Here is a 55,347-nt window from a genome sequence, read left to right as displayed (position 1 = left end):
ATAATGGTATCGTAACGGACAGGAGGGGAGAAATTTTTCTCCCCGAAAGTTCCTTACGAATACATTATAGATAAGTGATGGTTTTTTTTATGAATTACGAAGAAGCAGTTGCGTATATTGAAGACATACCAAGATTTACAACCAAGAACAGTCTGGACCATACCAGAGAATGTTTAAGAAGACTTGGAGATCCACAGAAGAAATTCCGTGTGATCCATGTAGCAGGAACAAACGGAAAGGGAAGTACCTGTGCGTTTATCACATCGGTCCTTCGGGAAGCAGGATATTCCTGTGGACTTTTTACATCTCCCCATCTGGTGGAGATCAATGAGCGATTTCAGATCAATGAGGAAGTGATTGATGACGATACCTTCCTTCGTGCCTTTGAGAAAGTAAAGACACTTTCCGATGAGCTGGTTGCGGAAGGAAGTTATCATCCGACCTATTTTGAGACACTTCTTCTGATGGGAATGGTGATCTTTGCAGAAGCCGGTGTAGATTATGTAACACTGGAGACAGGACTTGGCGGACGTCTGGATGCTACCACAGCAGTGGAGAATCCGGCGGCCTGTGTGATCACTTCCATAAGCCTCGACCATATGCAGTACCTTGGAAATACCGTTTCCGAGATCGCGGGAGAGAAGGCGGGGATCATGGTGCCGGGCGTTCCGGTGATCTACGATGGAAATGATCCGGATGCGGCGCGCGTGATGCGTGAGCATGCAGAAACCTTAGGATGTCCTTATTATGAGCTGAAGCGGGAAGATACCAGGATCCATGAAATTACAAAAGATGGAATTAAGTTTTCTCTGAAAGATGAGGCTTATGGAGATACCGTATTTGATATTCCTTTTATCGCACGTTATCAGGTTATGAATGCGGCCCTTGCGGTAAAAACCATTCAGGTTCTGGAAAATCAGATTCCGGTATCACTGGAAGCTCTGAAAGCCGGTATGGCCAAGACACGTTGGCAGGGCAGAATGGAGACCGTTCTCCCAGGTGTGATCGTGGATGGTGCACATAATGAAGACGGCGTGGAGAAGTTTGTGGAGACTGCGGAACATTTCCAGAAGGAATTTCCGCTGACCCTGCTGTTTTCCGCAGTGGACGACAAAGATTATACAGATATGATCCGTACGATCTGTACACGTATCCGTTTCCGCCATGTGATTGTCACACAGGTAGGAGGATACCGTAAAGTTCCGGTGGAAGAGCTTGCAGAAATCTTCCGTAAAGACGGAGTACCGGAAGTAGAAGCAGTGGAGGATGTTCCGACAGCGTTTGAACAGGCAGTTAAGGAAAAAGGCGAAGATGGCATGCTGTTCTGTGTGGGCTCCCTTTATCTGGTCGGGGAAATCAAGGCTGTGATCAGGAGGAAAAAATTATGATCGATTATGAAGAGGAACTGAAGAAATTTGAACCATGTCTGGATGTGGCAGATGTAGAAGGTGCAATCTATGACCGTGAGATCACAGATATCATGGATGTGCTTCAGGAGATGCTGCGGGAGGTCAAGAGCAACAGACGTGTAAGATAAGGAGACATGAATGAACTGCATAAACTGTGGAGCGTTCCTGACAGATACAGACCTGGATTACTGTCCGCACTGCGGAGCCAATGTGTTGATCCAGAAGAAAGTGGATTACCTTTCCAAGCTTTATTATAATCAGGGCCTGGAAAAAGCAAGTATCCGAGATCTGTCCGGGGCGATCAGCTGTCTGAAGCAGAGCCTTGCCTATGATAAACGAAATATCCGTGCGAGAAACCTTCTTGGCCTGGTGTATTTTGAGACCGGTGAGGTGGTTGCGGCACTGAGTGAATGGGTTATCAGCAAGAATATTCAGAAGAACCGAAATCTGGCTTCAGAATATATTGCCAAGCTTCAGGCAAATCAGAATAAACTGGATACAATCAATGAGAGCATAAAAAAATACAACAACGCGCTTGCCATGTGCAGAGAAGGGCATGAGGATATGGCGGCTATCCGCCTGAAAAAGATTCTTTCCCAGAATCCTAAGCTGATTAAGGGCTATCATCTTCTCGCATTGATTCAGATGAAGAATCAGGAGTGGAACAAGGCGAGAAGAACGCTGAAAAAAGCGGCCAGAATTGATAAAACCAATACAACTACCTTACGTTTCCTGCGGGAGGTAGATGAGCAGACCGGTGTTACCACAAAAATAGAAAAAAAACGGAAAGGTCTTTTCGGCAATGAGAAAGCAGAGAATGATAACATTTCCGGTGAGATTGTTGTAAGGCCGTCTTCTTATAAAGAACGGTCCAGAGTATCGCTGTTTTTTACCATGGTTCTGGGATTTGCGGCAGGTGCGGCGGCATTCTGGCTTCTGGTACTGCCAGCTGTGAAGCAGGATATTTACCGTGAGGCAAACCAGCAGATCATCCAGTACAGCGATTCCCTTTCCAGCCAGAGTGTAGAGCTTACCAAGGCGCAGGGGGAAGCTGCCGAGTCTAATGATACGGCCGATGCGGTTTCCAAGCAGGTGGAAGAAGAGAAGAAGAGAAGTCAGAGTTATGAGGCACTGTTTTCCGCTTATACAGCTATGCAGCAGGAAGACCTGGATACAGCAGCGCTTCAGATTCAGAATGTGTATGTGGATACGCTGTCTGATTCAGCAAAGGGTGTTTACAACACCATATGCGAGAGAACCGGAGTGAGCGGAATTTCGTCTTCTGACAGTACGGACAGTACCGGTGACAGTTCTACAGACAGCACCGGAAGTACAGATAACGCAGAGGGTGCGGATTCCACACAGAGTGCACAGGGGGATTCCGGAAATTATGATGATTCCGGAGATTACAGTGATGAGTACAGCAGTTACGATGAAAGCGGATACGATGACTCATCCTACAATGATGGATATACAGAATAAAACATACAGGGAAAAACCTCGGAGAAGGGGAATGTGCTTCGGTACATTCCCCTTTTTGTGTTTGCAAGAAAAGGTATAAAAATCGAAAAAAGGGGGAAGAATAAAATGGCAGCAGGGTTTGAAAGGTCGGGGACAGTTCTCACGGTACATCTTCCGACAGAACTGGATCATCCGGTTTCCGATGAGATTCGAAGAGAATCAGACCGTATTATTGGACATGAATATATAAAAAATATGATTTTTGACTTCTCAGAGACTGTTTTTATGGACAGTTCCGGCATTGGCCTTCTTATGGGACGGTACCGGGCATTGGGAATGAGAGGGAAATGTGTGCAGGTAATGAATGTAAACAGTCATATTGCAAAGCTTTTGCGTCTTTCCGGAGTCGGCAGATATATTGATATCTGCAAAACACAGGAAGCAGCAGAAGAACAGGAGGGTGTATATCATGGAAAACACAAATGAAATGACAATCATCTTTGACAGCAGGCCGACAAATGAAGCACTGGCCAGAGTGGCAGTGGCTTCATTCTGTACGCAGCTGAATCCTACGCTGGAGGAAGTTTCGGATCTGAAGACTGCAGTATCGGAAGCTGTGACAAACTGCATCATCCACGGGTATGAAGGAGAGGTACATAAGATTCAGGTAGATTGCCGGCTGAGCGGGCAGGAGCTTACTGTGGATGTGATTGATCATGGAGTGGGAATTGCGGATATCCAAAAAGCCATGGAACCCATGTTTACCACAAAACCGGACAAGGACCGTTCCGGTATGGGATTTACCTTCATGGAGGCATTTATGGATGAAGTTCTGGTGGAATCAGAAGTGGGACGTGGAACAACTGTGCACATGAAAAAGATCATCAGGAGGTAACTATGGATCGTACTCTTGCCCTCATCGGGCGTGCACACCAGGGGGATAAAGCGGCAAGAGATCTTTTGTTTGAGGAAAATACAGGGCTGATATACAGTGTGGCAAAGCGTTTTTTGGGACGTGGGGTGGAGATGGAGGATCTATTCCAGATCGGCAGCATCGGACTTCTGAAAGCTGTGGATAAGTTTGACATGTCCTATGATGTGAAATTTTCCACCTATGCAGTTCCCATGATCATCGGAGAGATCAAACGTTATCTCAGGGACGACGGGATACTGAAGGTAAGCCGTTCTCTGAAGGAAAATCACTACCGGATCTATCAGGTGAGAGAAGCACTGACGCGCCGGCTGGAGCGGGAACCTACGACGGGGGAAATGGCAGCGGAAATGGGAATTTCCATAGAAGAACTGGTAATGACTATGGAATCCGGTGCAGAGGTGGAATCTCTTCACAAAACGATCTATCAGGGTGAGGGAACGGAGATTTCTCTGATGGACAAGCTCCCGGAAAAAGAAAACCTGCAGGAAAAAGCGTTGAACCGGATTTTTCTGGAAGAAATGCTGGGGTCACTGGAAGCAAAGGAACGGAAACTCATTTATATGCGATATTTTCAGGATATGACCCAGACGGAGATCGCCCATGAGCTTGGCGTATCCCAGGTACAGGTATCCAGAATGGAAAAGAGGATCCTGCGCAGTCTGCAGGAATCCGTAGAGAAAAAATAAAAGGGAGCCATGAGAAATGCTGCTGTTTTCTCATGGCTCCCTTTTGTGGGCAGCAGGTTCGATCAGACTGCTGCTTTTTTATGAAAAAGTACATTTTTGTATTTGGAAAGTGCTCCAAGAAGGATCATACCGATCACACCGGCTGAGATAAATTCGCCGGCTCCTACTGTGAGCATCATAAACGGGATAGGAAGATTGATGCCGTATCCGTAACGAAGCACAAGAGGAACGATCACAATGTTGGAAACGATCGGCGGGATCGGGGCTGTCCATCTGCCTGTATTGCGAAGCTTGTAGGTAAAGAATGCACCGATGAGTGTGGCAATGCTTCCGAAAATGATATCAACCGGAATCGCACCGCCAAGAAGATTGGCGATGATACATCCCACGAATAGTCCCGGGATGGCAGCCGGTGTGAAGAACGGAAGCACAGTCAGCGCCTCGGAAAACCGGATCTGAACTTCACCGAAGCTAAGTGGTGCGAATACCAGTGTCAGGACAACATATACAGCTGCAATGGCAGCTCCCTGTACCAGAAAATGAGTACCTTTGTTTTTCATATTTTTTATTCTCCTTTAGTTTTGTTTTACGAGTGGAAGGTCACGAACACTCGGCACATTTATAGGCGGTGACCGCCTTGTAAGCCCTGTACGACCTTGGTTTTTTCGGGCTTTTGCAGCGAAACTGAGTATAGCATACGAGGCGTGGAAATGCAAGGTACGATCCTGACTATTTGATGACTCTGGCCTGTGTGGACAGCCCCTGGCTCTGAAGCAGGACCAGACAGAAGCAAAGGAAACAGGAACCTTATGGAAACAGGGGCTTTTTTCTTGACAGCTTTTTGTGATATTGATAAAATATATTTCAGTATATAGGTTAAAGGGGCATTGGTTTTGATCTAAATCAATGTCTCTTTATTTATGTATCACACACATTATACCAGGGAGGTAGAAAGATGTTAAAAGTATGGATCGTAGGTGCCAACGGACAGATCGGACGGGCACTGAATGATGTTCTGGATCCAATGCAGATCGAGACTCTGAACACAGACCTTGATGAGCTGGATATCACAGACACAGATGAAGTGATCAACTTCGGTTCCATTAACCGTCCGGATGTGATCATCAACTGCACCGGTATCACAGATACCGATGAGTGTGAGAAGAATCCGGAACATGCATACCGTGTCAATGCACTGGGAGCAAGGAACTTAAGTATCGTGGCAAGAAAATGCGGCGCAAAGATCGTACAGCTTTCCACAGATGATGTTTTCGACGGAAAGAGCAAAAAACCGTATACAGAGTTTGACGATACCAATCCGCTGACTGTTTACGGCCGTTCCAAGAGAGCAGGGGAGAACTATGTAAAAGAGTTCACACACAAACATTTCATTATCCGAAGTAACTGGGTATATGGAAAAGGCGGAAACAATTTTGTAAACCGTGTGCTGGAGACAGCGGAAAAAGGCCAGGCGCTTTCTGTTGCTTCTGACCAGTTCGGATCACCGACCAGTGCCAAAGATCTGGCAAGAATGATCCTGTATCTTATCGATACCAACGAATATGGAACTTATCACGTAACCTGCAGCGGTGTATGCAACCGTTATGAGTTTGCAACAGAGATCCTTCGCCTTGCAGGAAAGGAGATCGAACTGAGATCCGTGCCGACAGAGCAGTCAGATCTTTCTTCTGTCAGACCGCCTTATGCAGTCCTTGATAATTTTATCCTCCGTATCATTGAAGTGTATGACATGCCGGACTGGAAAGCATCACTGAAAGAATATATGGATGAAAGAACGGAGGACTAGGATGAAAGAGAAAAATATAAAAGAGAAAACACAGCAGAAAAAGAAAATGGGTCTTACCACGAAGATCTTTGTGGCGCTGATCGCAGGTGCGATACTGGGAATCATTCTCTGTTACCTGGTTCCGGACAGCAGCTTCAAGAAAGATGTGATCGTGGAAGGAATCCTTTATGTAATCGGACAGGGATTTATCCGTCTGATGAAAATGCTGGTTGTACCGCTGGTATTCTGTTCCCTTGTCTGCGGAAGTATGTCCATCGGTGATACCAAGAAGCTTGGAACCGTAGGTGTGAGAACACTGGTATTTTATCTGGCGACTACAGCTCTGGCTGTTTCTGTTGCCCTGACTGTAGGTAATCTGATCAATCCGGGTGTGGGACTGGATATGAGCTCTATTCAGTCCTCCGCTTCCTCTTTGGAGACTATGGAGGCTACATCTCTTACAGATACTATCCTGAACATCATCCCGGACAATCCCATCAATTCTCTGGCAAGCGGAACCATGCTTCAGGTTATCGTATTTGCCCTGATCGTGGGTGTGATCCTTGCGAAAATGGGAGAGCGCGCAGAGACAGTAGCGAACTTTTTCAGCCAGTTCAATGATATCATGATGGAGATGACCATGATGATCATGGCACTTGCACCGATCGGTGTATTCTGCCTTATCAGCAGAACCTTTGCAAACATCGGTTTCAGTGCATTTATCCCGCTGGCAAAATATATGATCGGTGTTCTCCTTGCACTGGCGATCCAGTGCTTCGGCGTATACCAGATTCTGCTGAAGGTCTTCACAGGACTGAATCCGATAAAATTCATCAAGAAATTTTTCCCGGTTATGGCATTTGCGTTCTCAACAGCTACATCCAATGCCACGATCCCGATGTCCATTGATACCCTGTCCAAGAAAGTAGGTGTTTCCAAGAAGATTTCTTCATTCACCATTCCTCTTGGAGCTACCATCAACATGGACGGTACCTCTATCATGCAGGGTGTTGCCGTAGTATTTGCGGCACAGGCTTTTGGTATCCACTTAAGTCCGATGGATTATGTGACAGTTATCGGAACTGCAACCCTTGCTTCCGTAGGAACTGCCGGTGTACCAAGTGTTGGTCTTGTTACCCTGACTATGGTATTTAACTCTGTAGGTCTTCCGGTTGAGGCCATTGGTCTGATCATGGGTATTGACCGTATCCTGGATATGACCAGAACAGCGGTTAACATTACCGGTGATGCAGTCTGCACAACCATCGTTGCACATCAGAACGGTGCGCTGGATAAAAAAGTATTTAACGAATCCAATTAGCATCCGGTTCAGGAAGAGATCCGCTCCTGTCGCGGATAATATAAAAATGAAAAACGGCTGTACATATCACATTAGAGCGGTATGTACGGCCGTTTTTTCATCGAAATTAAATATAGAGTAGGCATCCTGCGGGATGCCTATTCCTGTTCCAGAACCCCCATAACCGACGGCAGTTCCAGATGCTGGTAGGTATGGAGAATCTTTTCCAACTCAAAAATGGCAGAGGTGAGAAATTTGTTCTTGTGATAGACCAGTTTGAATTTTCGGTTCCATTCCCCGGCTTCGTTGTAGAAGACCCGGACTGAACGGTGGCGGATCTCCTGATGCATCAGGCGGATGGACATGACGGAGAGCATCTGGTTATACAGCACTGCGTTCATCAGAGCCTGGGGACTGTTGGCTTCCCAGGCAGTCCGGATCTTAAGGCCATGGCGAAGGGTATAATCCTCAAAAAGCTGCCTGGTACCGCTGCCATATTCACGGACCGCAAATTTCTGGTCATTCAGTTCCTGGACATGGATGCGGCCTCTGCGGTAAAAGGGATGTTTTTTTCCGGCGGCAAGGACCAGGCAGTCGTCGATGATGGGAAGAACGATAAGATCCGGAGAGTGGATCTCACCTTCTACCACAGCAGCGTCCAGTTCTGAGCGGAGAAGTTTCTGCTCGATGTTCTTGGTGTTGGTGACAAAAGAGTAAACATCCAGATCCGGAAATTTTTTCTGCAGATCCAGGATAATGGACGGTGTCAGGCAGGTTCCAACCGTGAGGGTGGAACCAAGCTTCAGGGTGGAAGACTGCCCCTGATTCTGCATCAGTTCCTCCAGCTGCTGAAACTGCCGGATCATTTCCCGGGCATGTGGAAGAAGCAGTTTTCCACGGTCTGTGAGATAAAGTTTTTTTCCGAGGCGTTCAAAGAGAAGACCATTGTAATGGTTTTCCAGTTCCCGGATGGCCTGGCTGACCGTTGGCTGGGAAATATAAAGATGTTTGGCAGCGGCACTCATGGAGCCCTGTTCTGCAACGGCGACAAAAACAGTGAGATGGCGGATAGTCATGTGGGATTCTCCTTTTACTTACGATTCGATATATATAGGAAAAACCTATCGTTTTCATAAAATAATATCATTTTTCAAATATATCTTCAAGTGGTATAGTAGGAAGTGCGTGAAAACGATTTCAGAATGTTGCCGGTCACGGAGTGAACAGTAATTTCAGAATCACAATCACAGGATACATGGCATAGGTACCGGGGGAAGAGTAACGAAATGCCAGCAGGATCAGGAGGAGGAAATATGTCAGCATTAACGGTAAGCAAAGACGAAGAAAAAAGACTGAAAGGTCAGGGATTTTTAAATAACAGGGGGACGGATGAATTTTCTGCACGGGTGATCACTGTAAACGGAAAGGTGACAGCGGCACAGCACAGATGTATGGCGGAAGCAGCAGAGAAATTCGGCAACGGAAATCTTACCTACACGACCAGGCTTTCCGTGGAGATCCAGGGAATCCCCTACGAAAAGATCGAAGAGTTTCAGGAATTTATTGCGAAGGAAGGTCTGGAGACAGGAGGAACAGGAGCAAAGGTCCGACCGGTAGTATCCTGCAAGGGAACCACCTGTCAGTATGGACTTCTGGATTCCTATGGGATCTCCGAGAAGATTTTTGAGAGATTCTATAAGGGTTATCGCCAGGTTGCACTGCCTCATAAATTTAAGATCGCAGTAGGCGGCTGCCCAAACAACTGTGTGAAGCCAAATCTGAACGATGTGGGAATCATCGGACAGAGAATTCCACACTTTGACAGCGAGGCCTGCAAGGGCTGCAAAAAATGTGCCATCGAAGCTGCATGTCCGAATAAAGTTGCGAAGGTCGTTGACGGGAAGCTGCACATCGATGAGGAGCTTTGCAGACACTGCGGAAGATGTGTGGGAAAATGCCCGTTCCACTCCATTCCGGACGGTACCTACGGATTCAAGATCTATATCGGTGGACGCTGGGGAAAGAAAATTTCTCATGGAAAGGCCCTGAACCGGATCTTTACGTCAGAGGAAGAGGCGCTTGATGTTATTGAGAAGGCAATCCTGCTTTTTAAGGACCGGGGATTAAAGGGAGAACGTTTTGCCGAGACTATAGAACGAATTGGATTCGAAAATGCAGAAAAACAATTATTGGAAAAAAATCTTCTGGAAAGAAAAATGGAAATTTTGTCCAAATAGAGATATAAAAAACTTCCTATTATATAAGCTGTCTGAAACTGAAAAAATGCGAGCAATAATATAAAAAAATTTTATTTCATTTATATAAATTTTTATTATATCACAATATTAACAAAAAACTAAGTGAAAATTCTATTTGAAATATGCAAAATAATGTGATAAAGTATTAACAATACATGAACGGAGGTAAAAAGAGTGGAAAACTACATGTATTTGGTGCCGGTGGCAGCAGTACTGGCACTTCTGTTCGCAGCATACCTTGCAGCGAAGGTCAGCAAGCAGGATGCAGGAACAGACAGAATGAAGGAGATCGCAGGTGCGATCGCAGAAGGTGCCCGCGCCTTCTTAACAGCAGAGTACAAGATCCTGGTTATTTTTGTAGCCGTACTTTTTGTACTGATCGGAATCGGAGTTGGAAGCTGGGTAACAGCAATCTGCTTCGTAGTAGGTGCTCTGTTTTCAACAATCGCAGGATACTGCGGTATGACCGTTGCAACAAAGGCTAATGTAAGAACAGCAAATGCAGCAAAAGAGGGAGGAATGAACAAGGCTCTTTCCATTGCATTCTCCGGCGGTGCTGTTATGGGTATGTGTGTTGCAGGTCTTGGTGCACTTGGTGTCAGCGTTGTGTATATCATCACAAAGAACGTTGACGTACTTTCTGGATTCAGCCTTGGTGCTTCTTCCATCGCACTGTTTGCACGTGTTGGTGGTGGAATCTATACAAAGGCAGCTGACGTAGGAGCTGACCTTGTAGGTAAGGTTGAGGCTGGAATCCCGGAGGATGACCCTCGTAACCCGGCTGTTATCGCGGATAACGTAGGTGATAACGTAGGTGATGTTGCCGGTATGGGTGCAGACCTTTTTGAGTCCTATGTAGGATCTCTGGTATCTGCCCTTACACTTGGTGCGGTAGCCGGAGCAGTTTCCGGTGTTCTCTATCCGCTGGCTATTGCAGGCTGTGGACTGATCGCATCCATCATTGCAACATTCTTTGTAAAAGGTGATGATAATTCCAATCCGCAGAAAGCCCTCACAAGAGGAAGCTATGTATCTGCAGCACTTGTTATCATCGTGTCCTTGATCCTCAGCAAGATTCTCTTCGGAGACATGAAGGCAGCCATTGCTGTGATCGCAGGTCTTGTTGTCGGTGTCATCATCGGAAACATTACAGAGTATTACACATCTGCAGATTATAAACCGGTTCAGGGAATCGGCGAGCAGTCTGAGACAGGTGCAGCTACAACTATCATCAGTGGTATCGCAGTAGGTATGAAATCTACAGCATTCCCGATCCTGCTGATCTGTGTTGGTATTTTTGTAGCATACGGTGTGGATGGATTATACGGAATCGCTCTTGCAGCAGTTGGTATGCTTTCCACAACAGGAATCACAGTTGCCGTTGACGCGTATGGACCCATCGCTGACAATGCCGGTGGTATTGCAGAAATGTCAGGTCTGGATGAGTCAGTTCGTGAGATCACAGATAAGCTTGATTCTGTAGGTAACACAACAGCAGCTATGGGTAAAGGCTTCGCGATCGGTTCCGCAGCTCTTACAGCACTTGCACTGTTCGTATCTTACGCAAATGCAGTAGGCATGGATGCAATCAATATCCTTGCTCCTCGTGTTACAATCGGTATCTTTATCGGTGGTATGCTTACATTCCTCTTCTCAGCCTTCACAATGGAATCCGTTTCCAAGGCTGCTTACAAGATGATCGAGGAAGTAAGACGCCAGTTCCGTGAGAAACCAGGTATCATGAAAGGTACCGAGAAACCGGATTACAAATCATGCGTTGCAATCTCCACAACAGCAGCTCTTCACGAGATGATGCTTCCTGGAATCATGGCAGTCGTTGTTCCGGTTATCGTAGGTGTTGTTCTTGGTGTTGAGGCTCTTGGTGGACTTCTTTCCGGTGCTCTTGTAACAGGTGTACTGATGGCAATCTTCATGTCCAACGCAGGTGGTGCATGGGATAATGCTAAGAAATACATCGAGACAGGACATCATGGCGGAAAAGGCAGCGAGGCGCACAAAGCAGCCGTTGTCGGCGATACAGTCGGCGACCCGTTCAAAGATACATCAGGTCCGTCCATCAACATCCTGATCAAACTTATGACCATCGTGTCACTGGTATTTGCTCCTCTGTTCTTATCCATCGGAGGACTTCTGTAATCATTATTTCAGAAAAACAGTAAACCCATATTATATAAAAAAGCTCTTTGCAGAGAAATCTGTAAGGAGCTTTTTTGTGCGACAAGCGGCTGATCTGTACGGATAGGTCGTTGAATCCTGGATTAAGGCTCATGCTTCTTTTTCCGGATTTTCGGTCCGTTCTGCCTGTTCGATCAGTGTCTGGTTTACATCATCTTCATAGGTACGCATCTGTACCTGCATGGGTGTGGGATCATCGCTCAGTTTCAGATGTCCGAAATGATTAAAAAAGAGCAGTACACCAAGGCCGATCCCGACAGAGTAGGATAGCTCCAGAATGGTAAAACCGTCGGAGCTTTTTCCCATGACAAGGGTGTAAAACTGGTCAAAAAGGCTCCCAAGATCCACGTCATTGTTAAAAGTCATAATAGAAAAAGCGGCGCCGAAAAAGGAAACCAGGCATACAAAGAAGATTTTTACATACCGGAGAAGCTTTCCGGTGGCGGAACTGATGCGGTAGGTGATGATGAAATCCGTTTCTCCGATGGGAGAAATATCAACAGAGGGTTCCAGCTTCTGGATCTTTTTCAGAAGATCTGACACGGACATGACATAGCGTCCGGGCTTTGTTCCGTCCAGAACTATTACCGGCATGACCCGGAGCCGGTTGAGGATTTTGGGATTGCTCATGGAAAGGGCGGCAATGTCCTGAAGGTATACATGGGGATTTGTGACTTCGATGTTCTGGTCCAGCTGAAGATAAAGAGTATCACTCATGAGAAAAACTCCTTTCCTGAAACCTTATTTTTTCATCTTCGGACGGAAGAAGAAACTGGCCAGATAGGAGAAGATCAAAGCAGAGGAAACTCCGGCGGCACAGGCAGTAAAGCCACCTGTAAAAAGTCCCAGGATACCGTCTTCTTCAATGGCTTTTTTCATTCCTTCCCACAACACATGGCCGAAACCGATCAGGGGAACGGAAGCTCCGGCACCTGCAAAATCCACCAGCGGCTTGTAGATACCAACGGCACTTAATACGGCACCGCTGCACACCAGAAGTACCATCACGCGGCCAGGCATCAGCTTTGTTTTGTCCAGAAGGATCTGGATCAGGGCGCAGATGAGACCACCGAACCAGAATGCGTTGAAATAATCCATACTTACACCTCCATATGCTCAATGACAACTCCGTGGGCGATACCTGGAATACTGTCACCTTCGTTGAAACTTACCTTGGAAAGAAGGGCGCCTGTGGGCACAAAAAGAATCCGCTTCCATTCCCCGGATACAACTTTTGGAAGGATATAGGAGGCAAGGACTACGGCAGAACAGCCACAGCCGCTTCCTCCTGCGTGAGTATCCTGAGATGGATTGTCATAGATCAGGATTCCGCAGTCTTTATGAATGGGTGAGAGCTGGATGTTCTGTTCGGACAGAAGATCCAGGAGAATTTTTTGCCCGATGCTCCCCAGATCCCCGGTAAAGACGGCATCGTAATCCGAAGGCTTCCGCCCGAAATCTGAAAAGTTCCGGGCAATGGTGTCGCAGGCAGCAGGAGCCATGCAGCCGCCCATGTTCATGGAATCTTTGAGTCCGTAATCCATGACCCGGCCGGCCGTAAGTCCAGTGATGGCAGCGCAGCCGTTGCCGGAGCGCAGAGGAGATTTTTCCCCGGGAGGGGCTGTGTTCAGAATACAGGCGCCGCTTCCTGTTACAGTCCAGGTGGCAGAAAAGGGCCGCTGATTACCGTATCCCAGAGGAAAACGAAATTCTTTTTCCGCACTTGCAAAATGGCTGGAGGTGGCACATAAGACCCGGGTGCCGAAACCGGCGGTGAGAGCAAGGCAGCCGAGAGACAAGGATTCCCCCATGGTGGAGCAGGCGCCGTAAAGTCCGTAGAAAGGAATTCCAAGCCCGGCGGAACCAAAGCAGGTAGCTGCAGTCTGGGCAAGAAGATCTCCGGCAAACATCAGATGGATATCTTCGGAGTTTAATCCGGCTTTATTCATGGCAAGTGTGGCAGTTTCTTTCTGCAACGTACTTTCCGCGGATTCCCAGGTGTCACAGCCAAACATGGGATCTTCGCAGACCAGGTCAAAAAAATCTCCAAGAGGTCCATCGGCCTCTTTCTGGCTGACGATGGATGCGGCGCTTTCGATATAAAGGGGCTTTGAAAAGGCAATGCTGGATGCACCCAGACGAAGATTTCTGCTCATGATATCACCTCCAGGATTTTTAAGATATAATAGATCACACCTAAGGCCCAGGCGCTTAAGATACCGTAGAGGATTACAGGTCCTGCAATGGTAAAAATCTTGCATCCAATGCCGAAGACCTGTCCTTCTGCCCGGAACTCAATGGCAGATGCAGCCACGGAGTTAGCAAAACCGGTAATGGGAACAAGGCTTCCGGCACCGCCGAATTTTCCGATCTTCGGGTAGATCCCCAATCCTGTGAGAATAACACTTAAGAGGATGAGAAGTACAGAACACCAGGTTCTGGCATCGGAAGTGTCTGCACCGAGAGACTGTGAGATGTTGATAATGACCTGGCCAAGAAGGCAGATCAGTCCGCCCGTGAGAAACGCTTTTGCCATATTCAGGGGCAGACTGTGGGTGGGGGTAAGCTGTTTGACATATTGTTCGTATTTTTTTTCATCAATATTACGCATATGAAAGATCCTTTCGTAAGATGATAGAGAGGCGGTAAGGGTCACATCCAGCCTTTGGCGTAATAAAACAGGGAGCCAAGAGTTTTTCCGGCAGCAATGGAAACGATCACAAGGGAAAGTCCCTGGGTGAATTTCAGCCGCCTGGCAAAGACGGGAAAGACTTTTGCGATTTCCGCCAGTGCCAGAATCCAGCCGCCCAGAAAGATTCCGAAAAAGACTCCACAGACAGCCAGGAAAAAAGGCCCCAGCGGGATCCTGACCGGAAAGAGGGTGACGATAGTTCCGGCAACGGTTCCCAGAAGTGAACTGTCTTCATATAAAAAAATGCAATCAGCGGTGTGAGTGATGCCTGCATAGCGGGGAACAATGGAAAGGCCGATCAGAAGCCCGGAAACCCCTCCTGCCACGATGATACCGGCGCAGAAACCAGTGAAGCATAAAAATGCCTGTTGGAACATGGACGGAACCTCCTTTGTGGATTTCTATGGAAGTAGTATGAGTGAATATAAAATTTTTATGCGGAAATCTTAAAAAACAAGAATATCTGTACATTTTCTGACTTAGATAGTATAATAAAAAAGGCTATAGACAGCGGCGTACAGACGCTGTCTTTCTTAACCAGAAGAAAAAACAGTGTCAGGAGGACGGATATGCAGGATGCTTTTTCACGAATGGAAATGCTCGTTGGAAATACAGGTGTAAAAAAACTCAGCAGGGCGAAGATTGCAGTATTCGGTCTTGGCGGAGCCGGAGCTCAGGCAGCAGAGGCACTTGCACGCTGCGGTGTGGGAAGTCTGACACTGATTGACCATGAAAAAATTTCACTGACCAGTATCAGCAGCCAGATTCTTGCACTTCATTCTACAATTGGTATGAGCAAGGTGGAAGCGGCGAAGAAAAGAATCCGTGATATTGATGAGAATATTCTGGTGCATACCTACGAAACCTTTTATAATGAGGAGACGGCAGGAATGTTTGAGCTGCGCTCCTTTGACTATATTGTGGATGCGCTGGGGATTTTGTCCTCCAAACTGCTTCTGATCAGCAGGGCAGCAGAGGCGCGTGTACCGGTTATTTCCTGTATGGATATGGGAAATAAACTGGATCCGTCCAGACTTGAAATTGCGGATATCAGCAGAACGACGGTATGCCCGGTAGCTAAAGTGATGAAAATGGAATTGCGTAAACGTGGAATCAGGAAACTGAAGGTGCTGTATTCCAGAGAAAGGCCTACAAAGGAGAAGCTGTTCAGACGGAACAGAACGGCCGTGAAGCAGCCGATGGAAGGAAATATTTCGTTTGTCCTGGGAACGGCAGGAAATCTTCTTGCCGGGGAAGTGGCACGGGACATTCTGGCAGCGGGAACGACTTTACGCAGCTGAAAGAGAATATAGATGATACAGGAAATAAAACAGAAAGACTGAGGAACAGAAAAAGTGAATCAAGAAATCAGAAAAATGTTCTGCGATCTTCTTGGAGAAGACCGTGTTTTTACAGAAGAACTTATGAGCCAGCATACTACTTTTAAGATTGGAGGACCAGCCGATTATTTTCTGGTTCCTGAGAAAAGTGAGGATGTAGGAGCAATCGTCAGACTCTGCAAAAAAGAAGGAATTCCATATTTTATTCTTGGAAACGGAAGCAATCTTCTTGTTGGAGACGGCGGTTATCGTGGAGTAGTGATTCAGATCTACAAAAACATGTCTGCCGTAAAGACTGAGGGCACGACAATTACCGCACAGGCAGGGGCATTGCTTTCTGCAGTGGCAGCAGCTGCGAAGAATGCATCTCTTACAGGCTTTGAGTTTGCAGGAGGGATCCCGGGAACGATCGGCGGTGCGGCAGTGATGAATGCAGGTGCATATGGCGGGGAGATGAAAGATGTTCTCTGTGAGGTAACTGTGATGGACAAAGAGGGAGAGATTTTTTCCCTCCCTGCAGAAAAACTGGAACTGGGATACCGTACCAGCGTCATAAAAAAAGCAGGTTATATAGTTCTGGAAGCAAAGATTCAGCTGAAAGAAGGAGACCAGGAAGCCATCCGTGAAACCATGAAGGATCTGACTATCAGGCGTACAACCAAGCAGCCTCTGGAGTATCCAAGTGCGGGAAGTACATTTAAGAGACCGGAAGGTTATTTTGCGGGGAAATTGATTATGGACAGCGGGCTTGCCGGTTATCAGGTGGGCGGTGCCCAGGTTTCCGAAAAACACTGCGGATTCGTGATTAATGCAGGGGGCGCAACTGCAAAGGATGTCCGCACACTGATGGATAATGTAAGGGATATTGTATATAAGAAATACGGAGTTACTCTGGAACCGGAAGTGAAATTCCTGGGTGATTTCGAATAGGAATACAGGAAGAGAAAAGTGGGAAAGGAAGAGAGACTATGCGTTTTGTAATTGTTACAGGAGTTTCAGGAGCAGGAAAAACCGCAGCACTTAAAATGCTGGAGGATATGGGATATTTTTGTGTGGATAATCTTCCGATTCAGCTTCTGGAAAAATTTGCCTCCCTTCTTCCGGAAATGCAGAGTGAGAATGTAAGAAATGTGGCACTGGGAATTGATGCCAGGAGTGGAAGTGCCCTTGATGAGCTGGAAGTGGTTCTTGACCGTATGAAACAGACAGGATATGATTATGAAATTCTTTTTATGGATGCAGAAGATTCTGTCCTTGTGAAGCGTTATAAAGAATCGAGAAGAAGCCATCCGCTGGCAAGAACAGGAAGGGTGGATGAGGGAATCCGTCTGGAAAGGGAGATAACCGGATTCCTCCGCAAGCGGGCGGATTATATCATTGATACCAGCCACCTTCTTACAAGGGAACTCCGTCAGGAAATTGAGAAAATTTTTGTGGATGACAGAGAATTCAGCAACATTATGATCTCGGTTCTTTCCTTTGGCTTTAAGTATGGAATCCCGGCAGACGCGGATCTTGTTTTTGATGTGCGCTTTCTGCCTAATCCTTATTATGTGGATGAACTGCGGCCTCTTACAGGTCTGGATGATGCGGTATTTAATTATGTGATGGACAGCGATGTTGCGAGGGCGTTTGCGGATAAACTGGAAGATATGATTCGTTTTCTGATTCCCAATTATATAAAAGAGGGGAAAACAAGCCTTGTAATCGGCATCGGATGCACAGGCGGCAAACACCGCTCGGTTACCATTGCCAGAGAACTGTATTCCAGGTTGTCAAAAGCGGAGGATTATGGAATTCGTCTGGAACACAGAGATGCGGAGAAGGACAGACTTCTGAAAAAATAATGCAGGAAAAGCACTGCAGTGAAGATATAAAAGAGGGTTCGGGATGTCATTTTCAGGAAAAGTTAAAGAAGAGCTTGCAGGGCAGTTCAGTCCGGCGAGACACTGTCAGGTGGCAGAAATGGCGGCGTTACTCTGTGGCTGCGGTCATGTGGAAAATCTGCCGGACGGAAACAGAAAGCTGTGGATTCAGACAGAAAATGAAGCAGTTGCAAGAAAAAGCTTTACATTATTAAGAAAAACATTTAATATAGAGACAGCGATTGTTATCAGGGAGGGGTCCCATCTGAAACGGGGCAGGGTATATCTTGTAGAAGTTACAGATCCGGCCAGGGCAGAGGAAGTTCTGCAGGGAACGAAACTTTCCGTGGATAACAAAACCGGGTTACTTGAAATGGATAATTCGCTTGTAGTTCAGATGAGTTGCTGCAAGCGTGCGTTTATTCGCGGTACTTTTCTGTCGTCTGGTTCAATCAGCGATCCTGAGAAAGGATATCATTTTGAGATTGTATGTCCGGACAAGAGAAAAGCAGAACAATTACAGGGGATTATCCGCAGTTTTCACGTAGAAGCTAAAATTGTAGTGCGCAAGAAATCATATGTGGTCTATGTGAAAGAAGGCGCACAGATCGTTGACATGCTGGCAGTCATGGAAGCGAACGTAGCACTTATGAATCTGGAGAATATCCGGATTCTTAAGGAAATGCGTAATACAGTGAACCGGAAGGTAAACTGTGAGGCTGCGAATATCAATAAAACGGTAAATGCGGCAGTGAGACAGGTGGAAGACATACAGCTGATCAGCAGAACGGTCGGCTTTGAAAGTTTGAGCGATGCACTGGCTCAGGTGGCCAGGCTGAGGCTTAAGTATCCAGATGCCACACTGAAAGAATTAGGTATGATGTTGAATCCGCAGGTGGGCAAATCAGGTGTGAATCACCGGCTTCGTAAGCTGAGTGAGATCGCAGATGAGCTGCGGGAGAACAAGGAGGAGCTATTATGATTAAAAAACCAATCACTATCAACTTATCCACTGGACTGGAGGCAAGACCAGTAGCACAGCTTGTTCAGGTGGCAAGCCAGTTTAACAGTGAAATTTATGTTGAGATTGGCAAAAAAAGAGTCAATGCAAAAAGTATCATGGGGATGATGACGCTGGGACTTGACGCAGGTGAAGAGATCACACTGTCTGCCAACGGTGATGATGAGAATGCGGCAATGGAGAGCATTGAACAGTATTTAAGCAACCAGTAATCAATTTGGACAGAGCAGTTCACAGAACGGGAGATTCTGTGAATGAGGAATATAAAGGGATACAGACGGAAAGGAAGACCGATTCCCGCTGTATCCCTTTCCGCTTCAAGGCGCTTATTAATATGAAAGAGGAAGATTACCTATGTCAAAAGTATTGAAATTTATTGTACATCTTGTTGTGATATGTACTCTGATCTGTGTGCTGGGGCTTGTTCTTCCACCGTTTTTCGGAGTGAGAACTGTGATCGTGGATAAGTCCGACAGTGCGACGAACCTTCCGGTAGGTTCCGTTACATATGCAATTCCGGAGAAAAGCTCTGAAATCACAGTAGGTACACCGATTCTTGTTGAGAAAGATTCCAAGACATATAAATATACCATCACGAATATTGATGCATCCAAAGGAACAGGAACGGTTACAGATCAGTCTGTTTCTGGAGACAAGACACTTACAATCAAGGTTGGAGATTATGTTCCGAAGGTTGTCATTACCATTGGATATGTGGGATATCTGCTGGTTGCTACAGAAAGCATTGAAGGACTGATTATTCTCGGTCTGGTTGTTCTGTTTTTGATTATTCTTTATGTGATTGCGGAACTCTGGAAAAAAGAGCCGGAGGATGTGCAGGATGACATGGATGATCCGGAACCCGGATATGTAAAATCAAAAAAAGAACTGAAACGGGAAGAAAAAGAACGTGCCAGAAGAATGAAGGAAGAAGAAAAAGAAATCCTTCAGGAAGAGAAAGCGCGTAAACGTAAAAGCAAAAAAGCGGAGAAACGAAAAGTACGTACCGGTGGCTTTGTAGATGAGATTGATGAGGAGGATGTTACGGAACGTCCTGCTGGAAGAAAAGCTTCCGCAATGGCGCGTACAGCACAGACAGCAGCCAGTGAAGCACATGAGGAACTGAAGAAAGAGATTGCGGCAGCTACCTCAGAAGACCTGGAGGAAGCTCCGGCAGCAGAAAGAATACAGAGAAGGCAGCCGGAACCGAAAGCAGCCCGTCCGCAGCCAAGAAGAGCTGTAGAAGCAGGGGAGGAGGAAGAGGAACCGGTTACAATCGGAAGTCTTGCAATGCCGTCTCTTTCCGCAGCACAGCTGGCAAACCGTGTGAAGAAGGCCGGTGATGCACCGGATATCGTAAAAGATGATATCACAAACGTGACATTGTTCGATTACTCAGATATCATCAGCGGTGAAGCAGACGACATGGAAGAATAAATAACTACCTATTATATAAGAAAGAAACGGTTCAGAAATGAGCCGTTTTTTTCTTTTTTAAAAAAATTTAAAAAAATTAAAAAAAACACTTGCATTCTTAAAGATCATCGTATATACTAATCCTTGCTGTGACATTGATAGCTATGAAGCGCGAGGTTGCTACCACATTGGTAGGTTTTCCGTGGAGCGAATGTCAAGTTAGGAAACTGACGACAAGTCACTGTACAAAGTTCAATAACCATCTTGGGATGGGCGTGTGTGCAAATATACCATGACACACACGGAGATGTGTACAGTCGCCGCTTGTCGTACTGCTATATAAGTACGAATAGGAGGAGACTTTTTTTATGGCAAATCAGGTAATGAGAATCACATTAAAGGCATATGATCATCAGCTCGTTGATGCATCTGCAGCAAAGATCATCGAGACAGTAAAGAAGAACGGAGCAATGGTAAGTGGACCGGTTCCGCTTCCTACTAAGAAAGAGGTTGTTACAATCTTAAGAGCTGTTCATAAATACAAAGATTCCAGAGAGCAGTTTGAGCAGAGAACTCATAAGAGACTTATCGATATCCTGACACCAACTCAGAAAACAGTAGATGCACTTTCCAGACTGGAAATGCCGGCTGGTGTTCACATCGATATCAAGATGAAAAACCGCTAATAATGTCATTTGACATTAACTATATGATTACCGAATGGTAATCCGCTATAAGGAGGAAGAAAGAAATGAAGAAAGCTATTTTAGCTACTAAAGTCGGAATGACTCAGATCTTCAATGAAGATGGAATGTTAATTCCGGTAACTGTTTTACAGGCAGGTCCTTGCGTTGTAACTCAGGTTAAAACTGAGGAGAACGATGGATACACATCAGTTCAGGTTGGCTTCGGCGAGATCAGAGAGAAACTGGTCAACAAACCGGAGAAAGGCCACTTTGATAAAGCTGGTGTAGCTGTAAAAAGATTTGTAAAAGAGTTCAGATTTGACAATGCCGGCGAGTATGAGGTTGGACAGGAAATCAAGGCTGACATCTTTGCAGCAGGAGATCACATCGATGCTACTGCAATCTCCAAAGGTAAAGGTTTCCAGGGCGCCATCAAGAGACATGGCCAGTCCAGAGGACCTATGGCTCACGGTTCTAAATATCATCGTCATGCAGGTTCCAACGGCGCTTGCTCCGATCCGAGCAAGGTTTTCAAAGGAAAACATATGCCAGGTCACATGGGACATGTTCAGGTAACTGTTCAGAATCTTGAGATCGTACGTGTAGATACAGAGAATAACTTACTGTTAGTTAAAGGTGCTGTTCCAGGACCTAAGAAATCTTTGGTTACAATCAAAGAGACAGTAAAGTCCTTATAATAGGAAAGGAGGAGCATCAGAATGGCTAATGTAACTGTTTATAATATGGAAGGCAATGAAGTTGGCACAATGGAGCTGAATGACGCAGTATTCGGCGTTGAGATCAACGAGCATCTCGTTCATCTTGCAGTTGTTCGTCAGCTTGCAAATAACCGTCAGGGAACTCAGAAAGCGAAAACTCGTTCTGAGGTAAGAGGCGGCGGAAGAAAACCGTGGAGACAGAAAGGAACAGGTCATGCAAGACAGGGTTCCATCCGTGCACCACAGTGGACAGGCGGCGGTGTTGTATTCGCTCCGGTTCCGAGAGACTATGAAGTAAAAATGAACAAAAAGGAAAGAAGAGCAGCTCTTAAATCCGCTCTGACATCCAAGGTTCAGGATAATAAACTTGTTGTTGTTGACAGCCTTGCACTTGCTGAGGTTAAGACAAAAGAGATGCAGAAGGTTCTTACAAACCTGAAAGCAGAGAAAGCTCTTGTAATCACAGCTGATAACGATCAGAACGTAATTCTTTCTGCAAGAAACATCGCTGACGTGGAAACTGCAACACCGGCTACAATCAACACATACGATGTTATGAAACACAACACCGTAGTTGTTACAAAGGATGCCGTTGCATCTATCGAGGAGGTATACGCATAATGGCAAGTATTCAGTACTATGACGTAATCATCCGTCCGGTTATCACAGAGAAATCCATGAACGCCATGGGTGAGAAAAAATATACATTCCTTGTACATCCAGAAGCAAACAAGACTCAGATCAAAGAGGCTGTTGAGAAGATGTTCGAGGGAACAAAAGTTAAAAGCGTAAACACCATCAACAACGATGGAAAGAAAAAACGCCGTGGAATGGTAGTTGGAAAAACTGCTAAGACCAAAAAAGCTATCGTAGCTCTTACAGAAGAGAGCAAAGATATCGAGATCTTCGAAGGACTTTAATTAACAGTTAAGTCCGAATATACGCAGTCAAAAGCGTGATGATAAAGATTGAAAGGAGAAACATCATGGGAATCAAAAGCTATAACCCATATACACCGTCAAGAAGACATATGACTGGTTCCGACTTCTCTGAGATTACAGCTGCAAAACCAGAGAAATCCCTCGTTACTTCCCTTAAGAAGAACGCCGGACGTAACAATCAGGGTAAAATCACTGTAAGACATCAGGGTGGCGGAAGCAGAAGAAAATACAGAATCATCGACTTCAAGAGAAGAAAAGATGGAATCCCTGCAACAGTTAAAACAATCGAGTACGATCCGAACAGAACAGCTAATATCGCTCTTATCTGCTACGCAGATGGCGAGAAAGCTTACATCCTCGCTCCAGAGGGACTTAAAGTAGGCCAGAAGGTTTACAATGGTCCGGAAGCTGAGGTTCGTGTTGGAAACTGCCTCCCGCTGGAGCTTATCCCGGTTGGTACTATGGTTCACAACATTGAGCTTCATCCTGGAAAAGGCGGACAGATGGTTCGTTCTGCAGGAAACGGCGCACAGCTCATGGCTAAAGAAGGAAAGTATGCAACACTTCGTCTTCCTTCCGGTGAGATGAGAATGGTTCCGATCGTATGCCGCGCAACTGTTGGTGTAATCGGAAACGGAGATCACAACCTTATTAACATCGGTAAAGCCGGACGTAAACGTAACATGGGTATCAGACCTACAGTTCGTGGTTCCGTAATGAACCCGAATGACCATCCACATGGTGGTGGTGAAGGTAAGACCGGTATCGGACGCCCAGGTCCTTGCACACCGTGGGGCAAACCTGCTCTCGGCCTGAAGACCAGAAAGAAAAACAAACAGTCCAACAAGTACATCGTAAGAAGACGCGATGGAAAAGCATTATCGAAATAATAAGGAGGAGAAAGCATGTCTCGTTCACTGAAAAAAGGACCTTTTGCAGACCAGAGCTTACTTAAAAAAGTAGACGCTCTTAACGCTGCAAATGATAAATCCGTAATCAAAACTTGGTCTCGCCGTTCCACAATCTTCCCGTCTTTCGTAGGACACACAATCGCTGTTCATGACGGAAGAAAACATGTGCCGGTATATATCACAGAGGATATGGTAGGACACAAACTTGGTGAGTTCGTTGCAACAAGAACTTACAGAGGACACGGAAAAGACGAGAAGAAGTCCGGAGTACGCTAGTCATCAGATTTATAACTGCCCGCTGTCAGATTAAGACAGCTGGCAGATAACTCAGATATCGAATTTAGGAAAGGAGGCACTTTAAGATGGCAAAAGGACATAGAAGCCAGATAAAGAGAGCCAGAAATGAGAATAATAGAGAGACAAGGCCGTCTGCAAAGTTATCTTATGCAAGAATTTCTGTTCAGAAAGCCTGCTACGTATTAGATGCAATCCGTGGCAAAGATGTACAGACAGCACTTGGTATCCTGACATACAATCCGAGATACGCTTCCAGCGTGATCAAAAAACTGCTTGAGTCAGCAGTAGCAAACGCTGAGAACAACAACGGAATGAACGCAGACAACCTTTATGTTGCAGCATGCTATGCAGATAAGGGACCTACAATGAAGAGAATTCAGCCGAGAGCACAGGGTAGAGCTTACAGAATCGAGAAGAGAACAAGCCATATCACTGTTGTGCTTGATGAAAGGTAAGGAGGAAAAGCATGGGACAGAAAGTTAATCCGCATGGCCTTAGAGTCGGAGTTATCAAGGATTGGGATTCCAGATGGTATGCAGAAGACAAATTTGCTGACTACCTGGTAGAAGACTACAACATCAGAACATTCCTTAAAAAGAAATTATACAGCGCAGGTGTTTCCAAGATCGAGATCGAGAGAGCATCTGACAGAGTTAAGATCATCATCTACACAGCAAAACCTGGTATCGTAATCGGTAAGGGCGGCGCAGAGATCGAGAAAGTTAAAGCTGAGCTTCAGAAATACACAGACAAGAAGCTTATCGTTGACATCAAAGAAGTAAAGAGACCGGACAAAGATGCACAGCTGGTTGCTGAGAACATTGCTCTTCAGCTTGAGAACCGTATTTCTTTCAGACGTGCTATGAAGTCCACAATGCAGAGAACAATGAAGGCTGGCGCTAAGGGAATCAAGACTTCCGTATCCGGACGTCTCGGCGGAGCTGATATGGCTCGTACAGAGTTCTACAGCGAGGGAACAATCCCGCTTCAGACACTTCGTGCAGATATCGATTATGGCTTTGCGGAAGCAGACACCACATACGGTAAAGTTGGTGTTAAGGCATGGATCTACAATGGTGAGATTCTTCCGACAAAAGGAACTAAGGAAGGGAGCGATAAATAATGTTAATGCCAAAAAGAGTAAAACGTCGTAAACAATTCCGTGGCTCCATGAGAGGAAAAGCCCTTAGAGGCAATGCTATCAACTATGGTGATTTCGGTCTTGTTGCTACTGAGCCGTGCTGGATCAGATCTAATCAGATCGAGGCAGCCCGTGTTGCTATGACCCGTTACATCAAACGTGGCGGTAAAGTTTGGATTAAGATTTTCCCGGATAAACCGGTAACAGCTAAACCAGCTGAGACTCGAATGGGTTCCGGAAAAGGCGCTCTGGAGTACTGGGTAGCAGTAGTAAAACCAGGTCGTGTTATGTTTGAGATTGCAGGCGTGTCCGAAGAGGTTGCCCGTGAAGCATTACGTCTTGCAATGCACAAGTTACCATGTAAATGTAAAATCGTTTCTCGTGCAGACTTAGAAGGCGGTGATAACAGTGAAAATTAATAAGTTCGTGGAAGATTTAAAAGCAAAGTCAGTTGCAGAACTGAATGAAGAATTAGTAGCTGCTAAAAAAGAGCTTTTCAATCTGAGATTTCAGAATGCAACAAACCAGTTAGACAATACAGGACGAATCAAAGAGGTTCGCAAAAATATTGCCAGAATCCAGACAGTAATCACTGAGCAGGCAAACGCTTCCAAATAGGACAGGAGGACATAAATCGTGGAAAGAAATCTGAGAAAAACCCGCGTGGGTAAGGTTGTCAGCGACAAAATGGATAAGACCATCGTAGTTGCAATTGAAGACCATGTAAAACATCCTCTTTACAAGAAAATCGTGAAGAGAACATATAAATTAAAAGCTCATGATGAGAACAATGAGTGCAACATCGGAGATACCGTTAAGGTAATGGAGACCAGACCGCTGTCCAAAGACAAGAGATGGAGACTGGTTGAGATCGTAGAGAAAGCTAAATAAGGAGGAAACCAGTATGATTCAGCAGGAAACTAGACTGAAAGTTGCCGACAACACTGGTGCAAAAGAAATCCTTTGTATTCGTGTTATGGGCGGCTCTACAAGAAGATATGCAAACATCGGTGACACAATCGTTGCTACGGTTAAAGATGCAACACCAGGCGGCGTTGTTAAAAAAGGTGACGTTGTTAAAGCTGTAGTTGTTAGAACTAAAAAAGGCGCTCGTCGTAAAGACGGATCCTACATCCGTTTCGATGAAAATGCTGCCGTAATTATCAAGGATGACTTAACTCCGAGAGGAACTCGTATCTTTGGACCAGTTGCCAGAGAGCTTCGTGAGAAGAAATTCATGAAGATCGTTTCCTTAGCTCCGGAAGTATTATAGGAGGGTGCCGAATGTCAGCTATGAAAATTAAAAAAGGTGATACTGTAAAAGTTATCGCTGGAAAAGATAAAGGTAAGGACGGAAAAGTTCTTGCAGTTAACGTAAAAGACAACACAGTAGTTGTTGAGAACGTAAACATGGTTACAAAGCACGCTAAACCGTCCGCAGCTAATCAGAACGGTGGAATCGTGACAAAAGAAGCTCCGCTTCACATCTCCAACGTAATGCTCGTTGTAGACGGAAAAGCTACAAGAGTTGGATTCAAGATGGATGGAGACAAAAAAGTTCGTGTTGCCAAAGCAACAGGAAAGACAATCGATTAATTAAGAGAGGAGGCATATAAAGGTGAGTAGATTAAAAGATCTTTACAAGAACGAGATCATGGATGCCATGACCAAGAAATTCGGATACAAAAACGTAATGGAAGTGCCAAAACTCGAGAAAATCGTTGTTAACATGGGTGTTGGCGAGGCAAAAGAGAACGCTAAACTTCTTGACGCTGCAATCGCAGATATGGAACTTGTTACAGGACAGAAAGCAATCGCTACAAAAGCGAAAAAATCTGTCGCTAACTTCAAAATCAGAGAGGGTATGCCGATCGGATGTAAAGTTACCTTAAGAGGCGAGAAGATGTATGAGTTCGCTGATCGTCTTATCAACCTTGCTCTTCCACGTGTACGTGACTTCCGTGGTGTTAACCCGAACGCATTCGACGGCAGAGGAAACTACGCTCTTGGTATCAAAGAGCAGCTGATCTTCCCAGAGGTTGAGTACGATAAGGTTGATAAAGTAAGAGGAATGGACGTTATCTTCGTTACAACTGCTAAAACAGATGAAGAGGCACGCGAATTACTGACATTATTCAACATGCCATTTGCTAAATAGGAGGAAAAGATTCATGGCTAAGACAGCAATGAAAATTAAACAGCAGCGTAAAGCTAAATTCTCCACAAGAGAGTATACTCGCTGCAGAATCTGTGGCCGTCCACATGCATACCTGAGAAAATACGGAATTTGCAGAATCTGCTTCCGTGAGCTGGCATACAAAGGTCAGATCCCGGGTGTTAAGAAAGCTTCCTGGTAGGCCGAGGTGAAAGCAACTTTTTAATCATTTAAATAATATTCACACGACATGTAAAGTCTGAAGAAAGAGGAGGAAACTTACATGACAATGAGCGATCCGATCGCAGATATGCTTACAAGAATCCGTAACGCAAACACTGCAAAACATGACACTGTAGACGTACCGGCATCCAAGATGAAAATTGCTATCGCAAACATCCTTGTAGATGAGGGATACATCGCAAAATATGATCTGGTTGAGGATGGAGTTGTTAAAACTCTTCACATCACACTGAAATACGGTGAGGATAAAAACCAGAAGATCATCACAGGACTTAAGAGAATCTCCAAACCAGGTCTTCGTGTATACGCAGGCAAGGATGAGCTTCCGAAGGTTCTTGGCGGACTTGGTATCGCAATCCTTTCCACAAACAAAGGCGTTATCACTGACAAAGAGGCTCGTAAGCTTCAGGTTGGTGGCGAGGTACTTGCATTTGTATGGTAGTCCATACAGGGCAGTCATATAGCTTTTAAACTGAAAACAGAGAGGGCATGGGCCCTCTCCGACAATCTAAGTAAGGAGGACAAATTTATGTCACGAATCGGAAGACTTCCGGTTGCAATTCCAGCTGGCGTTGAGGTTACAGTCGCAGATGGAAACGTTGTAACAGTAAAAGGACCTAAGGGAACACTTGAGAGAGCACTCCCGACAGAGTTAGAGATCAAAGTTGAAGACGGTCATGTAGTTGTAACAAGACCGAACGACTTAAAGAGAATCAAAGCCCTTCACGGCTTAACAAGAAGCCTTATCCACAACATGGTTGTTGGTGTAAGCGAAGGATACAAAAAAGAGCTTGAGGTTAACGGTGTTGGTTACAGAGCTGCTAAGCAGGGCAAGAAACTTGTACTTAACCTCGGATATTCTCACCCGGTAGAGATGGAAGATCCAGAAGGTCTTGAGTCCACAGTTGATGGAAACAAGATCATCGTATCTGGTATCAGCAAAGAAAAAGTTGGCCAGTACGCAGCTGAGATCAGAGACAAGAGAAGACCTGAGCCATACAAGGGCAAGGGAATCAAGTACGTTGACGAAGTTATCAGACGTAAAGTCGGTAAGACCGGTAAGAAATAATTAAGGAGAGTGAGAATATGATTAACAAAGCATCCAGAAGCGAAATTCGCGAAAAGAAGCATAGAAGATTACGTCATCATTTAAACGGAACTGCAACTACTCCTCGTCTGGCAGTATTTCGTTCCAACAAGCACATCTATGCACAGATTATTGATGACACAGTTGGTAAAACTTTAGTATCCGCTTCTACTCTCCAGAAGGACGTAAAAGCAGAGCTTGAGAACACTGACGATGTACAGGCTGCAGCAAAAGTCGGAACAGTAATCGGTAAAAAAGCTGTTGAGGCTGGTATCGAGAGCGTTGTTTTCGACAGAGGTGGATATATCTACCACGGAAAAGTTAAAGCACTGGCAGATGCAGCAAGAGAAGCTGGACTGAAATTCTAAGAGGAGGAAAAGAACACATGAAACGTAATCTTATTGATGCTAGTCAGTTAGAGTTAGAAGATAAAGTAGTATCAATCAAGCGTGTTACCAAGGTTGTTAAAGGTGGTCGTAACTTCCGTTTCACAGCTTTAGTTGTTGTAGGTGACGGCAATGGACACGTTGGTGCAGGTTTAGGAAAAGCAGCAGAAATTCCGGAGGCGATCCGCAAAGGTAAAGAGGACGCTATGAAGAAACTTGTTACTGTTGCAAGAGACGAGAACAATTCCATTACACATGACTTCATCGGAAAATTCGGAAGCGCTGAGATGCTTCTGAAGAGAGCTCCGGAAGGTACTGGAGTTATCGCCGGTGGCCCGGCACGTGCCGTAATCGAGCTTGCTGGTATCAAAAACATCCGTACAAAATGTATGGGTTCCAGAAATAAACAGAACGTAGTTCTGGCAACAATCGCAGGCCTGAGCCAGTTAAAGACTCCGGAAGAGGTTGCAAAGCTCCGCGGAAAATCTGTAGATGAGATTCTGGGTTAAGGAGGAAATGGAAATGGCAGATACAATCAAGGTTACACTGGTAAAATCTCCAATCGGTGCAGTACCGAAGCACAAAAAGACTGTAAAAGCTATGGGTCTTACAAAGATGCATAAAACAGTTGAGATGCCAGACAACGCTGCAACTAGAGGAATGATTCAGCAGGTGCAGCACCTGGTAAAAGTAGAAGATTAAGGAGGTGCCAGAATGGAATTATCAAACTTAAGACCCGCAGAGGGTTCCAAGCATAGCGATAACTTCAGAAGAGGCCGTGGACATGGTTCAGGAAACGGCAAAACTGCTGGTAAAGGACATAAAGGACAGCTTGCTCGTTCCGGACACAAGAAACCGGGATTCGAGGGAGGTCAGATGCCTTTATACAGACGTCTTCCTAAGAGAGGTTTCACTAACAGAAACTCTAAAGAAATTATCGCAATCAATGTAGACGTTCTCAATCGTTTTGAGGATGGCGCAGAGGTTACAGTTGACAGCTTACTTGCAAGCGGTGCAATCTCCAAGGCTGGTGATGGTGTTAAGATCCTTGGAAACGGCGAACTTACAAAAAAACTCAATGTTAAAGTAAACGCTGTCAGCGAGACTGCAAAAACAAAAATTGAAGCTGCTGGTGGTACAGTAGAGGTGATCTAATGTTTGAGACTCTTAAGAGTGTTTTCAAAGTAAAGGAAATGAGAAGGAAACTTCTCTATCTGATCTGGATGATATTCGTGATCAGAATTGGATCCCAGCTTCCTGTACCGGGGGTCGACAGTGACTTCTTTAAGCAGTGGTTTGAATCTAATACCGGTGACGCATTCAATTTCTTTGATGCGTTCACCGGCGGTTCCTTTACTCAGATGTCAATTTTTGCATTGAACATCACACCTTACATTACTTCTTCCATTATCATTCAGCTTCTTACCATTGCTATTCCGGCACTGGAAGAGATGCAGCGTGACGGAGAAGAAGGAAGAAAAAAGCTTACAGCAATCACACGTTATGTAACGGTCGGTCTTGCTCTGTTTGAGTCTGTTGCCATGGCAATCGGATTCGGACGTCAGGGTATGATCCCGGATATGAATTTCCTGAAGGGAATCGTGGTTGTTGCAAGTTTAACAGCGGGTTCCGCAATGCTTATGTGGCTGGGCGAGCGTATTACAGAGAAGGGCATCGGAAATGGTATTTCCATTGTCCTGACTATCAATATCGTGTCCAGGATCCCGAGCGATATATCCCTTCTTTATGAGAACTTCGTCAAGGGCAAAACAATTGCAAAAGGAATGCTTGCAGCCTGCATCATCGCTGTGATCATCCTGGTTGTTGTAGTGCTCGTACTTATCCTCAACGGAGCAGAGAGAAGAATTCCGGTTCAGTATTCCAAGAAGATGGTTGGACGTAAAATGATGGGCGGTCAGTCCACAAACATCCCGCTTAAAGTAAATACTGCCGGCGTTATTCCGGTTATTTTTGCTTCCTCCATTATGTCTTTCCCGTCAATCATTGCACAGTTCGCTGGCAAAGGAAACGGAACAGGCATTGGAAGTGAGATCTTAAGAGGACTTTCCTCCAATAACTGGTGTAATCCAAGTCAGATCCAGTACAGCTGGGGTCTGATCCTGTATGTGGTACTTTGCGTATTCTTCGCATACTTCTATACATCCATTACCTTTAATCCGTTGGAAGTAGCCGATAATATCAAAAAGCAGGGCGGTTTTATCCCAGGCATCCGTCCGGGAAAACCGACTTCAGATTATTTGACTAAAATCCTGAATTATATTATATTTATAGGTGCAGTAGGTCTTGTTATCGTGGCCGTAATCCCGTTCTTCTTCAACGGTGTGTTCGGTGCGAATGTTTCCTTCGGCGGTACATCTATCATCATCATCGTAGGTGTTATCCTGGAGACCGTTAAGCAGGTGGAATCACAGCTGCTTGTACGTAATTACAAAGGCTTCCTGAACTAATTGAAAATGAAGGTTGCGGTGCGAAAGTGTCGCAGCCTTGATTTGTAAACAGGACTGTCTGAAAATCAGGCAGAAAACAGGAAAATGGAGGGTATGCTATGAGAATTATTATGTTGGGTGCACCGGGGGCAGGCAAAGGTACTCAGGCTAAGAAAATTGCGGCGAAATATGGAATTCCGCACATCTCCACAGGAGATATTTTCCGTGCCAACATCAAGAACGGTACTGAGCTTGGAAAAAAAGCAAAAACTTACATGGATCAGGGACTTCTCGTTCCGGATGAACTGACCTGTGACCTTGTTGTTGACAGAATCCAGCAGGATGACGCAAGAGAAGGTTATGTTCTGGATGGTTTCCCGAGAACAATTCCGCAGGCAGAATGTCTGACAGAAGCTCTGAATAAACTTGGAAGCAAAATTGACTATGCAATCGATGTGGATGTGCCGGATGATAACATCGTGAAACGTATGGGTGGACGCCGTGCATGTGTGAAATGTGGTGCAACTTATCACGTTGTATTTGCAGCACCGAAGACAGAAGGTGTCTGCGATACCTGTGGTGACAAGCTTGTACTCCGTGACGATGACAAGCCGGAGACAGTCCAGAAACGTCTGAATGTTTATCATGAGCAGACACAGCCATTGATTGACTATTACACCACACAGGGTGTTTTGAAGACGGTAGACGGAACCAGGGACCTGAATGAGGTATTCCAGGAGATCGTTGACATCTTAGGAGAATAAGAATGTCCGTAACAATTAAGACACAGCATGAAATAGAACTTATGAGAGAATCCGGCCATCTTCTTGAGAAGGTGCACGACGGTTTGATCCCTTACATCAAACCAGGTGTCAGCACCAAGGAGATTGATAAGATCGGTGAAGAAATGATCCGGTCTATGGGCTGTATTCCGAACTTTCTGAATTACGGAGGTTTTCCGGCTTCTTTCTGTATCAGCCTGAATGACGAGGTTGTGCATGGAATTCCATCCGAAGAGAAGATCATCCAGGACGGGGATCTGGTTAAGATCGACGCCGGCCTGATTTATAAGGGCTACCATTCTGACGCAGCACGTACCTATGCGGTAGGTGAAGTATCCAAAGAAGCACAGCAGCTCATTAAGGTTACAAGAGAGTGCTTTTTTGAAGGACTGAAAATGGCAAAAGCCGGAAATCATTTAAATGATATTTCCAAAGCCATCGGAGCCCACGCAGCGAAATACCGTTACGGTATTGTACGTGACCTTGTAGGACATGGAATCGGAACTCATCTTCATGAGGATCCGCAGATTCCAAACTTCCCGCAGAAGCGCAGGGGCATCAAGCTCCTTCCGGGAATGACCCTGGCCGTCGAGCCCATGATCAACCTTGGTCGTGCGGACGTGGCATGGCTGGACGATGAGTGGACAGTAGTAACCATGGATGGTTCACTTTCCGCACATTATGAAAATACGATCCTCATCACCGATGGGGAACCAGAGATTCTGACGCTTACGAATCTGTAAGCAGCAATTGTTGTCATGACATAGGAGGTAAAAAATGTCAAAAGCAGATGTGATCGAAGTAGAAGGCACTGTTCTGGAGAAACTGCCTAACGCGATGTTTAAAGTAGAACTGGAAAACAAACATGTGGTACTTGCCCATATCAGCGGTAAGCTCCGTATGAACTTCATCCGTATTCTCCCGGGAGATAAAGTAACGATCGAACTTTCTCCGTATGATCTTTCCAAGGGAAGAATCATCTGGAGAGATAAATAAGAAATTCTGTAAAGGGCCTGGCGGTTTAAACTGCCGGGTCTTTTTTTATGCCTTTTTCCGGGAAAAGATTTCAAACTGGACTTTATCGCTCATACTTTTTTCACGCTTTAAACATAAAGTGAACAGATTTTGTTGATATAGTATGAGCATACAAGAAAGAGAGAGGTGTTTATATGAAGAAAAAATATCTTGCAGCAATCTTAGGAGTTATGATAGCAACAACATCTGTTACCGCATGTGGGGTAGCGACAACAGAGACAACAACGAATACAGCGGAAAGTTCAGAGAATAAAGAAACAGAAGATACAACAGTAGAGAGTGCAGAAAGCACAGATGATAGTGACAGCAGTGCAGATGTGGATAAAGAGGATTCTGATGAGGAAGATGTGACCTACGGTGAAGTGAAATCTGTGGAAGCCGGAAAGATTATCATCGCAGTTGGAACGATGAAAGAAATGGGCGGAAATGGTGGAGATGCTTCTTCTGATACAGCAGACAAATCCGATTCAGAGGCAGCATCTGATGACAGCAGTGATGAAGCCCCGGAGAAACCGGACGGTGACAATGCAGATGGAAATGGTGGTACCCCAGGCGGAGATCAGGGAGAAGCGCCTTCCATGCTGGATCTGACCGGAGATGAGATGACAGTCACAGTAACAGACGATACAGTGATCACAAAAGAAAGCGCCGGAGGTCCAGGCGGAGCACCAGGAGGAAATCAGGGAGAAGCCCCGGAGAAACCGGACGGTGACAGCACAGATGGAAATGGTCAGGGAGAAGCCCCTGAGAAGCCAGACGGAGATAATGGAAATGGTCAGGCCCCAGGCGGTGACCAGGGCGGTGCGCCGGACGGCAATAATTCCCAGAGTGAGACCATCGAACTCTCAGACATCCAGGAAGGTGACATCGTAGCCATCACCACAGACGATGATGGAAACGCCCTTACTATTAAAGTACAGAGCTCAGACATGGGCGGCGGTCAGGGAGGTCCTGGTGGAGCACCTGGTGGACAGTCCCAGGGAGTAGACAGCTATGATGCAGCCAATACGTACGATTCTGATACAGAGGTATCCGATACATCCCTGGAATCTACAGGAACAGACGAGAATGCGGCACTTGTTTCCTCAGGAGCCAATGTAACTTTTGATAATGTAGATATCACAAGAAATTCTTCCGACAGCACAGGCGGCGATAACTCCAGCTTTTACGGCGTAGGAGCGGCACTCCTTGCAACAGAGGGCAACGCCTATGTAAAAGGCGGAACCGTAACCACTGACGCAGCCGGCGGAGCAGGACTTTTTGCCTACGGCGACGGAACCGTTTATGCGGCAGATACCACCATCAAGACAACACAGGATACTTCCGGTGGAATCCATGCAGCTGGTGGCGGTAAATTATACGCCTGGGATCTGAATGTGGAGACAGACGGAGAATCTGCAGCAGCCATCCGAAGCGATCGTGGCGGCGGAACCATGGTCGTAGACGGCGGAACTTACACATCCAACGGTGTAGGATCACCGGCAGTATACTGCACCGCAGATATTGCAGTAAAAGATGCCACACTTACAGCAAATGGATCAGAAGCGGTGTGCATCGAAGGACTGAACTCCCTGCATCTTTTTAACTGCGACCTTACGGGAAATATGAGCGACTTAAGTCAGAATGACAGTACCTGGACCGTAATTCTCTATCAGAGTATGTCCGGTGATTCTGAAGTAGGAAACAGCACTTTCCAGATGGACGGCGGAACCCTTACTTCCCAGAACGGCGGCGTGTTCTACACAACCAACACAGAGAGTGATATTACACTGAAAGATGTAGATATCACATACAACAATGACAATGAGTATTTCCTTCGCTGTACAGGAAATAACAACGAAAGAGGCTGGGGCGAAAGCGGAGCCAACGGAGCAGATTGTGACTTTACTGCAATCAGCCAGGATATGGAAGGCAGTGTGATCTGGGATACCATCAGCCAGCTTGATTTCTATATGACAGATGGAAGTAACCTGACAGGAGCTATCATAGACGATGAGAGTTTTGCCGGCAACGGCGGAGATGGCTACTGTAATGTATATGTCAGTGACGATTCTACCTGGACAGTAACCGGTGACAGCACCGTATCCACACTTTCCAACGCAGGAACCATCGTAGACGATTCCGGAAAAAATGTCACAATTAAAGGAACAGACGGAACTGTATATGTAGAAGGCGACAGCGATTACACCATCACCGTAGATAAATACGAAGATACCGCAGATACTTCAGGCAGCGATACCGTTGCCTCCTGGTCTGATTATGAAGTGGAGAAACCAGATACCCTCTAAAAAAGAACATCCCTTTTGCAAAAATATAAATGAAAAGAATCCCGCGGAAACGTTTAAAACCGTTTCCGCGGGATTCTTTTATGTAGTACGTTCTGTAAATTTCAGCGTTTTATCATCCGATACCGCCAAGCACGATACCAAGGATCAGCACCAGGAAGCATACCGGAATATAAAGATATTTACACACCGGGTAAAAATATTTCGTAAATGGTTTTTCGCGGCCTTTGTTGATCTGGTTCTCCACATATTTTTTGCCAAATACCCAGAAGAACATGATCCCTGCAAGTCCTGCCCCAAGAGGACAGATATAGATGGAAAGCACATCCATCCAGTCAGAGACGATGCCCTGAATCAGAAGAGAAACCACCACTCCGATAGCTGCGATCACCATACAGGAAGGGATACGGCCAAGGCCTGTTTTTTCCTGAACCGTGGCGATGGGGGCCTCATAAAGGTTCATAAGGGAAGTCATGCCTGCAAGGAAAACGGCTACGAAGAAGATAATGGCGATGATCCGTCCGCCAGGCATGGTTTTGATCAGGTGCGGCAGGTAGATGAACAGAAGTCCGGGACCGCCCTGGTCAAGCTTGGCACCTGTGGTAGCCATGGCCGGAATGATAACAAGTGCTGCCAGCATAGCAGCCAGAGTATCAAAAAGTGCTACCCTTGCAGCAGATGCAGGGATATCTTCGCTGTCTGGAAGATAAGATCCGTAGATCAGTGTACCGTTGCCTGCAACAGACAGGGAGAAAAATGCCTGTCCAAGTGCGAAGATCCAGGTGGAAGGCTTTGCCAGAATTTCCGGCTCCACGCGGAAGATATAGCGGTATCCGGCAGCAGCTCCCGGCTGAAAGGCAACATAGATGCCAAGGATCACAAACAGTATAAAGAAGATAGGCATCATCACTTTATTGGCCTTTTCGATGCCGCTTCCAACGCCGTACATCAGGATAAACATGCAGATCACAAGAGCAGCCAGCTGCCAGAGATTATTTCCCCAGGCAGAGGCCATGCCTCCGAATTTGGCGCCAAAGGACTCAATATTTGCCGGTGCCAGGGTAGATCCTGTAAAGGTTCCGAGCATATATCGGAAGATCCATCCCATAACAACCGTATAACCGATAGCCATGGCCAGTGCACCGATCACCGGTATCCAGCCCAGTGTTTCGCCCAGCCTTCGTCTGCATTTGGTTTCACAGGCCATGCCGAAGGCGTCAATGGGCCCGGAACGTGTCCCGCGGCCAAAGCTCATCTCACCGATCACCCCGGTAAAGCCGATCAGTGCCACAAAAATAAAATATGGGATCAGGAACGATCCACCGCCATACAGGGAAACTCTGGTGGGAAACATCCAGATATTTCCCATTCCAACCGCAGACCCGATGCAGGCCAGAATGAACCCCCAGCGGCTGTTAAAAGATTCTCGTTTTTTCATAAAAATAAAATTTCCTCTCTCCGTTGATCGTTTCAGTATAACATAATTTTGGAAAATAGGAAACTGCAGCATCTATACAGATCTAGACGGATATTTGTGAGCCACATTTGTCACCTGCTCATAACCGTATAGCTGCGAAGTAGCTATGAGTCGGGCTCATCGGCGCAGGGCATTATCATAAAATCGAAAATGATCCGGTCTGTGCCGTGACTGGGTATACTCAAACATCACGCCATCACTGTTATAAGTCTGGCTAGACACTACAGCCACGCAGTTATAATCCTTCACATTCAGATGAAGATATTTTTCATCAATTTCTGTAACCTTTTCCACAGTCATGATACGTTTGCTGTTGACAATGGTCATATGAAGCACCTGTTCCAGATATTCATAGATAGAATGACTGGCAATCTCGGCAGTAAGGCCGGGAACGGATTCCTTCAGAAAATAATTATGGCTGATGATCAGCGGGATATCTTCAAGATAATGGATACGCTGAATATAATATACTTCTGCACCAGCGGGAAATCCTGTGTAAGCTGACTGATTTTTGCTGATACAAAGCTCTGTAAAAAGAGCCACCTCCGTATGGGCATTCTGACCGTTCCTTGCAGCAGATTCTTTGAAGGTTTCGATCTCTCCGATGGTGAAAGCAGTCTTCTCGTTTGGACGGTAGATATTGCGGACACCTTTTCCCTGCATGGTCTGTACATAGCCGTCACTGACAAGAAGACTGACCGCACGTCGCAGGGTATTGCGGGAGCAGCCGTAAGTCTGGATCAGAGTGTTTTCGGAAGGCAGAAGCTCCTGATAGGCAAAGGTGTTGTCCTCTATTTTCATTTTCAGATCTTTATAGATATCTTCGTAAATACTTTTGGGCATTTCAATTCTCCATTCATGTTCGGTCAAAAATATATAGCAGGATTTATGATTTCTGGAATAATTATAAAAGATTTTCCCGGTAAGCGCAATGCAAATACCGTGGAATGTTTAAACAAGTTACGGAGCATATTGATATGTTATGAGGATAGTATGAGAAATATAGATGAAATCAATTTGTGGCCATTCAAAATCATGATACTGGATTTCGAACGCATATAAGCTGTAAGCGCCAGAGGGGCTTATGCGTAAACAAAAAAGGAAATGTGACAGTGTAAAAACAGATCACATTTCCTCTTATTTTATCAAAGCTAAAATAAAGTCAGGCCTCTTTTTTCTTATAGGAAAGATTCCTGAGGCTGCTGCCGTTAGAAGCTGTGCTTCGGGTAACTGCCGGTGTATCGGCTGCGGTATTCCGGTCTGCACTGATCAGCCATACAGCATAGAAGGCAGGAACCAGACAGAGCCATACGCCTGAGAGACCGCAGGTCATATACAGGATCAGAGACAAAGCTGCACCTGTATGAAAAGAAAGCAGCGTCATTCCGTAGAATTTTGCTTTATCGCACTGTGCGCTGTCCTTTTTCATAAGGAACTGAGTGACAGCTGTGGTGAACTGGCGAAGGTTGTTGGTGGAAAAGATCGTGGAGCTGTTATATCCGCCGGGAGCCTTGAAGGTACACCACTGGAAAGGCATTGCAAAGAACACGGGGTAAAGAGCCACAACCGGAGACATTCCGGAAGGAAAGAATCCCAGGAGCAGGATCGCAAAGATATCGATCCCGATACTGATAAAACGAAGATCTGCGGAAAAATGCTCTGGGATCCAGACCGTAAGGATAACAGCAGCCATATATATGAGAAGCGCACCCACACGCAGAAGCATATCCGAAAAATTCCTGCCTATGAGATCCCGCACAACACCAAGAAGATTGGCTGTCTGGGCATTGCCGAAAAGATCAGCTCTTGACACAATGGCATAAAGCCCCAGGTATCCACCGATAAAAGATAAGGTGTAATGTATCAGAAAACGATATTTCATTTCCGTATGCATATGTAAAGATTCCTTTCATTAAAATAGGCAGATTCCATATGTCTGCCGGACTTTGCCACCCATTATAATACAGCCTGTAAAAAAAATCAAAAATTTTTAAAATTTTTTCTTGCATTTCAGGAAAACAGGTGTTAGTATATATTTCAAGCGCGCAAATACTGTGTATGAGTGCGCCTGTGAAACTGCAGATATGAGACTAATTTACGGAAGGAGGATTTCCAGTGAAAGTAAGATCATCTGTAAAGCCGATCTGCGAGAAGTGCAAGGTCATTAAGAGAAAGGGATCCATCAGAATCATCTGTGAGAACCCGAAGCACAAACAGCGTCAGGGTTGATTTCCATATCGGAACTTCTTTGGAATGTTTGTGAAACGTGCGGCTGCAGTATGAAACACCCGGAAGGGTTGTTCTGCTGAGTGAATAATAAGCATGTATTGCCTAATACCGAGAGGCAACAGCGGTTAAGATCCGCAATTTCGGAAAGGCTGTGATTCGCCAATTACAGCTGGGTGTTTTACCGAGGCACCCCAATTAGGAAACTAGAAAAGAAAGCGGCAGGTTGATATGTCCCATTTCACCTTGCGAGAGCAAGTGACATACGATATGCAGGACTTTCAGAAACAGAAAATGGAGGAAACAGTACATGGCTCGTATAGCTGGTGTAGACTTACCAAGAGAGAAACGTATTGAAATCGGTCTTACCTACATTTATGGAATTGGTAGACCAAGCGCAGACAAAATTCTTGCTAAAGCAGAGGTTAATCCTGACACACGTGTCAGAGATCTGACTGATGACGAGGTTAAGAGACTGAGCGCTGTTATTGATGAGACAATGACAGTAGAAGGTGATCTGAGAAGGGAAATCGCCCTTAACATCAAGAGACTGCAGGAGATCGGATGCTACAGAGGTATCCGTCATCGTAAAGGACTCCCGGTTCGTGGTCAGAAGACTAAGACAAATGCGAGAACTCGCAAGGGACCGAAGAGAACAGTTGCAAACAAGAAGAAATAATTTATAGATATAACTAATTAATTTCAAAAAAAGGAAAGTGTAGGTTAGTTTTAAAATGGCAAAAGTTACAAAGAAAACGACAAAACGTCGTGTCAAGAAAAACGTTGAACACGGACAGGCACACATTCAGTCTTCCTTCAACAATACAATCGTTACACTGACAGATAACGAAGGAAACGCTCTTTCATGGGCAAGTGCCGGTGGTCTTGGATTTAAAGGTTCAAGGAAATCTACCCCTTATGCAGCACAGATGGCAGCAGAGACTGCAACAAAAGCTGCTTTAATTCATGGATTAAAAACAGTAGACGTTATGGTAAAAGGCCCGGGCTCAGGCCGTGAAGCAGCAATCCGTGCGCTTCAGGCATGCGGACTTGAAGTAACCAGCATTCGTGACGTAACTCCGGTTCCTCACAACGGATGCCGTCCACCAAAACGCAGAAGAGTCTAATTAGGAGGTAGTTGAAATGGCAGTAAATAGAGTACCTGTTCTGAAAAGATGCAGATCCCTTGGCCTGGATCCGATCTACTTAGGAATTGATAAAAAGTCCACAAGACAGTTAAAACGTGCAAACCGTAAAGTATCTGAGTACGGACTTCAGTTAAAAGAGAAACAGAAAGCAAAATTCATCTACGGAGTTCTTGAGAAACCTTTCCGTAACTACTACAAGAAAGCCGACAGAATGCAGGGCCAGACAGGTGAGAACCTTATGGTTATGCTTGAGAGCAGACTTGACAACATCGTTTTCCGTATGGGATTCGCTAGAACAAGAAGAGAGGCTCGTCAGATCGTAGATCACAAGCACGTACTTGTTAACGGAAAATGCGTAAACATTCCGTCCTATCTCTGCAAAGCAGGCGATACAATCGAGATCAGAGAGAAGAGCAAAGGTTCTGAGAGATATAAAGGAATCCTTGAGGTTACAGGTGGAAGACTTGTTCCGGAGTGGATCGACGCTGATCAGGAGAACCTGAAGGGTGTAATTAAAGAGCTTCCTACAAGAGAGCAGATCGATGTTCCTGTAAACGAGATGCTTATCGTCGAGCTGTATTCTAAATAATTAGTAACTGTTTACTGTGTCTACAGTTATAAAAATTGGTAATACCCTCGAATGTTGATTAACCCAGAAGGAGGGAACCTTATAGTGTTTGATTTCAATAAACCAAAAATCGAAATTACCGAAATATCCGAAGATAAGAAGTTTGGAAGATTCGTTGTAGAGCCTCTTGAAAGAGGTTACGGTACTACCCTTGGCAATTCTTTAAGAAGAATTATGCTGTCCTCCCTTCCGGGAGCTGCAGTAAGCCAGGTGAAGATCGATGGTGTACTTCATGAATTCAGCTCCATTCCGGGCGTGAAGGAAGATGTAACCGAGATCATCATGAATCTGAAATCTCTTGCCATCAAGAATCACAGCAGTGACAACGAACCGAAGACCGCATACATCGAGTGTGAGGGCAAAGGTGTTGTTACAGCAGCTGATATCCAGGCAGATCAGGATATTGAGATCATGAACCCGGATCAGGTAATTGCAACCCTGAACGGCGGAAAAGACTGCAGACTGGCCATGGAACTTACCATTACCAAGGGACGTGGTTATATCAGTGCAGACAAAGGCAAAACCGATGACATGCCGATCGGTGTGATCGCAGTTGATGCAATCTACACTCCGGTTGACAGAGTCAACATGATCGTCGAGAATACACGAGTTGGTCAGGTAACTGACTTCGACAAGCTTACACTGGATGTATATACCAATGGAACACTTGATCCGGACGAGGCAGTCAGCCTTGCAGCGAAGGTTCTCAGCGAGCATTTAAGCCTGTTCATTGATCTTTCCGAGAATGCTAAGACCGCAGAGGTTATGATCGAGAAAGAAGACAATGAGAAGGAAAAGGTTCTGGAGATGAGCATTGATGAGCTTGAGCTCTCTGTTCGTTCCTACAACTGCCTTAAGAGAGCCGGTATCAATACGGTTGAAGAATTATGCAACAAGACTTCTGACGATATGATGAAGGTTCGTAATCTGGGCCGCAAATCATTAGAGGAAGTACTTGCGAAACTCAAAGAGCTGGGACTTCAGCTCCAGCCTACAGAGGAATAATAATGTTGACGGTTCGCGGTGAATGTCGCGAACCGTAACTGGATAACAGGTTTCGGTACCAGCATGCGTTTAAGACATGCACACCGCCGGAAACAGAATAATGAGTGGGGTGTCAGCAGCAGGGCAGTAAGACCGAACAAGCATGTCCTGGTGTCCCACAGATGGAGGATAATAAAATGGCAAAATATAGAAAATTAAGCAGAACATCTAACCAGAGAAAAGCACTCCTGAGAAATCAGGTTACAAACCTTCTTCATCACGGAAAAATCGTGACAACAGAGGCTAAGGCTAAAGAGATCCGCAAGATCGCTGAGGGACTTATCGCTATGGCTGTACGTGAGAAAGACAATTTCGAGACTGTTACAGTAACAGCTAAAGTTGCTCGTAAAAATGCTGACGGAAAACGTGTAAAAGAAGTCGTAGACGGCAAGAAGAAAACAGTTTACGATGAAGTTCAGAAAGAGATCAAAAAAGATGCTCCTTCCAGACTTCATGCACGTCGTGAGATGATGAAAGTTTTCTATCCTGTAACAGAGGTTCCTACTAAGGGCGCTGGCAGAAAGAAAAACACAAAAGAAGTTGACATGGTTGACAAGATGTTCAGCGAGATCGCTCCGAAATACGCAGATCGTAACGGTGGTTACACAAGAATCGTTAAGATCGGTCAGCGTAAAGGCGATGCAGCTATGGAAGTTCTTATCGAGCTTGTATAATTTACTTCTGACCATTTTAAAGGACATTTGCAGAAATGCAGATGTCCTTTTTTGTATTTCCCAATAAATGTATATGAAAATCCTGGCTTGATTATTATTCCTTTTTAGCGTACAATCGGTAATGTACAAAATATGAGTACACGGATGTGAAAAGATGATGCGGCGTTTTATACTGACAATAGAAATTCTGTTTGTTTCCTTCTTTCTTATAGGAGGAAGTTTTGCAATGACAGGAACCGCCACTGCCGGCACAACGAAGTTTTCATGGTCGGATCACCGAACCATAGCCCATGCATTGGGCGGGCTGGACGGAAGAGACTATCTGAATTCCAGAGAGGGATTTCTTGCCATGTACCAACAAGGCGTACGGCTTTTTGAGCTGGATCTTTCCAGAACATCAGACGGAGTGTGGGTATGCCGGCACAACTGGAAGGAGTCCATGGGGCAGTGGAAAGGCAGCGGGAAAAAAGTTCTTACAGAGAAACAGTTTAAGAACAGTAAGATATATGGAACATACACACCGATGACACTGGAAGATTTTTTCCTGCTTCTGAAAGAGCATCCGGATGCCTATGTGATGATCGATTCCAAGCAGTATTCTCTGCGTAATTATCAGAGAACACTGGAGGATTACTGTGATTACGTGGAAATTGCAAGAGCAGCTGGAGCAGAGAGTGTACTGGATCAGATCATTCCGGAAATCTACAGTGAGGCGATGTTTCCCGGAACTGCCATGATCTATTCTTTTCCTTCCTATGTATATTCGCTGTGGCAGGAATATTCTGCGGAGGATCTGGAGCATATTGCATCTTTCTGTGAAGAAAAGGGAATCCCTGCGGCAACCATTTACTGGAAATACTGGTCTGAAGAAACAGAACAGATTTTTGAAAAAAAGGGAATCCGACTGTATGTATACACGGTAAATGACCGGAATCAGGCCAGAAAGTATATTGCACAGGGGGCGGAGGGAATCTGCACCGATTTTCTGACAGCAGATGATCTGTGGTAGGAGAAATAAAAACAAAGGAATCAGAGGATTATGAAAATAAGAACAACCATTGCTGTGATGGCAGCAAAAATTACAGGACATGTCTGTAAGCTTATGGGACGCCAGGGTGTAACCTGGGCCGGTAAGATCGCACTGAAGATATGCCCGGATATCCTGGAAGAGCTTTCCTCCCAGGTAAGAGAAAAAATATTTGTAGTATGTGGCACCAACGGAAAGACAACCACCAACAACATGCTCTGTGCAGGCCTGGAGGCAGAGGGCAAAAAAGTCATCTGCAACCATACCGGTTCCAACATGCTGAACGGAGTTGTGGCAGCTTTCGTGCTGGGTGCAAAATTCAGCGGAAAACTGGATGCAGATTATGCCTGTATTGAGGTGGACGAGGCTTCCACAAGGCACGTGTTCACAAAGATCAAACCGGATTATATGGTTATGACCAATCTGTTCCGTGATCAGCTGGACCGTTATGGTGAGATCGATATCACCATGAACATCCTGGAAGAGATGATGAAAAAAGTTCCGGATATGAAAGTTATTGTCAATGGTGACGATGCACTGTCCGCATATCTTGCCATGGACTGCGGAAATCCTTTTGTGACCTACGGAATCAGCAAACCGGTGATCAAAAACAAAACAAATGAGATCCGCGAGGGCCGCTTCTGTAAATGCTGTGGAGAGAGACTGGTCTACAGTTTCTATCATTACAGCCAGCTGGGAGACTACAGATGCCCGAAATGCGGTTTTAAACGTCCGGAGATTAATTTTGATGCCACAGATGTGAAGGTGGATGACCAGATCGCCTTCACTGTTGAGGACAAGCGGATCGTAGCCAATTACAAAGGCTTCTATAATGTATATAATATTCTGGCTGCCTATGCGGGAATCCGTACTGCAGGATTTAAGGCAGAACATTTCAATGAGATGCTGAAGAAATTTAATCCTGAGAACGGACGTAATGAGCAGTTCCGGATCAAAGGCACCAGCGTTGTCCTGAACCTTGCCAAGAATCCGGCTGGTTTTAACCAGAATATTTCGGCTGTGATGCAGGATGAATCTCCCAAGGATATCATCATTGTGATCAACGATAACGCACAGGATGGAAAAGATATCTCCTGGCTCTGGGACGTGGATTTTGACCTTTTCGGAGGAGATAATATCAATTCCATCACAGTCAGCGGCATTCGCTGTCAGGATATGCGCCTCAGACTGAAATATGTGGATATCCCGTCCATGCTGGAAAGTGATGTGGAGACAGCCATCCGCAAGCGGATCGAGGACGGATGCGGCAATCTTTATGTACTTGTAAACTATACGGCGCTGTTTGGCACCAGAAATATCCTGAAGAAACTGGAGGGTGAGAAATGAAGATAACGATTGGACATTTATATCCGGATCTTCTGAACCTTTACGGTGACAGAGGAAATATCCAGTGCCTTATGAAACGCTGTCTCTGGAGAGGCATTGAGGCAGAAACCATTGCGTTTGAACTGGGAGATAAGATCGACTTTTCCAAACTGGATATCGTTCTTCTCGGAGGCGGTTCTGACCGTGAGCAGATGCTGGTATGCGAAAAGCTGAAAGAGATCCAGAAGGATTTCAAGGCCTATGTGGAAGATAATGGTGTTGTCATCGCAATCTGTGGTGGATATCAGCTCCTTGGAAACTACTATAAGACCGATCAGGGAATGATCGAGGGACTGAAACTGGTGGATATGAGCACAGAGCAGGGAAAAGGCCGTCTTATCGGAAATATTGTGATGCAGAGTGATCTTTTTGATATGCCCATTGTAGGGTTTGAGAACCATGGAGGACGTACCACCATCGGAAACAACAAAGCTCTGGGAAAAGTACTGTCCGGATATGGCAATGACGGACAGTCCGGCGAGGAAGGTGTTGTATACAAAAATGTGATCGGAACCTATCTTCACGGACCACTTCTTCCAAAGAATCCACAGCTTGCTGATCTTCTGATCAGCCGTGCACTGGAAAAGAAATATGGTAAGAAGATCGAACTTGAGAAACTGGATGACAGCGAGGAGCAGGAGGCAAACTCCTATATTTTCCACCGCTTTGTAAAGAACGAAGGATAAGAGGATAGTATGGCAAAATCAAACAATCAGAAAGCGAAGATCCTGTATCTTGAAAAAATGCTGCGGGAGACAGGGGAGCATCATGCAATATCCATGCAGACGATTCTTGCAAATCTTATGGAACATGGGATCCGTGCGGAGAGAAAGAGCATTTATGACGATGTGGAGGTTCTGCGGGAGTTTGGAATGGATATCCGCTATACAAGGGAGCGGCCAGGTGGTTATTATCTGGCAGGACAGCAGGGGGCAGAGCAGCCATCCGTTCAGGCGGAAAATGCAAATGTTTCCACTCTGGAAAAAGTTCAGGAAAAGGCAGAAACAAAGAGCGTTGATATAAGTGGGTACCAGGTGCTTCTTAAGAATTCTGCGGGAACCATAAAAAAAGAAATGCGCCTTCTTTGTACAGGCGTTGCACAGGCTGAAATCCGTGATTTTTTTGGCGAAGACGCAGAGTATAAAATAAAGGAAAACGGAGATCTGATGGTAACGGTTCAGCTTCCGGAAAATTCCAAGTTTTACGGCTGGCTGACAGGCATGGGCGGAGATGTCCGCATCCTGAAACCAAAGAAATCCGCACTGGCATACAGAGATTATCTGAAATCACTGGCAAAGGAATATAAAGGCGTATAGGAGAGGATTTGACCATGAAGAAAAAAACAGCGATCCTGCTTGTGGGAGCTTTGGCTCTTACAGCAGTTCTTTCCGGCTGCGGCAAAAACAAAGAGGCAACAGAGGCTGCCAATGAAAGTGTAGAGTCCGAAGATCCGGAAGGAAAAGCCAAAAACAGCGATGATGCAGAGGAAGAAGAAAAAGAGGAAGAAAAAGAAACAGCAGCTGCCGATAAGAAAGTAGGAGTATTTCTGCCTTCAGCTGCAGATGATTCCCGCTGGGCCCTGGATGGAGAAAGTTTTCAGACTGCACTGGAAGGAGACGGCTATGATGCGGAGATCTTTTTTGCAGATGAGGACAGTGATACACAGGTGTCACAGATCCAGTCCATTCTGGACGATGAAAAAACATCTGCCCTTGTGATTGCACCGGTAGATGCCTACGGTCTGAATGATGTGTTGGAGCAGGTCTATGAGAAATCCATTCCTGTAATTTCCTATGATCAGCTGATCATGGATACGGATAAGATCAACTATTATGTTACTTTTGATACGAGAAAAGCAGGAAAAATGGTGGGAGATTCCATCATCAAAAAAATGGATCTGGAGAAAGCCAGAGAAGAAAAACGCACGCTGACCATCGAGTTCCTGATGGGTTCTCCGGATGACCGTGATGCACTGTTCTTTTATAATGGCGTGATGGAAAAACTTCAGGAATATTTCGATGACGGAACACTGGTGTGCACTTCAGGAAAGCAGACGCTTGATGATACTGCAGTGATGCGTTCCGGAAGAAATACCGCGAAGAACGATATGGCAGAGATCCTTTCCCAGAATTATACAGAAGGCACACCGGACATTATCTGCACAGGTGCCGATGACCTTGCTCTTGGTGCCGTTGATGCCCTGGAGGATGCTGGCCATGTGTCAGGTGAAGAGGGATGGCCAATGATCACTGGCTGTGGCTGTGAGGCAGAAGCAGTAACTGCTGTGATTGAGGGAAAACTTGCAGACAGTCTGTTCTTTGACAACCGCGTGCTGGCAAATGACTGTGTGACTATGGTGGACACTCTTCTGAAAGGGGAGAAACCGGAGATTTCTGATTACGAGCAGTATGACAACGGAACCAAGATCGTGGGAACTGTAACAAGCGATATCCAGCTGATCGATGCGGATAATTACCAGATGCTTGTGGATGACGGATATTATGATGAGGATGAGATTGTACCGGAGGCAACTCCGACACTGATTCCAACGGAAACACCGGAAGTTACGGTAACAGAAGAACTGGATAAAGAGGTAACACCGACACCGTCTGAGAAAGCTGACGAAGAAGATGACAAGATCACATCAACACCGTCCGAAGAGGCAGGTGCTTCTGAGACACCAACATCGGAAGCAGATGAGACAGCAACTCCGACACCTACAGAGAAACCTTCCAAAGGTGCAGATGCATAAAACAAAATAAATATGGCAAAATAAAAATACTCCTGGAAACCGGCATATGTAAGTTCCCAAGAGTATTTTTTATGATAAATCTTATTCGCGGAAAGTAAGCTTGCCACCTTCAATGGAATCAATGATGGCAAGGGATTCCAGATGGATACCCATATCACGGATGGTCTGTCCGCCGGACTGGAAGCCTTTTTCGATAACGATTCCGGCACCTTCCAGAGTTGCACCGGATTTCTTGACGATGTCGATCAGACCAAGAAGTGCACAGCCGTTGGCAAGAAAATCATCAATCAGGAGTACATGATCTTCCGGTCCGAGGAATTTCTTGGAAAGGATCACATCATAAACTTTTTTATGAGTAAAAGATTCTACCTTAGTTGTGTACATCTCGCCGTCAAGATTTACACTCTGTGCCTTCTTTGCAAATACAACCGGTACGTGGAAATACTGTGCCGCAATGCAGGCAATACCGATACCGGAAGCCTCGATGGTAAGGATCTTGTTGATTGGACAGTGGTCAAAACGTTTCTTGAATTCTTTACCGATCTCATTGATCAGGTTAATATCCATCTGATGATTCAGAAAGCTGTCCACTTTTAAAATATTTCCTTCTTTTATTACGCCGTCTGTCAGAATTCTGTCTTTTAAAAGCTGCATGAAATTTATCTCCTTTGATTTATCACATTAATGTATGTTTGTTTACTGCTCACGGACAGAGCAGTAATATTTTTAATATGTATCATACGACAATATTTGCGTGAGTGCAATTATTTTTGACAAAAAAACATAAAATTATTATAATAGATAAGATGACAAAGAAAGGAACAGACACGGATGAAAGAGTACGAAGTAATCTGGGAAATTTTTAACAAATGCCCGAGAAATCAGATGCGTGATGTATTTGTGGAAGAAGTGGAGATCATAGATCCGGAAGCGTATGTGAAACAGAAATTTCAGGGGAAGGATGTCTCCTACGAGAAGACAGTATTGGAAGACGGAACCATCATTTTTGACATTCAGACATCTATGATCCGGCAGCGCTGTTCTTTCACGGAGATCTGAAGGAGGAAATACACATGAAAGAAACACATGTGCACGTTCTCGAGGATGGAACCGTTCTTGAACATACCCATGGGGAACAGGAACATGTGCATACTCACGATGGCACACATCCTCATCATCACAGCCACGCACAGACCAAGGCCGTACTCAACAGACTTTCCAGGGCCATCGGGCATATGGAATCCATTAAGCGTATGGTGGAGGAAGGACGTGACTGCAGCGAAGTGCTGATCCAGCTGTCAGCCGTAAAATCTGCGATCAATAATACAGGCAAGATCATACTGCAGGATCATATAGAACACTGCATCGTGGATGCAGTGGAGCATGGAGACAGGGATGCTATCAAGGAACTGGAAAAAGCGATCGACAGATTTATGAAGTAAGGTAAGGAGTTCATGAGAGATCGTGAATGAGAAAAATACACGGACAGAGAGCCAGTTTTGTCTGTGTAAATACAAAGAATGAGAGGAATTTATTATGGCAAAAGAGTGTAGCAATACATCCTGCAACAAATCAAGCTGTGAAGGCTGCGGACAGAAACAGCCCCAGAGCCTCATGGCAGAACCAAACGTTTTTTCTGACGTAAAACATGTGATCGGAGTTGTTAGCGGAAAGGGTGGCGTCGGTAAATCCTTTGTAACAGGCTCCCTGGCAAACCTGATGGCTTCCAAGGGATATAAAGTGGGCATTATGGATGCGGATATCACAGGCCCGTCCATCCCGAAGATGTATGGCATCAAGGGTAACGCACAGGGCAGTGACAACGGAATCTATCCGATGCCAACTGCAAACGGAATCGAGGTTATGTCTGTAAACCTTCTTCTTCCGGATGAGGAGACACCGGTGATTTGGAGAGGTCCGGTCCTTGCAAATATGGTAAAACAGTTCTGGAGTGATGTGATCTGGGGTGAATTGGATTATCTCTTTGTAGATATGCCGCCAGGAACCGGAGATGTTCCGCTGACAGTATTCCAGTCCCTGCCGATTGAGGGTGTCGTGATCGTTACTTCTCCGCAGGATCTGGTCCGCATGATCGTCAAGAAGGCCTATAACATGGCTGATATGATGAAGGTTCCGGTCCTTGGAATCGTGGAGAACTACAGCTACGTGAAATGTCCGGACTGCGGAAAAGAGATCAAGGTCTTTGGTGAGAGCCATATCGACGAGATCGCCGCAGAACTTAAAGTTCCGGTACTTGGCAAGATGCCGATCGATGTGAAACTTGCAGAGCTTGCAGACAGCGGCCTGTTCAGCAAGATCGAGAACGAGTATATCACTGCGGCAGCAGATGTAATGCCAAAAGATGAGGCGTAAGAAATAAAAAGACAATAACAGAAAAGACCATCGGAATCCGATGCAGTAAGGATTGAGAATATCCTTCGTGCAGATTCCGGTGGTCTTTTTGTCAAGCAGTTATTTGGTTAAATCTGGGAAAAATATTTCAGGAAGCACTGAGCAGCCTGGGAAAGCTGCAGCGCTTCATGATGAGCAATCACGGCACTTCTTGCAGGCAGTGGTGTTTTCAGGTGGACCGGTTCCAGGCCAGGGCGGTTGCGGAGCATATAGTCCGGGATACAGGCAATGCCAAGTCCGATTTCCGCAAGGTCGATCAGAAGATCGTTGCTGTTCAGCTCCACCTCAGGCAGCAGCTTCAGTCCCTGGGCCGCAAATACCTGATGAAGGTATTCGCTGGTGGTGCTCTTCGCAGCAAGCATCAGGATGGGATAATCCAGAAGATTTTCCAGGGAAAGAGGCGTTTTTCCCATGGTAAAATAATCCGGGTTTGCCACGAAGATATCACGGAATTCCAGTACAGTCTGAAGTTTGGTGTGGGAAGAAAGCCGGGAGTTGGGGTAGTTGGTGACGATCAGTTCTGCCTGGCCGTTTTCCAGAAGCTCCGCACATCCGATGGAAGTGCTGTTGATGATCTTGATCCGCACTTCCGGGTGGTCCTTGTGGAACCGGCGGAGATAAGGAATGAGGAAATAACGGCACAGAGTATCGCTGGCACCGATCCGAAGCTGGCCGGTAAGATTCCCTTCGCCGGAAAGGGCTGCCTCTCCTTCGTTAAGCATGGAAAGGGCGGGTTTTACGTGCTGGAGAAGAAGCTCCCCCTCAGGAGTCAGGATCACCCGTTTGGTGCTTCTCACAAATAAGGTGTGGCCCAGCTTTTTCTCCAGGTTTTTGACCGCCTGGCTGACTGCAGACTGGGAAATAAAAAGCTGTCTGGAAGCCTCCGAAAAGCTAAGGGTTGTGGCCACGTAATAAAATACTTTGTAGAGTTCAAGATTGATATCCATATGTAAAAATCCTCCGCTTATAAATGATATAAGATATATTAATTTTACTAATGATATTTCCTATGATACTATATTTTCAGCAGAAAAGAAAGACAGAAATGCTTTCTGCACGTTTACCATCCTTATTATCGGATATAGAGAAAGGAGCCTTCTATGAGCAACGTAAGACGTGTGTATGTAGAAAAGAAACCTGCCTTTGCAGTAAAAGCAAAGGAACTGAAACATGAGATCAAACATTATCTTGGCATCAGCACTGTGACAGCAGTCCGTGAGCTGATCCGTTATGACGTGGAGAATATCTCCGATGAAGTATTTGAGAAAGCCTGCAAGACCGTATTTGCAGAGCCGCCGGTAGATGATCTGTATCTTGAGAAATTTGATGTGGCAGAGGGCGTACGTGTATTTTCAGTAGAATTCCTCCCTGGACAGTTTGACCAGAGAGCAGACTCCGCTGTACAGTGTGTACAGTTCCTGGATGAGAATGCGGCACCGATCATCCGCTCCGCAACTACTTATGTAATTGAAGGAACTGTGACAGACGCAGAGTTTGAGGCGATCAAACATCACTGCATCAACCCGGTAGACTCTCGTGAGACAGGACTTGAGAAACCGGAGACACTGGTAACTGTATTCCCGGATCCTGAGGATGTGAAGATCTTTGACGGATTCAAGGATATGGCTGAGGCTGATCTGAAAGAACTGTACGATTCTCTGAACCTTGCCATGACATTCAAGGATTTCCAGCACATCCAGAATTATTTTAACAAGGAAGAGAAACGTGATCCTTCCATGACAGAGATCCGTGTTCTGGATACATACTGGTCTGACCACTGCCGTCATACCACATTCTCCACAGAGCTTACCAGCGTGAAGTTTGATGAAGGCGACTATAAGGCTCCAATCGAAAAAACATACGAAGAATATCTGGATGCCCATAAGAACATGTACAAAGGCCGTGATGACAAATTTGTCTGCCTGATGGATCTTGCTCTTATGGCAATGAAGAAACTGAAAGCAGAAGGGAAACTTGCAGACCAGGAAGAGTCCGATGAGATCAATGCCTGCAGTATCGTGGTACCGGTGGATGTGGACGGAAAAGAAGAAGAGTGGCTGATCAACTTCAAGAACGAGACCCACAACCATCCGACCGAGATCGAGCCTTTCGGTGGTGCGGCTACCTGCCTTGGCGGTGCCATCCGTGACCCGCTTTCCGGACGTACCTATGTATATCAGGCAATGCGTGTAACCGGTGCGGCTGATCCGACCGTATCCGTAAAAGAAACTCTGAAAGGTAAACTTCCGCAGAAGAAACTTGTCCGCAGCGCAGCTCACGGCTACAGCTCCTACGGAAACCAGATCGGTCTTGCAACCGGTTCTGTAAAAGAAATCTATCATCCGGACTACGTTGCAAAACGTATGGAGATCGGTGCGGTTATGGGTGCTGCCCCGAGACGTGCGGTTATCCGTGAGAATTCCGATCCGGGAGATATCATCATCCTTCTTGGAGGACGTACCGGCCGTGACGGTATCGGCGGTGCTACCGGTTCTTCCAAGGTCCACACAGAGGCTTCCATCGAGGTCTGCGGCGCAGAGGTGCAGAAAGGTAACGCACCGACAGAGCGTAAGATCCAGAGAATGTTCCGCAGGGAAGAAGTCAGCCATATCATCAAGAAATGTAATGACTTCGGTGCAGGCGGTGTTTCCGTTGCCATCGGTGAGCTGGCACCGGGACTTCAGATCGACCTTGACAAAGTTCCGAAGAAATACGCAGGTCTTGATGGAACGGAGATCGCCATCTCCGAGTCTCAGGAGCGTATGGCTGTTGTGGTTGACCCGAAAGATGTGAATACTTTCCTGAAATACGCAAATGAAGAGAATCTTGAGGCAGTTCCTGTTGCAGTTGTAACCAAGGAGCCACGCCTTGTCCTCAACTGGAGAGGAAAAGAGATCGTAAATATTTCCCGTGCATTCCTGGATACCAACGGTGCACATCAGGAGACTTCCGTTGAGGTTGAGATCCCGTCCAAAGACGGAAACCTTTTCGAAAAACGTCCGGATGTCACAGATGTAAAGAAAAAATGGCTGGATACTCTCGCTGACCTGAATGTATGCTCACAGAAAGGTCTCGTGGAGATGTTTGACGGTTCCATCGGCGCAGGCAGCGTATTTATGCCTCACGGTGGCAAATATCAGCTGACAGAGACACAGTCCATGGTTGCAAAAGTTCCGGTACAGAACGGAAAAACAGAGACAGTTACCATGATGAGCTATGGCTTCGATCCATACCTTTCCTCCTGGAGCCCGTATCATGGAGCATCTTACGCAGTAACCGAATCTGTTGCCAAGATCGTTGCAACCGGTGGTGACTATAAGAAGATCCGCTTCACATTCCAGGAATACTTCCGTCGTATGACCGAAGATCCGAAGAGATGGAGCCAGCCGTTCTCCGCACTGCTTGGCGCTTATGCGGCACAGATCGGATTCGGCCTTCCTTCCATCGGCGGTAAGGACAGTATGTCCGGAACCTTCAATGACATTGATGTTCCTCCGACACTGGTATCTTTCGCAGTGGATGTTGCAAAAGTAAAAGATGTGATCACACCGGAGCTCAAAAAAGCAGGAAGCAAACTAGTATGGCTCCGTGCACCGAAGGATGCTTATGACCTTCCAGATTATCCGGCTCTTATGGAGCAGTATGACAGATTACATAAGGATATCCAGGCTGGTCGTGTGATCTCCGCATATGCACTTGACCGTCACGGAATCGCCGCAGCAGTCAGCAAGATGGCATTTGGTAACGGTATGGGCGTGAAGATCGAGCATAGCCTTGATCCAAGAGATTTCTTTGCCCCGGCATTCGGAGATATCATCTGCGAAGTTCCGGATGGAAAAGTCGGCGAGCTTGCTATCACTTACACAGTGATCGGTGAGGTTACAGACGATGCGAAATTCTCCTACGGCGATACTGAGATCACTCTGAAAGAGGCACTTTCCACATGGGAGGGCACTCTGGAGAACGTATTCAAGACAGCAGCAGGAACCGAGGATGTCAAAGCAGATGACGGTTCCCTTTACAAAGCAGACAGCATCTATGTATGCAAACATAAAGTGGCAAAACCACGCGTATTCATTCCGGTATTCCCTGGAACAAACTGCGAGTACGACAGCACCCGTGCATTTGAGAGAGCAGGCGCTGAAGTAGATGTAAAAGTATTCAAAAACCTGACAGCAGAAGATATCCATGATTCTGTGGAAATCTTTGAGAAAGCTATCAGCCAGGCACAGATGATCATGTTCCCGGGCGGATTTTCAGCAGGTGATGAGCCGGATGGATCTGCTAAATTCTTTGCAACCGCATTCCAGAACGAGAAGATCAAAGAAGCTGTTATGAAGCTTCTCAATGAGCGCGATGGTCTGGCACTTGGTATCTGCAATGGATTCCAGGCCCTGATCAAACTGGGACTGGTACCGTACGGCGAGATCTGTGGTCAGAAAGAGGATTCTCCGACACTGACCTACAACACCATCGGCCGTCATGTATCCAAGATGGTATATACCAAGGTTGTCAGCAACAAGTCTCCATGGCTTCAGAAAGCACAGCTTGGTGGTGTATACTGCAACCCGGCTTCCCACGGTGAGGGACGTTTCGTTGCAAATGATGAGTGGCTGAAGAAACTCAAAGAAAACGGACAGATCGCAACGGAGTATGTACCGGTAGATGAAACAGGCTATGAGGGCGAGTTCAATGTAAACGGTTCTTATATGAACATCGAAGGTATCACAAGCCCGGATGGACGTGTTCTCGGAAAGATGGCGCACAGCGAGCGTCGTGACGCAGGTGTGGCTGTAAATATCTATGGAGAGCAGGATATCAAGATTTTTGAATCTGGTGTAGAATACTTCAAGTAATATCCGTAAGCTTGCAGTGGCAGGGGATTTCAGACCTCCCTGCCACTGTAAAAATACAAAAAAACATATATTTTTTAAAAAATTTAAAAAAAGTGAAAAAAACTGTTGACACAAGTCAGAAACCATTATATAATAGCAAAGCGAGTTGCGGAACAGAAGAGTTCTTAAGACGAGCAACTGTTATGGGATCTTAGCTCAGCTGGGAGAGCATCTGCCTTACAAGCAGAGGGTCATAGGT

At 45.7% G+C, this 55,347-nt stretch carries 69 protein-coding genes; 57 read left to right on the top strand and 12 right to left on the bottom strand.

Annotated features, from left to right (window positions below; translation table 11 throughout):
• Positions 1-89: 89 nt before the first annotated feature.
• The 6 genes from G5B06_RS11040 to G5B06_RS11015 all read left to right on the top strand — a co-directional run bounded on the left by G5B06_RS11040 (position 90) and on the right by G5B06_RS11015 (position 4,490).
• On the top strand, positions 90-1,388 hold the full coding sequence (locus G5B06_RS11040) for a bifunctional folylpolyglutamate synthase/dihydrofolate synthase (protein ID WP_173772042.1): 1,299 nt from the start codon (positions 90-92) through the stop codon (positions 1,386-1,388).
• A complete protein-coding gene (locus tag G5B06_RS11035; protein WP_021977044.1) occupies positions 1,385-1,537 on the top strand; it encodes a hypothetical protein in 153 nt (50 codons plus the stop codon). Before G5B06_RS11040 ends, G5B06_RS11035 begins: the two co-directional genes overlap by 4 nt.
• Before the next feature lie 10 nt (positions 1,538-1,547).
• The gene (locus G5B06_RS11030; RefSeq protein ID WP_148448934.1) at positions 1,548-2,891 is read left to right on the top strand and encodes a hypothetical protein; all 1,344 of its coding nucleotides are present in this window, start codon (positions 1,548-1,550) and stop codon (positions 2,889-2,891) included.
• A 105-nt stretch (positions 2,892-2,996) separates the two neighbouring features.
• Entirely contained in the window at positions 2,997-3,356 is a 360-nt protein-coding gene (locus tag G5B06_RS11025; RefSeq protein WP_148447516.1) for an anti-sigma factor antagonist, read from the top strand.
• Complete coding sequence (gene spoIIAB, locus G5B06_RS11020) at positions 3,340-3,765, top strand: anti-sigma F factor (protein ID WP_148447514.1); 426 nt, start codon at positions 3,340-3,342, stop codon at positions 3,763-3,765. The genes G5B06_RS11025 and spoIIAB overlap by 17 nt, the downstream gene beginning before the upstream one ends.
• Before the next feature lie 2 nt (positions 3,766-3,767).
• A complete protein-coding gene (locus tag G5B06_RS11015) occupies positions 3,768-4,490 on the top strand; it encodes a SigF/SigG family RNA polymerase sporulation sigma factor (RefSeq protein ID WP_148447512.1) in 723 nt (240 codons plus the stop codon).
• Between the two features lie 62 nt (positions 4,491-4,552).
• On the opposite strand, the gene G5B06_RS11010 is transcribed toward G5B06_RS11015, so the two are convergent.
• Complete coding sequence (locus tag G5B06_RS11010) at positions 4,553-5,050, bottom strand: QueT transporter family protein (RefSeq protein ID WP_173762673.1); 498 nt, start codon at positions 5,048-5,050, stop codon at positions 4,553-4,555.
• Positions 5,051-5,445: 395 nt separating this feature from the next.
• Here G5B06_RS11010 and rfbD point away from each other — a divergent pair, with 395 nt between their 5' ends.
• Both rfbD and G5B06_RS11000 read left to right on the top strand, forming a co-directional pair.
• The gene (gene rfbD / locus G5B06_RS11005) at positions 5,446-6,297 is read left to right on the top strand and encodes a dTDP-4-dehydrorhamnose reductase (RefSeq protein ID WP_173762672.1); all 852 of its coding nucleotides are present in this window, start codon (positions 5,446-5,448) and stop codon (positions 6,295-6,297) included.
• 1 nt (position 6,298) lies between these two features.
• A complete protein-coding gene (locus G5B06_RS11000) occupies positions 6,299-7,597 on the top strand; it encodes a dicarboxylate/amino acid:cation symporter (RefSeq protein ID WP_173772040.1) in 1,299 nt (432 codons plus the stop codon).
• 137 nt (positions 7,598-7,734) lie between these two features.
• On the opposite strand, the gene G5B06_RS10995 is transcribed toward G5B06_RS11000, so the two are convergent.
• On the bottom strand, positions 7,735-8,652 hold the full coding sequence (locus tag G5B06_RS10995; protein ID WP_173762670.1) for a LysR family transcriptional regulator: 918 nt from the start codon (positions 8,650-8,652) through the stop codon (positions 7,735-7,737).
• 237 nt (positions 8,653-8,889) lie between these two features.
• Here G5B06_RS10995 and G5B06_RS10990 point away from each other — a divergent pair, with 237 nt between their 5' ends.
• On the top strand, positions 8,890-9,813 hold the full coding sequence (locus G5B06_RS10990; protein WP_173762669.1) for a 4Fe-4S binding protein: 924 nt from the start codon (positions 8,890-8,892) through the stop codon (positions 9,811-9,813).
• 195 nt (positions 9,814-10,008) lie between these two features.
• Positions 10,009-11,991 (top strand): sodium-translocating pyrophosphatase, encoded by a 1,983-nt coding sequence (locus tag G5B06_RS10985; protein WP_173762668.1) that lies wholly within the window; start codon positions 10,009-10,011, stop codon positions 11,989-11,991.
• Between the two features lie 129 nt (positions 11,992-12,120).
• Here G5B06_RS10985 and G5B06_RS10980 read toward each other — a convergent pair whose 3' ends face one another.
• Genes G5B06_RS10980 through G5B06_RS10960 form a run of 5 tightly spaced genes read right to left on the bottom strand, consistent with a single transcriptional unit; the run spans position 12,121 to position 15,099 of the window.
• Positions 12,121-12,747: a stage V sporulation protein AA gene (locus G5B06_RS10980; protein ID WP_173762667.1), complete on the bottom strand. Its 627-nt coding sequence runs from the start codon at positions 12,745-12,747 to the stop codon at positions 12,121-12,123.
• A 24-nt stretch (positions 12,748-12,771) separates the two neighbouring features.
• Positions 12,772-13,128: a SpoVA/SpoVAEb family sporulation membrane protein gene (locus tag G5B06_RS10975; RefSeq protein WP_021977054.1), complete on the bottom strand. Its 357-nt coding sequence runs from the start codon at positions 13,126-13,128 to the stop codon at positions 12,772-12,774.
• 2 nt (positions 13,129-13,130) lie between these two features.
• The gene (locus G5B06_RS10970) at positions 13,131-14,186 is read right to left on the bottom strand and encodes a stage V sporulation protein AD (protein WP_148447504.1); all 1,056 of its coding nucleotides are present in this window, start codon (positions 14,184-14,186) and stop codon (positions 13,131-13,133) included.
• Entirely contained in the window at positions 14,183-14,641 is a 459-nt protein-coding gene (locus tag G5B06_RS10965) for a SpoVA/SpoVAEb family sporulation membrane protein (protein WP_148447502.1), read from the bottom strand. Before G5B06_RS10965 ends, G5B06_RS10970 begins: the two co-directional genes overlap by 4 nt.
• Positions 14,642-14,682: 41 nt before the next feature.
• Complete coding sequence (locus G5B06_RS10960; RefSeq protein ID WP_173762666.1) at positions 14,683-15,099, bottom strand: stage V sporulation protein AB; 417 nt, start codon at positions 15,097-15,099, stop codon at positions 14,683-14,685.
• A 192-nt stretch (positions 15,100-15,291) separates the two neighbouring features.
• Here G5B06_RS10960 and G5B06_RS10955 point away from each other — a divergent pair, with 192 nt between their 5' ends.
• The 32 genes from G5B06_RS10955 (at position 15,292) to G5B06_RS10800 (ending at position 35,482) form a co-directional block, all read left to right on the top strand.
• A complete protein-coding gene (locus G5B06_RS10955) occupies positions 15,292-16,023 on the top strand; it encodes a tRNA threonylcarbamoyladenosine dehydratase (protein ID WP_173762665.1) in 732 nt (243 codons plus the stop codon).
• A gap of 54 nt (positions 16,024-16,077) precedes the next feature.
• On the top strand, positions 16,078-16,992 hold the full coding sequence (gene murB, locus G5B06_RS10950) for a UDP-N-acetylmuramate dehydrogenase (RefSeq protein WP_330596956.1): 915 nt from the start codon (positions 16,078-16,080) through the stop codon (positions 16,990-16,992).
• Between the two features lie 38 nt (positions 16,993-17,030).
• The gene (rapZ, locus tag G5B06_RS10945; RefSeq protein ID WP_148447496.1) at positions 17,031-17,909 is read left to right on the top strand and encodes an RNase adapter RapZ; all 879 of its coding nucleotides are present in this window, start codon (positions 17,031-17,033) and stop codon (positions 17,907-17,909) included.
• 43 nt (positions 17,910-17,952) lie between these two features.
• On the top strand, positions 17,953-18,909 hold the full coding sequence (whiA, locus tag G5B06_RS10940) for a DNA-binding protein WhiA (protein ID WP_148447495.1): 957 nt from the start codon (positions 17,953-17,955) through the stop codon (positions 18,907-18,909).
• Positions 18,906-19,160, top strand: a complete 255-nt coding sequence (locus tag G5B06_RS10935) for an HPr family phosphocarrier protein (RefSeq protein ID WP_015526913.1) — start codon at positions 18,906-18,908, stop codon at positions 19,158-19,160. The genes whiA and G5B06_RS10935 overlap by 4 nt, the downstream gene beginning before the upstream one ends.
• 142 nt (positions 19,161-19,302) lie before the next feature.
• The gene (locus tag G5B06_RS10930; RefSeq protein WP_148447493.1) at positions 19,303-20,385 is read left to right on the top strand and encodes a hypothetical protein; all 1,083 of its coding nucleotides are present in this window, start codon (positions 19,303-19,305) and stop codon (positions 20,383-20,385) included.
• A gap of 347 nt (positions 20,386-20,732) precedes the next feature.
• Positions 20,733-21,050, top strand: a complete 318-nt coding sequence (gene rpsJ / locus G5B06_RS10925) for a 30S ribosomal protein S10 (protein WP_015526916.1) — start codon at positions 20,733-20,735, stop codon at positions 21,048-21,050.
• Between the two features lie 65 nt (positions 21,051-21,115).
• A complete protein-coding gene (rplC, locus tag G5B06_RS10920; protein ID WP_118608611.1) occupies positions 21,116-21,748 on the top strand; it encodes a 50S ribosomal protein L3 in 633 nt (210 codons plus the stop codon).
• A gap of 21 nt (positions 21,749-21,769) precedes the next feature.
• A complete protein-coding gene (rplD, locus tag G5B06_RS10915; protein WP_021976669.1) occupies positions 21,770-22,390 on the top strand; it encodes a 50S ribosomal protein L4 in 621 nt (206 codons plus the stop codon).
• Complete coding sequence (gene rplW, locus G5B06_RS10910) at positions 22,390-22,689, top strand: 50S ribosomal protein L23 (protein WP_021976670.1); 300 nt, start codon at positions 22,390-22,392, stop codon at positions 22,687-22,689. The genes rplD and rplW overlap by 1 nt, the downstream gene beginning before the upstream one ends.
• A gap of 65 nt (positions 22,690-22,754) precedes the next feature.
• Positions 22,755-23,600, top strand: coding sequence for a 50S ribosomal protein L2 (gene rplB / locus G5B06_RS10905; protein WP_015526920.1), 846 nt, complete (start codon positions 22,755-22,757; stop codon positions 23,598-23,600).
• Between the two features lie 15 nt (positions 23,601-23,615).
• Positions 23,616-23,897, top strand: a complete 282-nt coding sequence (rpsS, locus tag G5B06_RS10900; RefSeq protein ID WP_015526921.1) for a 30S ribosomal protein S19 — start codon at positions 23,616-23,618, stop codon at positions 23,895-23,897.
• Between the two features lie 86 nt (positions 23,898-23,983).
• Entirely contained in the window at positions 23,984-24,373 is a 390-nt protein-coding gene (gene rplV, locus G5B06_RS10895; protein WP_015526922.1) for a 50S ribosomal protein L22, read from the top strand.
• Between the two features lie 11 nt (positions 24,374-24,384).
• Positions 24,385-25,041 carry a 30S ribosomal protein S3 gene (rpsC, locus tag G5B06_RS10890; RefSeq protein WP_015526923.1) on the top strand — a complete coding sequence of 219 codons (657 nt, stop codon included), beginning with the start codon at positions 24,385-24,387 and terminating at the stop codon, positions 25,039-25,041.
• On the top strand, positions 25,041-25,478 hold the full coding sequence (rplP, locus tag G5B06_RS10885) for a 50S ribosomal protein L16 (RefSeq protein WP_118062095.1): 438 nt from the start codon (positions 25,041-25,043) through the stop codon (positions 25,476-25,478). Before rpsC ends, rplP begins: the two co-directional genes overlap by 1 nt.
• Positions 25,468-25,677: a 50S ribosomal protein L29 gene (rpmC, locus tag G5B06_RS10880; protein WP_021650762.1), complete on the top strand. Its 210-nt coding sequence runs from the start codon at positions 25,468-25,470 to the stop codon at positions 25,675-25,677. Before rplP ends, rpmC begins: the two co-directional genes overlap by 11 nt.
• 18 nt (positions 25,678-25,695) lie before the next feature.
• Entirely contained in the window at positions 25,696-25,950 is a 255-nt protein-coding gene (gene rpsQ / locus G5B06_RS10875; RefSeq protein WP_118513007.1) for a 30S ribosomal protein S17, read from the top strand.
• Between the two features lie 13 nt (positions 25,951-25,963).
• Complete coding sequence (rplN, locus tag G5B06_RS10870; RefSeq protein ID WP_019162495.1) at positions 25,964-26,332, top strand: 50S ribosomal protein L14; 369 nt, start codon at positions 25,964-25,966, stop codon at positions 26,330-26,332.
• Between the two features lie 11 nt (positions 26,333-26,343).
• Positions 26,344-26,655, top strand: coding sequence for a 50S ribosomal protein L24 (gene rplX / locus G5B06_RS10865; RefSeq protein ID WP_021650764.1), 312 nt, complete (start codon positions 26,344-26,346; stop codon positions 26,653-26,655).
• Positions 26,656-26,677: 22 nt separating this feature from the next.
• Positions 26,678-27,217 (top strand): 50S ribosomal protein L5, encoded by a 540-nt coding sequence (rplE, locus tag G5B06_RS10860; RefSeq protein ID WP_021650765.1) that lies wholly within the window; start codon positions 26,678-26,680, stop codon positions 27,215-27,217.
• Positions 27,218-27,230: 13 nt separating this feature from the next.
• The gene (locus tag G5B06_RS10855; protein WP_015526927.1) at positions 27,231-27,416 is read left to right on the top strand and encodes a type Z 30S ribosomal protein S14; all 186 of its coding nucleotides are present in this window, start codon (positions 27,231-27,233) and stop codon (positions 27,414-27,416) included.
• An 81-nt stretch (positions 27,417-27,497) separates the two neighbouring features.
• Positions 27,498-27,899 (top strand): 30S ribosomal protein S8, encoded by a 402-nt coding sequence (rpsH, locus tag G5B06_RS10850; RefSeq protein ID WP_015526928.1) that lies wholly within the window; start codon positions 27,498-27,500, stop codon positions 27,897-27,899.
• An 87-nt stretch (positions 27,900-27,986) separates the two neighbouring features.
• On the top strand, positions 27,987-28,526 hold the full coding sequence (gene rplF / locus G5B06_RS10845) for a 50S ribosomal protein L6 (protein ID WP_015526929.1): 540 nt from the start codon (positions 27,987-27,989) through the stop codon (positions 28,524-28,526).
• A gap of 17 nt (positions 28,527-28,543) precedes the next feature.
• Positions 28,544-28,912, top strand: coding sequence for a 50S ribosomal protein L18 (gene rplR, locus G5B06_RS10840; protein WP_015526930.1), 369 nt, complete (start codon positions 28,544-28,546; stop codon positions 28,910-28,912).
• 17 nt (positions 28,913-28,929) lie between these two features.
• Positions 28,930-29,439, top strand: a complete 510-nt coding sequence (rpsE, locus tag G5B06_RS10835; RefSeq protein ID WP_015526931.1) for a 30S ribosomal protein S5 — start codon at positions 28,930-28,932, stop codon at positions 29,437-29,439.
• Positions 29,440-29,452: 13 nt separating this feature from the next.
• Positions 29,453-29,632: a 50S ribosomal protein L30 gene (gene rpmD / locus G5B06_RS10830; RefSeq protein ID WP_015526932.1), complete on the top strand. Its 180-nt coding sequence runs from the start codon at positions 29,453-29,455 to the stop codon at positions 29,630-29,632.
• 12 nt (positions 29,633-29,644) lie between these two features.
• Positions 29,645-30,085: a 50S ribosomal protein L15 gene (rplO, locus tag G5B06_RS10825; protein WP_118608610.1), complete on the top strand. Its 441-nt coding sequence runs from the start codon at positions 29,645-29,647 to the stop codon at positions 30,083-30,085.
• A complete protein-coding gene (gene secY, locus G5B06_RS10820; protein ID WP_118608609.1) occupies positions 30,085-31,398 on the top strand; it encodes a preprotein translocase subunit SecY in 1,314 nt (437 codons plus the stop codon). The genes rplO and secY overlap by 1 nt, the downstream gene beginning before the upstream one ends.
• A gap of 98 nt (positions 31,399-31,496) precedes the next feature.
• Entirely contained in the window at positions 31,497-32,141 is a 645-nt protein-coding gene (locus tag G5B06_RS10815; protein ID WP_118608608.1) for an adenylate kinase, read from the top strand.
• Between the two features lie 2 nt (positions 32,142-32,143).
• Positions 32,144-32,902 (top strand): type I methionyl aminopeptidase, encoded by a 759-nt coding sequence (gene map / locus G5B06_RS10810; RefSeq protein WP_021975812.1) that lies wholly within the window; start codon positions 32,144-32,146, stop codon positions 32,900-32,902.
• Between the two features lie 34 nt (positions 32,903-32,936).
• Positions 32,937-33,155 carry a translation initiation factor IF-1 gene (gene infA, locus G5B06_RS10805; protein WP_005428560.1) on the top strand — a complete coding sequence of 73 codons (219 nt, stop codon included), beginning with the start codon at positions 32,937-32,939 and terminating at the stop codon, positions 33,153-33,155.
• A 173-nt stretch (positions 33,156-33,328) separates the two neighbouring features.
• A complete protein-coding gene (locus tag G5B06_RS10800; RefSeq protein ID WP_173762664.1) occupies positions 33,329-35,482 on the top strand; it encodes a hypothetical protein in 2,154 nt (717 codons plus the stop codon).
• A 112-nt stretch (positions 35,483-35,594) separates the two neighbouring features.
• Here the strand turns inward: G5B06_RS10800 and G5B06_RS10795 are convergent, their stop codons facing one another.
• The 3 genes from G5B06_RS10795 to G5B06_RS10785 all read right to left on the bottom strand — a co-directional run bounded on the left by G5B06_RS10795 (position 35,595) and on the right by G5B06_RS10785 (position 38,850).
• Positions 35,595-36,917, bottom strand: coding sequence for a sodium-dependent transporter (locus G5B06_RS10795; protein ID WP_148447491.1), 1,323 nt, complete (start codon positions 36,915-36,917; stop codon positions 35,595-35,597).
• A gap of 156 nt (positions 36,918-37,073) precedes the next feature.
• On the bottom strand, positions 37,074-37,799 hold the full coding sequence (locus tag G5B06_RS10790) for a UTRA domain-containing protein (protein WP_161208734.1): 726 nt from the start codon (positions 37,797-37,799) through the stop codon (positions 37,074-37,076).
• Positions 37,800-38,118: 319 nt separating this feature from the next.
• Positions 38,119-38,850: a YoaK family protein gene (locus tag G5B06_RS10785; RefSeq protein WP_173762663.1), complete on the bottom strand. Its 732-nt coding sequence runs from the start codon at positions 38,848-38,850 to the stop codon at positions 38,119-38,121.
• A 221-nt stretch (positions 38,851-39,071) separates the two neighbouring features.
• On the opposite strand from G5B06_RS10785, the gene rpmJ reads away from it, so the two are divergent.
• From rpmJ to G5B06_RS10730, 11 genes are all read left to right on the top strand, one after another.
• A complete protein-coding gene (rpmJ, locus tag G5B06_RS10780) occupies positions 39,072-39,185 on the top strand; it encodes a 50S ribosomal protein L36 (RefSeq protein WP_003022746.1) in 114 nt (37 codons plus the stop codon).
• 307 nt (positions 39,186-39,492) lie between these two features.
• Positions 39,493-39,861 (top strand): 30S ribosomal protein S13, encoded by a 369-nt coding sequence (gene rpsM / locus G5B06_RS10775; protein WP_008707282.1) that lies wholly within the window; start codon positions 39,493-39,495, stop codon positions 39,859-39,861.
• 55 nt (positions 39,862-39,916) lie between these two features.
• Positions 39,917-40,309 carry a 30S ribosomal protein S11 gene (gene rpsK, locus G5B06_RS10770; RefSeq protein WP_015526942.1) on the top strand — a complete coding sequence of 131 codons (393 nt, stop codon included), beginning with the start codon at positions 39,917-39,919 and terminating at the stop codon, positions 40,307-40,309.
• 16 nt (positions 40,310-40,325) lie between these two features.
• Positions 40,326-40,919, top strand: a complete 594-nt coding sequence (gene rpsD / locus G5B06_RS10765; protein ID WP_021976086.1) for a 30S ribosomal protein S4 — start codon at positions 40,326-40,328, stop codon at positions 40,917-40,919.
• Between the two features lie 84 nt (positions 40,920-41,003).
• Positions 41,004-41,963: a DNA-directed RNA polymerase subunit alpha gene (locus tag G5B06_RS10760; protein ID WP_021976085.1), complete on the top strand. Its 960-nt coding sequence runs from the start codon at positions 41,004-41,006 to the stop codon at positions 41,961-41,963.
• Positions 41,964-42,139: 176 nt separating this feature from the next.
• On the top strand, positions 42,140-42,676 hold the full coding sequence (locus tag G5B06_RS10755) for a bL17 family ribosomal protein (protein ID WP_173762662.1): 537 nt from the start codon (positions 42,140-42,142) through the stop codon (positions 42,674-42,676).
• Positions 42,677-42,902: 226 nt separating this feature from the next.
• The gene (locus G5B06_RS10750) at positions 42,903-43,685 is read left to right on the top strand and encodes a phosphatidylinositol-specific phospholipase C/glycerophosphodiester phosphodiesterase family protein (RefSeq protein ID WP_244094477.1); all 783 of its coding nucleotides are present in this window, start codon (positions 42,903-42,905) and stop codon (positions 43,683-43,685) included.
• 30 nt (positions 43,686-43,715) lie between these two features.
• A complete protein-coding gene (locus G5B06_RS10745) occupies positions 43,716-45,050 on the top strand; it encodes a MurT ligase domain-containing protein (protein ID WP_148447486.1) in 1,335 nt (444 codons plus the stop codon).
• Positions 45,047-45,775, top strand: coding sequence for a type 1 glutamine amidotransferase (locus G5B06_RS10740; RefSeq protein ID WP_173762661.1), 729 nt, complete (start codon positions 45,047-45,049; stop codon positions 45,773-45,775). The genes G5B06_RS10745 and G5B06_RS10740 overlap by 4 nt, the downstream gene beginning before the upstream one ends.
• A 9-nt stretch (positions 45,776-45,784) precedes the next feature.
• Positions 45,785-46,405: a WYL domain-containing protein gene (locus G5B06_RS10735; protein ID WP_173762660.1), complete on the top strand. Its 621-nt coding sequence runs from the start codon at positions 45,785-45,787 to the stop codon at positions 46,403-46,405.
• A gap of 14 nt (positions 46,406-46,419) precedes the next feature.
• Positions 46,420-47,841, top strand: coding sequence for a sugar-binding protein (locus tag G5B06_RS10730; protein ID WP_173762659.1), 1,422 nt, complete (start codon positions 46,420-46,422; stop codon positions 47,839-47,841).
• An 81-nt stretch (positions 47,842-47,922) separates the two neighbouring features.
• Here G5B06_RS10730 and G5B06_RS10725 read toward each other — a convergent pair whose 3' ends face one another.
• Positions 47,923-48,495 carry a xanthine phosphoribosyltransferase gene (locus G5B06_RS10725; RefSeq protein ID WP_173762658.1) on the bottom strand — a complete coding sequence of 191 codons (573 nt, stop codon included), beginning with the start codon at positions 48,493-48,495 and terminating at the stop codon, positions 47,923-47,925.
• A 177-nt stretch (positions 48,496-48,672) separates the two neighbouring features.
• Here G5B06_RS10725 and G5B06_RS10720 point away from each other — a divergent pair, with 177 nt between their 5' ends.
• From G5B06_RS10720 to G5B06_RS10710, 3 genes are all read left to right on the top strand, one after another.
• Entirely contained in the window at positions 48,673-48,900 is a 228-nt protein-coding gene (locus tag G5B06_RS10720; RefSeq protein ID WP_173762657.1) for a hypothetical protein, read from the top strand.
• A gap of 14 nt (positions 48,901-48,914) precedes the next feature.
• Positions 48,915-49,283 (top strand): metal-sensing transcriptional repressor, encoded by a 369-nt coding sequence (locus G5B06_RS10715; protein WP_015526957.1) that lies wholly within the window; start codon positions 48,915-48,917, stop codon positions 49,281-49,283.
• 94 nt (positions 49,284-49,377) lie between these two features.
• A complete protein-coding gene (locus tag G5B06_RS10710; RefSeq protein ID WP_173762656.1) occupies positions 49,378-50,214 on the top strand; it encodes an Mrp/NBP35 family ATP-binding protein in 837 nt (278 codons plus the stop codon).
• Positions 50,215-50,321: 107 nt separating this feature from the next.
• On the opposite strand, the gene G5B06_RS10705 is transcribed toward G5B06_RS10710, so the two are convergent.
• A complete protein-coding gene (locus G5B06_RS10705; RefSeq protein WP_118071075.1) occupies positions 50,322-51,200 on the bottom strand; it encodes a LysR family transcriptional regulator in 879 nt (292 codons plus the stop codon).
• 153 nt (positions 51,201-51,353) lie between these two features.
• Between G5B06_RS10705 and G5B06_RS10700 the strand changes: the two genes are divergently transcribed.
• The gene (locus tag G5B06_RS10700) at positions 51,354-55,109 is read left to right on the top strand and encodes a phosphoribosylformylglycinamidine synthase (RefSeq protein ID WP_173762655.1); all 3,756 of its coding nucleotides are present in this window, start codon (positions 51,354-51,356) and stop codon (positions 55,107-55,109) included.
• Positions 55,110-55,347: the final 238 nt, after the last annotated feature.

This window comes from Blautia luti (genome assembly GCF_013304735.1).
Lineage (GTDB): Bacteria > Bacillota > Clostridia > Lachnospirales > Lachnospiraceae > Blautia_A.
The sequence above is the reverse complement of the archived record's forward strand: the minus strand, read 5'-3'. Positions and strand labels throughout refer to the sequence as shown.

Coding starts and splice junctions, on each gene's coding strand:
- G5B06_RS10815 (WP_118608608.1), top strand. CDS start 31,497: ATGAGAATTATTATGTTGGGTGCACCGGGGGCAGGCAAAGGTACTCAG.
- G5B06_RS11030 (WP_148448934.1), top strand. CDS start 1,548: ATGAACTGCATAAACTGTGGAGCGTTCCTGACAGATACAGACCTGGAT.
- rpsM (WP_008707282.1), top strand. CDS start 39,493: ATGGCTCGTATAGCTGGTGTAGACTTACCAAGAGAGAAACGTATTGAA.
- spoIIAB (WP_148447514.1), top strand. CDS start 3,340: ATGGAAAACACAAATGAAATGACAATCATCTTTGACAGCAGGCCGACA.
- secY (WP_118608609.1), top strand. CDS start 30,085: ATGTTTGAGACTCTTAAGAGTGTTTTCAAAGTAAAGGAAATGAGAAGG.
- G5B06_RS10785 (WP_173762663.1), bottom strand. CDS start 38,850: ATGCATACGGAAATGAAATATCGTTTTCTGATACATTACACCTTATCT.
- rpsS (WP_015526921.1), top strand. CDS start 23,616: ATGTCTCGTTCACTGAAAAAAGGACCTTTTGCAGACCAGAGCTTACTT.
- rpmD (WP_015526932.1), top strand. CDS start 29,453: ATGGCAGATACAATCAAGGTTACACTGGTAAAATCTCCAATCGGTGCA.
- G5B06_RS11035 (WP_021977044.1), top strand. CDS start 1,385: ATGATCGATTATGAAGAGGAACTGAAGAAATTTGAACCATGTCTGGAT.
- rpsD (WP_021976086.1), top strand. CDS start 40,326: ATGGCAGTAAATAGAGTACCTGTTCTGAAAAGATGCAGATCCCTTGGC.
- G5B06_RS10965 (WP_148447502.1), bottom strand. CDS start 14,641: ATGCGTAATATTGATGAAAAAAAATACGAACAATATGTCAAACAGCTT.
- G5B06_RS10795 (WP_148447491.1), bottom strand. CDS start 36,917: ATGAAAAAACGAGAATCTTTTAACAGCCGCTGGGGGTTCATTCTGGCC.
- G5B06_RS10970 (WP_148447504.1), bottom strand. CDS start 14,186: ATGAGCAGAAATCTTCGTCTGGGTGCATCCAGCATTGCCTTTTCAAAG.
- rplF (WP_015526929.1), top strand. CDS start 27,987: ATGTCACGAATCGGAAGACTTCCGGTTGCAATTCCAGCTGGCGTTGAG.
- rpsC (WP_015526923.1), top strand. CDS start 24,385: ATGGGACAGAAAGTTAATCCGCATGGCCTTAGAGTCGGAGTTATCAAG.
- G5B06_RS10980 (WP_173762667.1), bottom strand. CDS start 12,747: ATGAGTGATACTCTTTATCTTCAGCTGGACCAGAACATCGAAGTCACA.
- G5B06_RS11000 (WP_173772040.1), top strand. CDS start 6,299: ATGAAAGAGAAAAATATAAAAGAGAAAACACAGCAGAAAAAGAAAATG.
- rplD (WP_021976669.1), top strand. CDS start 21,770: ATGGCTAATGTAACTGTTTATAATATGGAAGGCAATGAAGTTGGCACA.
- G5B06_RS10855 (WP_015526927.1), top strand. CDS start 27,231: ATGGCTAAGACAGCAATGAAAATTAAACAGCAGCGTAAAGCTAAATTC.
- rpsK (WP_015526942.1), top strand. CDS start 39,917: ATGGCAAAAGTTACAAAGAAAACGACAAAACGTCGTGTCAAGAAAAAC.
- whiA (WP_148447495.1), top strand. CDS start 17,953: ATGTCATTTTCAGGAAAAGTTAAAGAAGAGCTTGCAGGGCAGTTCAGT.
- G5B06_RS10955 (WP_173762665.1), top strand. CDS start 15,292: ATGCAGGATGCTTTTTCACGAATGGAAATGCTCGTTGGAAATACAGGT.
- G5B06_RS10745 (WP_148447486.1), top strand. CDS start 43,716: ATGAAAATAAGAACAACCATTGCTGTGATGGCAGCAAAAATTACAGGA.
- rplV (WP_015526922.1), top strand. CDS start 23,984: ATGGCAAAAGGACATAGAAGCCAGATAAAGAGAGCCAGAAATGAGAAT.
- G5B06_RS11015 (WP_148447512.1), top strand. CDS start 3,768: ATGGATCGTACTCTTGCCCTCATCGGGCGTGCACACCAGGGGGATAAA.
- G5B06_RS10705 (WP_118071075.1), bottom strand. CDS start 51,200: ATGGATATCAATCTTGAACTCTACAAAGTATTTTATTACGTGGCCACA.
- G5B06_RS10710 (WP_173762656.1), top strand. CDS start 49,378: ATGGCAAAAGAGTGTAGCAATACATCCTGCAACAAATCAAGCTGTGAA.
- G5B06_RS10935 (WP_015526913.1), top strand. CDS start 18,906: ATGATTAAAAAACCAATCACTATCAACTTATCCACTGGACTGGAGGCA.
- rplX (WP_021650764.1), top strand. CDS start 26,344: ATGTCAGCTATGAAAATTAAAAAAGGTGATACTGTAAAAGTTATCGCT.
- G5B06_RS11025 (WP_148447516.1), top strand. CDS start 2,997: ATGGCAGCAGGGTTTGAAAGGTCGGGGACAGTTCTCACGGTACATCTT.
- G5B06_RS10725 (WP_173762658.1), bottom strand. CDS start 48,495: ATGCAGCTTTTAAAAGACAGAATTCTGACAGACGGCGTAATAAAAGAA.
- G5B06_RS10960 (WP_173762666.1), bottom strand. CDS start 15,099: ATGTTCCAACAGGCATTTTTATGCTTCACTGGTTTCTGCGCCGGTATC.
- G5B06_RS10755 (WP_173762662.1), top strand. CDS start 42,140: ATGGCAAAATATAGAAAATTAAGCAGAACATCTAACCAGAGAAAAGCA.
- G5B06_RS10790 (WP_161208734.1), bottom strand. CDS start 37,799: ATGCCCAAAAGTATTTACGAAGATATCTATAAAGATCTGAAAATGAAA.
- rplR (WP_015526930.1), top strand. CDS start 28,544: ATGATTAACAAAGCATCCAGAAGCGAAATTCGCGAAAAGAAGCATAGA.
- G5B06_RS10800 (WP_173762664.1), top strand. CDS start 33,329: ATGAAGAAAAAATATCTTGCAGCAATCTTAGGAGTTATGATAGCAACA.
- G5B06_RS10975 (WP_021977054.1), bottom strand. CDS start 13,128: ATGGATTATTTCAACGCATTCTGGTTCGGTGGTCTCATCTGCGCCCTG.
- map (WP_021975812.1), top strand. CDS start 32,144: ATGTCCGTAACAATTAAGACACAGCATGAAATAGAACTTATGAGAGAA.
- G5B06_RS10930 (WP_148447493.1), top strand. CDS start 19,303: ATGTCAAAAGTATTGAAATTTATTGTACATCTTGTTGTGATATGTACT.
- rpsJ (WP_015526916.1), top strand. CDS start 20,733: ATGGCAAATCAGGTAATGAGAATCACATTAAAGGCATATGATCATCAG.
- G5B06_RS10740 (WP_173762661.1), top strand. CDS start 45,047: ATGAAGATAACGATTGGACATTTATATCCGGATCTTCTGAACCTTTAC.
- rplW (WP_021976670.1), top strand. CDS start 22,390: ATGGCAAGTATTCAGTACTATGACGTAATCATCCGTCCGGTTATCACA.
- G5B06_RS10700 (WP_173762655.1), top strand. CDS start 51,354: ATGAGCAACGTAAGACGTGTGTATGTAGAAAAGAAACCTGCCTTTGCA.
- rpsH (WP_015526928.1), top strand. CDS start 27,498: ATGACAATGAGCGATCCGATCGCAGATATGCTTACAAGAATCCGTAAC.
- rplC (WP_118608611.1), top strand. CDS start 21,116: ATGAAGAAAGCTATTTTAGCTACTAAAGTCGGAATGACTCAGATCTTC.
- G5B06_RS11010 (WP_173762673.1), bottom strand. CDS start 5,050: ATGAAAAACAAAGGTACTCATTTTCTGGTACAGGGAGCTGCCATTGCA.
- rpsE (WP_015526931.1), top strand. CDS start 28,930: ATGAAACGTAATCTTATTGATGCTAGTCAGTTAGAGTTAGAAGATAAA.
- G5B06_RS10730 (WP_173762659.1), top strand. CDS start 46,420: ATGAAGAAAAAAACAGCGATCCTGCTTGTGGGAGCTTTGGCTCTTACA.
- G5B06_RS10735 (WP_173762660.1), top strand. CDS start 45,785: ATGGCAAAATCAAACAATCAGAAAGCGAAGATCCTGTATCTTGAAAAA.
- rplO (WP_118608610.1), top strand. CDS start 29,645: ATGGAATTATCAAACTTAAGACCCGCAGAGGGTTCCAAGCATAGCGAT.
- G5B06_RS10995 (WP_173762670.1), bottom strand. CDS start 8,652: ATGACTATCCGCCATCTCACTGTTTTTGTCGCCGTTGCAGAACAGGGC.
- rplB (WP_015526920.1), top strand. CDS start 22,755: ATGGGAATCAAAAGCTATAACCCATATACACCGTCAAGAAGACATATG.
- rplN (WP_019162495.1), top strand. CDS start 25,964: ATGATTCAGCAGGAAACTAGACTGAAAGTTGCCGACAACACTGGTGCA.
- infA (WP_005428560.1), top strand. CDS start 32,937: ATGTCAAAAGCAGATGTGATCGAAGTAGAAGGCACTGTTCTGGAGAAA.
- G5B06_RS11040 (WP_173772042.1), top strand. CDS start 90: ATGAATTACGAAGAAGCAGTTGCGTATATTGAAGACATACCAAGATTT.
- rplP (WP_118062095.1), top strand. CDS start 25,041: ATGTTAATGCCAAAAAGAGTAAAACGTCGTAAACAATTCCGTGGCTCC.
- G5B06_RS10715 (WP_015526957.1), top strand. CDS start 48,915: ATGAAAGAAACACATGTGCACGTTCTCGAGGATGGAACCGTTCTTGAA.
- G5B06_RS10990 (WP_173762669.1), top strand. CDS start 8,890: ATGTCAGCATTAACGGTAAGCAAAGACGAAGAAAAAAGACTGAAAGGT.
- rapZ (WP_148447496.1), top strand. CDS start 17,031: ATGCGTTTTGTAATTGTTACAGGAGTTTCAGGAGCAGGAAAAACCGCA.
- G5B06_RS10750 (WP_244094477.1), top strand. CDS start 42,903: ATGACAGGAACCGCCACTGCCGGCACAACGAAGTTTTCATGGTCGGAT.
- G5B06_RS10720 (WP_173762657.1), top strand. CDS start 48,673: ATGAAAGAGTACGAAGTAATCTGGGAAATTTTTAACAAATGCCCGAGA.
- rfbD (WP_173762672.1), top strand. CDS start 5,446: ATGTTAAAAGTATGGATCGTAGGTGCCAACGGACAGATCGGACGGGCA.